The sequence below is a fragment of the Streptomyces tateyamensis genome, assembly GCF_003205575.1.
GTDB classification, from domain to species: domain Bacteria; phylum Actinomycetota; class Actinomycetes; order Streptomycetales; family Streptomycetaceae; genus Kitasatospora; species Kitasatospora tateyamensis.
This window is the reverse complement of the sequence record NZ_PYBW01000186.1, coordinates 1-48,788: the sequence shown is the minus strand read 5'-3', so window position 1 is coordinate 48,788 and position 48,788 is coordinate 1. Positions and strand designations below refer to the sequence as shown.

42 protein-coding genes, 1 pseudogene and 1 riboswitch are annotated in these 48,788 nt (G+C 73.1%); of the genes and pseudogenes, 16 read left to right on the top strand and 27 right to left on the bottom strand.

Going from position 1 to position 48,788, the window contains the following annotated elements; all coding sequences use genetic code 11:
- The coding region (locus C7C46_RS31860; RefSeq protein ID WP_181442649.1) for an IS3 family transposase at nt 1-201 on the top strand (201 nt) is incomplete at its 5' end.
- Between the two features lie 27 nt (nt 202-228).
- Here the strand turns inward: C7C46_RS31860 and C7C46_RS31855 are convergent.
- From C7C46_RS31855 to C7C46_RS31820, 8 genes are all read right to left on the bottom strand, one after another.
- On the bottom strand, nt 229-1,341 hold the full coding sequence (locus tag C7C46_RS31855) for a hypothetical protein (protein ID WP_146259300.1): 1,113 nt from the start codon (nt 1,339-1,341) through the stop codon (nt 229-231).
- Between the two features lie 191 nt (nt 1,342-1,532).
- On the bottom strand, nt 1,533-4,334 hold the full coding sequence (locus C7C46_RS31850) for a bifunctional YncE family protein/alkaline phosphatase family protein (protein WP_110673394.1): 2,802 nt from the start codon (nt 4,332-4,334) through the stop codon (nt 1,533-1,535).
- A 96-nt stretch (nt 4,335-4,430) separates the two neighbouring features.
- Nucleotides 4,431-5,798 carry an ABC transporter permease gene (locus C7C46_RS31845; RefSeq protein WP_110673393.1) on the bottom strand — a complete coding sequence of 456 codons (1,368 nt, stop codon included), beginning with the start codon at nt 5,796-5,798 and terminating at the stop codon, nt 4,431-4,433.
- Nucleotides 5,795-6,742 (bottom strand): ABC transporter ATP-binding protein, encoded by a 948-nt coding sequence (locus C7C46_RS31840; RefSeq protein WP_110673392.1) that lies wholly within the window; start codon nt 6,740-6,742, stop codon nt 5,795-5,797. The genes C7C46_RS31845 and C7C46_RS31840 overlap by 4 nt, the downstream gene beginning before the upstream one ends.
- 326 nt (nt 6,743-7,068) lie before the next feature.
- Entirely contained in the window at nt 7,069-8,124 is a 1,056-nt protein-coding gene (locus C7C46_RS31835) for a 3-oxoacyl-ACP synthase III family protein (protein WP_110673391.1), read from the bottom strand.
- Nucleotides 8,121-9,971, bottom strand: a complete 1,851-nt coding sequence (locus tag C7C46_RS36990; RefSeq protein ID WP_110673390.1) for a ThiF family adenylyltransferase — start codon at nt 9,969-9,971, stop codon at nt 8,121-8,123. Before C7C46_RS36990 ends, C7C46_RS31835 begins: the two co-directional genes overlap by 4 nt.
- Before the next feature lie 178 nt (nt 9,972-10,149).
- The gene (locus C7C46_RS31825; RefSeq protein WP_110673389.1) at nt 10,150-10,404 is read right to left on the bottom strand and encodes an acyl carrier protein; all 255 of its coding nucleotides are present in this window, start codon (nt 10,402-10,404) and stop codon (nt 10,150-10,152) included.
- A 31-nt stretch (nt 10,405-10,435) separates the two neighbouring features.
- The gene (locus tag C7C46_RS31820) at nt 10,436-11,494 is read right to left on the bottom strand and encodes a beta-ketoacyl-ACP synthase 3 (RefSeq protein WP_245985260.1); all 1,059 of its coding nucleotides are present in this window, start codon (nt 11,492-11,494) and stop codon (nt 10,436-10,438) included.
- 385 nt (nt 11,495-11,879) lie between these two features.
- On the opposite strand from C7C46_RS31820, the gene C7C46_RS31815 reads away from it, so the two are divergent.
- Both C7C46_RS31815 and C7C46_RS31810 read left to right on the top strand, forming a co-directional pair.
- Nucleotides 11,880-14,765 (top strand): AfsR/SARP family transcriptional regulator, encoded by a 2,886-nt coding sequence (locus C7C46_RS31815; protein ID WP_181442648.1) that lies wholly within the window; start codon nt 11,880-11,882, stop codon nt 14,763-14,765.
- A 65-nt stretch (nt 14,766-14,830) separates the two neighbouring features.
- Nucleotides 14,831-15,385: a hypothetical protein gene (locus C7C46_RS31810; protein ID WP_245985258.1), complete on the top strand. Its 555-nt coding sequence runs from the start codon at nt 14,831-14,833 to the stop codon at nt 15,383-15,385.
- A gap of 26 nt (nt 15,386-15,411) precedes the next feature.
- On the opposite strand, the gene C7C46_RS31805 is transcribed toward C7C46_RS31810, so the two are convergent.
- The 3 genes from C7C46_RS31805 to C7C46_RS31795 form a co-directional block, all read right to left on the bottom strand.
- Entirely contained in the window at nt 15,412-16,158 is a 747-nt protein-coding gene (locus C7C46_RS31805; protein ID WP_110673386.1) for a hypothetical protein, read from the bottom strand.
- Nucleotides 16,159-16,284: 126 nt separating this feature from the next.
- On the bottom strand, nt 16,285-16,539 hold the full coding sequence (locus tag C7C46_RS31800) for a hypothetical protein (protein ID WP_110673385.1): 255 nt from the start codon (nt 16,537-16,539) through the stop codon (nt 16,285-16,287).
- Nucleotides 16,540-16,631: 92 nt separating this feature from the next.
- A complete protein-coding gene (locus C7C46_RS31795; protein WP_110673384.1) occupies nt 16,632-18,692 on the bottom strand; it encodes a S53 family peptidase in 2,061 nt (686 codons plus the stop codon).
- Nucleotides 18,693-18,988: 296 nt separating this feature from the next.
- Between C7C46_RS31795 and C7C46_RS31790 the strand changes: the two genes are divergently transcribed.
- The 3 genes and pseudogenes from C7C46_RS31790 to C7C46_RS34530 all read left to right on the top strand — a co-directional run bounded on the left by C7C46_RS31790 (nt 18,989) and on the right by C7C46_RS34530 (nt 24,130).
- A complete protein-coding gene (locus C7C46_RS31790) occupies nt 18,989-21,865 on the top strand; it encodes an AfsR/SARP family transcriptional regulator (RefSeq protein ID WP_110673383.1) in 2,877 nt (958 codons plus the stop codon).
- Nucleotides 21,866-22,915: 1,050 nt separating this feature from the next.
- A pseudogene (locus C7C46_RS34535) lies at nt 22,916-23,323 on the top strand (RHS repeat-associated core domain-containing protein); the annotation flags it as partial.
- Between the two features lie 114 nt (nt 23,324-23,437).
- Complete coding sequence (locus C7C46_RS34530; protein WP_146259299.1) at nt 23,438-24,130, top strand: hypothetical protein; 693 nt, start codon at nt 23,438-23,440, stop codon at nt 24,128-24,130.
- A 10-nt stretch (nt 24,131-24,140) separates the two neighbouring features.
- Here the strand turns inward: C7C46_RS34530 and C7C46_RS31780 are convergent, their stop codons facing one another.
- From C7C46_RS31780 to C7C46_RS31770, 3 genes are all read right to left on the bottom strand, one after another.
- A complete protein-coding gene (locus C7C46_RS31780; protein ID WP_110673382.1) occupies nt 24,141-24,554 on the bottom strand; it encodes a nitroreductase family protein in 414 nt (137 codons plus the stop codon).
- Nucleotides 24,555-24,978: 424 nt separating this feature from the next.
- Nucleotides 24,979-25,434 (bottom strand): SsgA family sporulation/cell division regulator, encoded by a 456-nt coding sequence (locus tag C7C46_RS31775; RefSeq protein WP_181442647.1) that lies wholly within the window; start codon nt 25,432-25,434, stop codon nt 24,979-24,981.
- Nucleotides 25,435-25,601: 167 nt separating this feature from the next.
- On the bottom strand, nt 25,602-26,582 hold the full coding sequence (locus C7C46_RS31770; RefSeq protein ID WP_110673380.1) for a rhomboid family intramembrane serine protease: 981 nt from the start codon (nt 26,580-26,582) through the stop codon (nt 25,602-25,604).
- 264 nt (nt 26,583-26,846) lie between these two features.
- Between C7C46_RS31770 and C7C46_RS31765 the strand changes: the two genes are divergently transcribed.
- Complete coding sequence (locus tag C7C46_RS31765) at nt 26,847-27,635, top strand: GNAT family N-acetyltransferase (RefSeq protein WP_110673379.1); 789 nt, start codon at nt 26,847-26,849, stop codon at nt 27,633-27,635.
- Between the two features lie 119 nt (nt 27,636-27,754).
- Nucleotides 27,755-28,333, top strand: a complete 579-nt coding sequence (locus C7C46_RS31760) for a GNAT family N-acetyltransferase (protein WP_181442646.1) — start codon at nt 27,755-27,757, stop codon at nt 28,331-28,333.
- On the opposite strand, the gene C7C46_RS31755 is transcribed toward C7C46_RS31760, so the two are convergent.
- Complete coding sequence (locus tag C7C46_RS31755; RefSeq protein WP_110673378.1) at nt 28,276-29,343, bottom strand: helix-turn-helix transcriptional regulator; 1,068 nt, start codon at nt 29,341-29,343, stop codon at nt 28,276-28,278. The genes C7C46_RS31760 and C7C46_RS31755 overlap by 58 nt on opposite strands.
- A 105-nt stretch (nt 29,344-29,448) precedes the next feature.
- Between C7C46_RS31755 and C7C46_RS31750 the strand changes: the two genes are divergently transcribed.
- Nucleotides 29,449-29,856, top strand: coding sequence for a VOC family protein (locus C7C46_RS31750; RefSeq protein ID WP_110673377.1), 408 nt, complete (start codon nt 29,449-29,451; stop codon nt 29,854-29,856).
- 88 nt (nt 29,857-29,944) lie between these two features.
- Here the strand turns inward: C7C46_RS31750 and C7C46_RS31745 are convergent, their stop codons facing one another.
- From C7C46_RS31745 to C7C46_RS31735, 3 genes are read right to left on the bottom strand one after another with little or no spacing between them, the layout of a single operon-like run.
- Nucleotides 29,945-30,517, bottom strand: coding sequence for an isochorismatase family protein (locus C7C46_RS31745; protein WP_110673376.1), 573 nt, complete (start codon nt 30,515-30,517; stop codon nt 29,945-29,947).
- A gap of 12 nt (nt 30,518-30,529) precedes the next feature.
- Nucleotides 30,530-31,918 carry an MFS transporter gene (locus C7C46_RS31740; RefSeq protein ID WP_110673375.1) on the bottom strand — a complete coding sequence of 463 codons (1,389 nt, stop codon included), beginning with the start codon at nt 31,916-31,918 and terminating at the stop codon, nt 30,530-30,532.
- Nucleotides 31,915-32,364 carry a MarR family winged helix-turn-helix transcriptional regulator gene (locus tag C7C46_RS31735; RefSeq protein WP_110673401.1) on the bottom strand — a complete coding sequence of 150 codons (450 nt, stop codon included), beginning with the start codon at nt 32,362-32,364 and terminating at the stop codon, nt 31,915-31,917. Before C7C46_RS31735 ends, C7C46_RS31740 begins: the two co-directional genes overlap by 4 nt.
- A 212-nt stretch (nt 32,365-32,576) precedes the next feature.
- On the opposite strand from C7C46_RS31735, the gene C7C46_RS31730 reads away from it, so the two are divergent.
- Both C7C46_RS31730 and C7C46_RS31725 read left to right on the top strand, forming a co-directional pair.
- Nucleotides 32,577-33,794 (top strand): YncE family protein, encoded by a 1,218-nt coding sequence (locus C7C46_RS31730; protein ID WP_110673374.1) that lies wholly within the window; start codon nt 32,577-32,579, stop codon nt 33,792-33,794.
- 27 nt (nt 33,795-33,821) lie between these two features.
- Nucleotides 33,822-34,949, top strand: coding sequence for a helix-turn-helix domain-containing protein (locus C7C46_RS31725; protein WP_146259298.1), 1,128 nt, complete (start codon nt 33,822-33,824; stop codon nt 34,947-34,949).
- Nucleotides 34,950-34,961: 12 nt separating this feature from the next.
- Here the strand turns inward: C7C46_RS31725 and C7C46_RS31720 are convergent, their stop codons facing one another.
- Entirely contained in the window at nt 34,962-36,032 is a 1,071-nt protein-coding gene (locus tag C7C46_RS31720) for a LacI family DNA-binding transcriptional regulator (RefSeq protein ID WP_110673372.1), read from the bottom strand.
- A 237-nt stretch (nt 36,033-36,269) separates the two neighbouring features.
- Here C7C46_RS31720 and C7C46_RS31715 point away from each other — a divergent pair, with 237 nt between their 5' ends.
- The gene (locus C7C46_RS31715; RefSeq protein ID WP_342775460.1) at nt 36,270-36,974 is read left to right on the top strand and encodes a COG4705 family protein; all 705 of its coding nucleotides are present in this window, start codon (nt 36,270-36,272) and stop codon (nt 36,972-36,974) included.
- On the opposite strand, the gene C7C46_RS31710 is transcribed toward C7C46_RS31715, so the two are convergent.
- Both C7C46_RS31710 and C7C46_RS31705 read right to left on the bottom strand, forming a co-directional pair.
- A complete protein-coding gene (locus C7C46_RS31710) occupies nt 36,944-37,300 on the bottom strand; it encodes an SAV_915 family protein (protein ID WP_110673371.1) in 357 nt (118 codons plus the stop codon). The two genes, C7C46_RS31715 and C7C46_RS31710, sit on opposite strands and share 31 nt — an antisense overlap.
- Nucleotides 37,301-37,305: 5 nt before the next feature.
- Nucleotides 37,306-37,533 carry a hypothetical protein gene (locus C7C46_RS31705; RefSeq protein WP_110673370.1) on the bottom strand — a complete coding sequence of 76 codons (228 nt, stop codon included), beginning with the start codon at nt 37,531-37,533 and terminating at the stop codon, nt 37,306-37,308.
- Nucleotides 37,534-37,771: 238 nt separating this feature from the next.
- A riboswitch (M-box (ykoK) riboswitch) is annotated at nt 37,772-37,980 on the top strand.
- Nucleotides 37,981-38,281: 301 nt separating this feature from the next.
- Here C7C46_RS31705 and C7C46_RS31700 point away from each other — a divergent pair.
- The 3 genes from C7C46_RS31700 to C7C46_RS31690 all read left to right on the top strand — a co-directional run bounded on the left by C7C46_RS31700 (nt 38,282) and on the right by C7C46_RS31690 (nt 41,976).
- A complete protein-coding gene (locus tag C7C46_RS31700; RefSeq protein WP_110673369.1) occupies nt 38,282-39,016 on the top strand; it encodes an MgtC/SapB family protein in 735 nt (244 codons plus the stop codon).
- Nucleotides 39,017-39,319: 303 nt separating this feature from the next.
- Nucleotides 39,320-40,666, top strand: a complete 1,347-nt coding sequence (locus C7C46_RS31695; RefSeq protein ID WP_245985257.1) for a magnesium transporter MgtE N-terminal domain-containing protein — start codon at nt 39,320-39,322, stop codon at nt 40,664-40,666.
- Nucleotides 40,663-41,976 carry an NRAMP family divalent metal transporter gene (locus tag C7C46_RS31690; RefSeq protein ID WP_245985256.1) on the top strand — a complete coding sequence of 438 codons (1,314 nt, stop codon included), beginning with the start codon at nt 40,663-40,665 and terminating at the stop codon, nt 41,974-41,976. The genes C7C46_RS31695 and C7C46_RS31690 overlap by 4 nt, the downstream gene beginning before the upstream one ends.
- A gap of 70 nt (nt 41,977-42,046) precedes the next feature.
- Here C7C46_RS31690 and C7C46_RS31685 read toward each other — a convergent pair whose 3' ends face one another.
- The 6 genes from C7C46_RS31685 to C7C46_RS31660 all read right to left on the bottom strand — a co-directional run bounded on the left by C7C46_RS31685 (nt 42,047) and on the right by C7C46_RS31660 (nt 48,253).
- On the bottom strand, nt 42,047-44,017 hold the full coding sequence (locus tag C7C46_RS31685) for an APC family permease (protein WP_110673368.1): 1,971 nt from the start codon (nt 44,015-44,017) through the stop codon (nt 42,047-42,049).
- 284 nt (nt 44,018-44,301) lie between these two features.
- Nucleotides 44,302-44,571, bottom strand: coding sequence for a SpoIIE family protein phosphatase (locus tag C7C46_RS36985; RefSeq protein WP_342775459.1), 270 nt, complete (start codon nt 44,569-44,571; stop codon nt 44,302-44,304).
- Nucleotides 44,572-44,824: 253 nt separating this feature from the next.
- Nucleotides 44,825-46,036 carry an FAD-dependent monooxygenase gene (locus C7C46_RS31675; RefSeq protein ID WP_110673367.1) on the bottom strand — a complete coding sequence of 404 codons (1,212 nt, stop codon included), beginning with the start codon at nt 46,034-46,036 and terminating at the stop codon, nt 44,825-44,827.
- A 54-nt stretch (nt 46,037-46,090) separates the two neighbouring features.
- The gene (locus C7C46_RS31670; RefSeq protein ID WP_110673366.1) at nt 46,091-46,663 is read right to left on the bottom strand and encodes a hypothetical protein; all 573 of its coding nucleotides are present in this window, start codon (nt 46,661-46,663) and stop codon (nt 46,091-46,093) included.
- Between the two features lie 67 nt (nt 46,664-46,730).
- A complete protein-coding gene (locus tag C7C46_RS31665) occupies nt 46,731-47,915 on the bottom strand; it encodes an aminotransferase-like domain-containing protein (RefSeq protein WP_110673365.1) in 1,185 nt (394 codons plus the stop codon).
- Nucleotides 47,916-47,989: 74 nt separating this feature from the next.
- A complete protein-coding gene (locus C7C46_RS31660) occupies nt 47,990-48,253 on the bottom strand; it encodes a dsRBD fold-containing protein (protein WP_110673364.1) in 264 nt (87 codons plus the stop codon).
- Between the two features lie 117 nt (nt 48,254-48,370).
- On the opposite strand from C7C46_RS31660, the gene C7C46_RS35510 reads away from it, so the two are divergent.
- A complete protein-coding gene (locus tag C7C46_RS35510; RefSeq protein ID WP_181442645.1) occupies nt 48,371-48,778 on the top strand; it encodes a hypothetical protein in 408 nt (135 codons plus the stop codon).
- Nucleotides 48,779-48,788: the final 10 nt, after the last annotated feature.

Below are 48,788 nucleotides of genomic sequence, written 5' to 3'. Positions count from 1 at the left end.
ATCGGCCTCTACAAGACCGAGCTCATCAAGCGCCAAGGACCCTGGCGCACCCTGACCGACGTCGAGATCGCCACCGCCGAGTACGTCGACTGGTTCAACTCCACCCGGCTCCACAGTGAACTCGGCCACACCCCACCCGCCGAGTACGAAGCCAAGTACTACAACCAACAGCCAAAACCACAGGTCACAGCCACAATCTAGAGTCTCCGAAGAATCCGCAGCGGTTCATCACGCCATCTCGATCACCCCATGCCACACCGGCATGTGCGTATGGTTCAACTCGGTCCTCGGACACTTCGATACGTACATGAAATGCGCGGGTCGTGACTCAACGGTCACGGCCCGCTTTTTCATGTCATGGACCAGGTTCAGGCCGCAGCAACGGCACCGCCTCGGCAGCCCGGGGCCGAAACGCGCCACACCGGCCGCCCGCCGGTCGGGACCGCACCAGTCATGCGCCTCCCAATGCGCACTGAGCTCCCCGATCAGGATGGGGAGGTCCTGTGCCTCACCGTGCTCGGCCAGTACCCTCATCCCGGTCCAGGACAGCCAGCGCCTCGTGTCCGTCACCCACTCGCGCGCGGCCGGTACGGCAAGGGCACCGAGTGGACCGACCGCACGCGACAGCAACGGCAGTGGACGCTCCCCGTCCGCTGTGAGCAGTGACGGCACCATGGGGATAAGCCCCGGCTCCGGCGGGCGCCCAGCCAGGGAGTGCAGGGCCCTGACCTTCGCGCGGTCAGCCGCACCGGGATCGGCGAGCACCTCGAGCAGTTGGCGAGTACTCAGTCCCGGCTCGACCCCGACGCCAGGACGATCGCCACACGGCACGGCGCTCCCCGGTCCGAGCTGCCAGCGCACCCACGGCTCGGAGCGCCACAGCAACGACTCGTCCCCCGTCGGACGCGACCGCGCGACGCCGGCCAGATCGTCCCACCACTCGACCGGCCAGCAGTCCGCCACCGACTCGAGCACGTCCACCCAGTGCTCGCCCTCGCAGACGTAGGACCTCAGGACCTGACGCGCCTCCACCGACCCGGACAGCGCGAGCAGTTCCAGCACTCGCGTCGCCCGCTCGCAGTCGTCCTCGTCCCCCGCCAGCAAGGCGAAGAGCGGCTCCAGCGACAGCTCCAGGTCCCGGATCAACCTCGCCAGATAGAGATGACGCTCGTCCACCTGCGAGTCCCAGCGGCAGTCCCGCCGGACGCAGTCGTCAACCAACCTGCCGGCCGTCGGATCGCCGGTCGCCGACACCGCGCCGAGACCCCGGCCTCGTTGCAGCAGCCCCTCCAGCGAGCCGACCGGCGCGTATGCCCACTCGTCCGTCGCCTCGTCGCTCATCGCGCGGAGCATCTCCGAGAACCCGCCCGATCGCCAACCCATTTCCGCCGGGGCTCTCCACGTCCCTCACTCGCCTCGAAGCGCTCGAGGCCCGTCTCCCGGCGGTGGTCCCGGCGTCGTTCCATGGAGGCCCGGCGGCCCCGCGCCCACCGGAACGGTGCGCGCGGGGCCGCCGGGCTTGCGACGAGGCGTCAGCCGTCGTTCTCGGTGGACGGGAGGTACGCGCCGGGGACGTCGTTCGGGGCGTGGATCTCGCTCTCGCCCGGGTACGGGGTGGTCCAGTTGTGCGTCTGGTACCAGACCAGGTGGTTCATCTGGGCCGGGTTCGCGAAGTCCGGCTGCGCGTTCGGGCCGGTGAGCCGCTGCTTCGCCTTCCAGGCGTCCCACTGGGCCGCGACGGCCTGCTGCGCCGCCGGCGGCGCGACCGTCGTCGGAGCCTGGCCAGTCGTCGGAGCCTGACCCGTCGTCGGAGCGGGAGCCGCCGGAGCTGCCGCCGTACGGGAGTTCGGCACCGTGCCGGGCACGTCCGCGCCGCACGAGGGCAGCGTCTTGAGTCCGTCGGTCAGCGAGGTCCGGTTGGGTACCGCGGTGAACGGCGTGTAGTCCGGCTTGTCGGTGAAGGCGGCGGTCATCGGGCTGGCCGCGCTGTCCTTCTGGTTCATCGGCTGGATCCCGAGGATCTGCTCGATGGTGCGCACCATCGTGATCTGCGAGTAGTAGTGGCTGTCGACGGTCCCGTGCTGCGCCCAGGGGCTGATCACCTGGACCGGGGCGCGGTGGCCGTCCACGTGGTCGAGGCCGGCCTGGGAGTCGTCCTCGACCACGAAGATCGCGGAGTCCTTCCAGTACTCGCTGTGCGAGATCTCGTCGACGATCTTGCCGGTTGCGAGGTCGTTGTCGGCGACCTGCGCGGCCGGGCTCGCCGGACCGCCGGTGTGGTCGCTGGACAGCCACAGCATGTTGAGGTTCGCCGGGCCGTTCTGCTCGAAGTCCTGCTTCCATATCTGGTACCGGTACTGGTCCGGCACGTCGAGGTCGAACTTGGGGAAGCCGGGCACCGACACGTCGTTCAGCGAGGGGATCGGCGACGAGGAGTTCAGGGGGTAGGCGGTGTCCTGCCCGGTCGCGTCCATGGTCTTCGCGTCGCAGTACAGGTTCTGCCAGCTCGCCGCGGCGGGCTTGGTGAGGAACTGGTGGAACTCGCCGAAGTCGCGCACGTCCTGGCCGGCCGCCTGCGCGCCGGTCCACAGGAAGCCCGAGCGCTGGTGGCCCAGGGCGTCGTCCTCGGTGTCGTAGCTGCGCTGGTACTCGCCCGCCGAGGACTCGGTGTACTCCGGGTCGTCGGCCTGCATCAGCCAGTTGTGGCCCTCGGCGGAGTTCGTGCCGATGTCGTAGGTGTTGTCGTAGAGCCCGAACTGCTCGGCCAGTGCGTGCTGGTTCGGCGTCACGTTCGCGCCGAACTGGGTCAGCGCCGGATCGCCGTTGCCCTTCGCCATGTCGCCGAACAGCTGGTCGTAGGTCCGGTTCTCCTTGACGATCAGGAAGACGTGCTTGATCGTCGAAGGGTCGCCGATCCGGGCCGGCACCGGCACCGCCTTGGCCTTGTGCCCCTGGGCGGTGCGGACCGAACCGTTGGTCCAGCCGTTCTGCCGGAAGACCTTGGCGGTCTGGTCGCGGATCTCCCGGTCGCTCGGCAGCGTGAACTGCGTGAGGCTCGACGTGGTGTCGTGGGTGTTGTGCGCGCCGGTGGCGTTCGGCCGCCGGGCGTCGATGCCACGGGTGTTGGAGACGACCACCTTTGAGCCGACGGTGGCGATGTCCGTCGGGAAGTAGTCGGTGGGCAGCAGGCCGACGTAGCCGACCGGCTCCTGGGCGCCGGTGTAGCGGTAGACCGCCACCGCGTTGGCGCGGCCGAGGGTGATCAGCAGGCGGCCGTCCTCGGTGAGCGTCACCGCGGTGGGCTCGTACCCGACCGAGGCCTCGGGCCACGGCTTGGTGGAGATGGTCTGCACGACCTTGTCCCGCCTGGTGTCGACCACCGACACCTCGTCCGTACCGGTGTCGGTGACGAACAGGACGTCGTTCTTGACGTACAGGGTCGTCGGGTGCAGGCCGACGTCGATGGACCGGACGGCGGCGGAGGTGTTCGCCAGGTCGATCACGCTCACGGTGCCCGTGGTCGTGGCGCCGGTGTCCAGGTCGGCCGGCACCTGGGTGCCGTAGGAGTTGAGTGTGTCGTCGTCCTCGGTGGCCGGGCGACCGCCCTCGTTGCTGACGTACAGCTTCTGGCCGACCCGTGCGATGCCGCGCGGCGCGTTGCCCACCGTCCAGCTGTGCTCGACGGCACCGGTCGACGCGTTGATCGCGACCACCCGGTTCTGCCCGTTGACCGCCGCGTACACCGTCGCGCCGTCGGCGGAGAACACCGCGCCCGAGGCGAGGGCGTGCTTGGCCCCGTCCGCCGGGATCGACACCGTCACCGGGTTGGCCAGCGAGCCGTCGGGGTTCACGGTGAACCGGGTGTAGCCGTCGAGCTGGCCCAGCCACAGCTGCGAACCGTCCGGCGAGTACACCGGGGCCTCCTGGCCGACCGAACCGGCGGCCAGGTGCAGGTCGTCCGCCTTCGCGGTGCCGACGCGCTGCTGCACCTTCCCGGTCTTCAGGTCCACCACGACCAGCGACGCGTCGCCGTCGGCGACCGAGGCGGCCAGGTGGCTGCCGTCCGGGCTGACCCGGGACGCCATGATCTTGCCGTCGTTGACGACCAGCCGGCTGCCGTACGGGTCGAGGTACTGGTCGCCGGAGACAACCTGGCCGCTGGCGGTGACCTGGCCGACCTGGTCGGTGCCGAACTGGTTCGTGGCCGCGAAAGCCGTGCCGGTGGCCACGGCCACCGCGGTGATGCACGCGGTGGCGAGCGTGGCACGGCGGCTGATCCGCCGACCGAGGAGGGCGGGGCGGGACTTCTGAACACGACGACGCGTCACCTGCATGGCGTCATCCCTTCGTTGAGTGAGCGGAACCCGTCGGGGTGGTGCGGTGCGTGCGGTGCGTGCAGTGCGTGCAGTGCTCTTCGGTTCGGCGGGGCATCAGTCCGGCGCGGCCGCGAGCAGCCCGATCTCGCCGTCGAACTGCCACAGCGGGTTCGGCGCATCCCCGCTCGGGGTCTGCACCAGGAAGTAGCCGTTCACCTCTTTCGGCCCGTCCCCGTCGGCCATCAGCCGTCCGTCCGGCGCGACGTCGAGCTGGTAGACCGCCGTCCCCGGCGCGGTCACGCCGGGCAGGTGCCAAGTGACGACGCAGCGCCAGTCGTTGCCCGCCCCCTGCGGGTCGACATGGCCGTCCCCGCGGTCGCAGGTGGCCGAGACCTGCAACTGCTCCTCGGTGACGGCGGAGCGGTGCAGCTGCTCGGTCTGCAGCCGGTACAGGTGCCCGAACGCGGTGGAGACCTCGCGCTCCACCTTGGCCTGCGTGATCCCCGAGCCGGTCGAGGGCTCGGCCACGGCGACCGCAGCGACGGACAGCGCGAGCAGCCCGGCCAGCGGCGCCACCCCGAAGGCGAGCGCGCGGCGCTGCACCCCGTCCTCGCTGCCGTTGGTGAAGTCCCGCCGCACGAACAGCAGACAGGCCGCGGCCGTCGCCACCACGGCCCAGGCCAGGCTGACCGCGACGGCGATCAGCAGCTGGTCGAGCCGCGCGGGCTCGGCGAACAGGCCGTTCCAGGAGACAAAGGCGTAGCCGGGCAGCGCGAGGCGCAGCGGCACCGGTAGCGGCAGCATCTGCGCGACCTGCATCGCGACCGCCGCCAGCGCGGGAACGAGCAGCCCCATCGGCGAGCGCCCGAGCAAGACCGAGCCGAGCAGCCCGATCGCCGCCAGCGCCAGGGTGGGCGCCAACGCGCACGCCCACGCGAGCAACACGCCCTGGGCCGCGTCGGACGGCGCCAGCAGGTGGCCGTCGACGCCGACCAGCGGCCGGTTACCGACCGCCGCCAGCCCGCCCACCGTGCTCGAGGCCAGCAGCCCGGCCACCAGCAGCACCAGCACCGTCCCGCCCGCCAGTGCCTTCCCCGCGAAGAGCCGCCGCGGCGAGCGGACCGCCACCAGCAGGTGCCGCCAGGTCCCGAGCCGGTCCTCGCCGGCGAACACGTCGCCCGCGACCACGGAGGTCAGCAGCGGCAGCGCCCAGGAGCCCGAGAAGCCCAGCAGCACCAGAGGGCCGGCCCAGCCCGTGGCGTGCATCCAGCGGCCGAACAGCGTGTCGGCGGGCAGCGTGCCCTGCTGGGCCACCGCCGCCACGAACAGCCCGGGAATGACCCAACAGGCCAGCACGAGCAACCGGATCCGCCACTGCGAGACGAGTTTGACCACCTCGAAGCGGTACACCCGACCCACCGGCACCGGGGTCACCTCGGTCGCCGCACCGGTGCTGCCTGCCAGTGCCGTTGCCGTGCTCATCGCTCGCCCTCCTGCTGCTGATCGGTCAGGGCAAGGAATGCGGCCTCCAACGGCGGTACCACGGGCGCGACTTCGCGCACCCCCACGCCTGCGTGCACGAGCGTGCCCACCAGCTGCTCGACGGTCGGCGCCGACGCCCGCACCACCAGGGCCCCGGCCCCGCGCCGCGCCGCGGCCCCCGTCACGATCCGCACCCCTGCGACCTCGGCGGCCACCGTCAGCGCGGCCTGCGGATCGGAGGTGAGCAGGCGGTAGTCGACCTCGGGGCTGTCGGCCGCCAGCTTCTCCAGCGGGCCGGAGAAGCGGACCCGGCCGGCCGCGAGGATGGTGACGTCGGAGCAGAGCGCCTCGAGGTCGTCCATCCGGTGGCTGGACAGCACCACCGTCACGCCGTCCTCCGCCAGCCGCCGCAGCGCGCCGTGCACGTGCTGCTTGCCGGCCGGGTCCAACCCGTTGGACGGCTCGTCGAGCACCAGCAGCCTGGGCTCGGTGAGCAGCGCCACGGCCAGCCCGAGCCGCTGCCGCATGCCCAGCGAGAATCCCCGCACCCGGTCGTCGGCGACGTCCGTCAGCCCGACCTCGGCCAGCACCTCGTCGATCCGCCCGGCGCGCGGGTCGCGGCCGTGCAGGGCGGCGAGCGCGGCCAGGTTCTTGCGAGCGGTGAGCGACGGGTAGAGCCCGGGCCCGTCCACGAACCCGGCCACCTGCCGCGGCCCCGCCAGGGCCCGTCCGACCGGTCTGCCCAGCACCTCCAACTCACCGCCGTCGGCGACGGCCAGCCCGAGCAGCAGCCCGAGCAGCGTCGTCTTCCCGGCACCGTTCGGCCCGGCCAGCCCGTGGATCCGCCCGGAGGCCAGGTCCAGCCCGACTCCGTCGAGCGCCACGACGTCACCGAAGCACTTCGTCAAACCACGCGCCCGTACGGCAAGTTGTGCGTCGCCCATAGCCCCTTCTCACACTCCCCCAGGGAACGTAGGGCGTTGACGGGACGCCTTCAGGGTCGCGCGGTTGAACGCTGATGGAACATCCGTCGGCCGATGCCGACGGAGTCACCAGCCGGGCGATGACGACACTGCGGCGCAGGGGCCTGCGCGCTCGGCGACCAGGTCGGCCGGGCGGACAGCCGGGCGCCGGCCATCCGAAGCGCGCGTGGCGGACCGGCACACGCGGCAAGCAGCCGCACCGCACCGCCGGGATCCCGCCGCACCCGAGGAGGTGCGAGGGTGACGGTCACGCGGCAGCGACCGTCACCCGGCAGCAGCGGTTCCGGTCAGGCCGGTGACCCGTCGGACCCTTGGCGCAGGCACAGGGTGCCCCAGTGGAATCCGGCGCCGATGGCGGACATGACGTAGGTGTGGCCCGGGCGCAGGCCGCCGGCGGAGGCGGTCTGGTGGAGGGCGGTGAAGACGCCGGCGGCGCCGGTGTTGCCGAGGCGGTCCAGGGTGATGGGGACGCGGTCGGCTGCGATGCCGAGCCGGTTGCGGGCCGCGTCCAGGATGTTGATGTTGGCCTGGTGGAGGAAGTAGTGGTCGATGTCCTGGGGTGCGAGGCCAGCGTGGCGGGTGGCGTTGGCAATGCTCTCGGGCAGACGGGTGGTCGCGGATTCCCAGACGGCGGGGCCGTCCATGCTGACGTAGTGGGTTCCGGCGGCGAGGGTGTCGGGGCTGGTGGGCAGCCGGGAGCCGCCCGCGGGGATCTGCACGGCGTAGGAGAGTTGGGAGCCGATGTCGTAGGCGAGCAGTCCAGCGCCTGGGGTCCGGGTGCGGGTGAGGACGGCGGCGGCTGCTGCGTCGCCGAAGAAGACTCCGGCGGTGCGGTCGCCGGGGCGGGTGACACGGGAGGCGCAGTCGGCGCCGATGACGAGGATGGTGGTGATGGAAGGGTTCTGCAGGAGGTGGGCTGCAAGGAGCACGGCGTGGATTCCGGAGGCGCAGGCTGCCTGGGAGACGTCCAGGGCCATGGCCCTGCTCGCGCCGATGGCGTTTTTGACGATCAGTGAGGTCGAGGGCATGGGCTGGTCGTTGGTGTAGCTGGCCACGATGATGGCGTCCAGACCGGACGGCGAGACCTGGGCCGCTTCCAGGGCGGGGCGGGCGGCGGCCGTGCACATGTCGGAGGTGGCCAGGTCCGGTGCGAGTCGGCGGCGCTCGTGGATGCCGGTGCGGGCGGTGATCCAGTCGCCGCTGCGCTGGGTGGTGCGAGTGAGGTCCTCGTTCGTCACGACCGCGGGAGGGATGTGGATGCCGGTGCCGGTGATCGCGAAAGGGACGGCCAGGCCGTCTCCGGTACGGGAGGCGGTGGTCCGCTGGTGGGCCTCGGTGGTCACGTCAGGGTGCTCCGGTCGGCGGCGGTGAGGGTTTCGAGGTCGGCGTAGAACCGTCCTGACGGGCGGGGCAGTCCCAGCAGGATGCGGCGGGCCGCCTCCGCGGTGAGCGCGCCGCCCAGGGCCACACCGGAGGCGAGTTGGGGCCAACTGCTGAGGGTGGTGCCGATTCTGGGGATGGCGGCGGCCATGTCGGCGCTGATGGTGTCGCGGCCGACCATCGCGAGGATGGTGTCCACGGTTTCCTGGTGGGTGAGGTCGGCCAGGTCGCGTGCAGTGGCCTGGCCGAGCAGCCCGTGCAGGAGGGGCCGGTCGGGTTCGAGGTCGAAGCGCTCGACGTCCAGCAGCCCGCGGTCGTTGGCGTCCATGACGACGGGGATCCGCAGGGCGCGGGCACGCTCGCGGGCCGCGAACTTCACGTACGGGGTGTCGCACTCCTCGACGAGCAGGTCGATCGGTCCCGTGCCGCCGGTGAAGAAGTCCTCCATCAGGTCGTCGGTCAGACCACCGGTGTAGATCTCGATGTCCAGCCAGGGGTCGATCTCGGCCATCTGGCGGGCGGCGATCACGCACTTGTTGAGCCCCAGGTGGTGGACTCCGGCGCGCAGTCTGTTCAGGTTGGAGAGGCTGAGGGTGTCGAAGTCGGCGAGCTTGAACGCTCCGGCGATGCCTTCCATGGCGAAGGTGAGGGCGGCACTGCTGCCGACCGAGAGGCCGATGATGCCGACCCGGCGTTCCAACAGCCGCCGCTGCTGCGGGCGTTCGATCCGGCCCCGGTTCCGGTCGGTGCGCACCAGGCGGAACTCCTCACGGGGCAGGAGGTGCACCACCCGGCCCGACCACGGGTACCAGACCCAGATGCCGTACTCCCGCGGTCCGCTGCCGGCCAGTTGCTCGGTGACGGCCGTCGCGACGGCCCGCGGGGAACCGCGCAGGGCGGGGTCGCGGCTGGTGACCAGTTCCGTCAGCTGGTCCTCGATCGTGTCCAGCACCTCGCGGACCTGTCCGGATGCGAGCAGGGCCTCGAAGGCCTGCGCGTCCTGTTCCCGCCCCAGGTCGAACAGCACCGGTTGCCAACGCTCTTCGCCTTCAGGACGTGTGGCGCCGACCGGGACGGTGGGGCGCGCGGCCTGCCTCTCGCGGGTGAGGCGGACCGCCTCGGCGCGCATCGGCTCGGCGGCGGCCACGAAGGCCGGGAATTCCTCCTGCAGGCGTTCGACCAGGTCGCAGTAGTCTCCGGCCGGCTGCGCCGCCAGGTACAGCATGGCCACGACGTCTTCCGTGTAGTGCTCGACGTACCGGCGCGTTCCCGGCAGCGGACGGAACCCGAAGCGCTCGTGGAACAGGTCCTGGCCGTCGGCGGTGCCGGAGGTCCCGATCATCGCCTTGGCGCCCAGGTGCCGTGCGGCCGCGATGGCAACGGCGTTCAGGTGGATTCCCAGGCCCAGCTTGCGGGCGTGGTGCTCGACGACGAGTCGGCTGTGCTCGAACGTTTCGGCAGGGCCCAGGCCGAACTCGCGCAGCACGTCCTCGAAGCGCTCCGTTCCCAAGTAGGCCCTGCTCTGGAAGAGTTCGCTCGTCTCGGGAGTCGAGAGCCGGACGTATCCCAGGGGCTGGCCCTGCGGGCGGCGCCTGGCGAAGAAGTGCCAGGCGCCGAAGTCCAGTTCCTGGTCGTCGGCGTACCGGCCGCCGGGCGTGCGGAAGTCGGGGCGCCGCCCCCGGTCGTAGAGGATTCGCGCCCTCAACTCCCGCGTCCGGCCCACCAGCTCGCCGTCGGTCGGGCTGTCCTTGGCGATCTGTAGGGCGGAGATGTGCCACCCGGCATCGGGTGACGGGTATTCAGCCGGCATGGCGGTTCCTATCTTGGATCAGCACGTACCGTTCGGCCGTGCTCGGGTGCACCTGCGGCGGTCCGCGCGCGCCCTCCCGACAAAGGCTCAGTTCGGCGATGGCCCTGCCGTGCCCGGCCGGCGCCGGGCCGGGGTGGCCATCCCCCGCCCGGCGACCGTCACCGTGCCGCGGCTTCCGCTACTGCGCCCCGGCTGTCGCCGTCGCGCACTTGGCGAGGAGCACCCGGCTGAGCTCACCGACGGTGGTGCTCCCGGCGGTTTCGTGCTCCTCGACCTTGACGCCGAGTTCCTCCTGGAGGATCAGGGCGAGTTCGGCCAGCGAGAGCGAGTCCAGGCCCAGGCTCTCCAGGCTGGCCTCCGGGACGATCGCGGAGCCCGGGACCTCGAACTTGGCGGTCAGCGCGGAACGGAGGATGCTCTGGACAGGTGACAAGGCAGTGCCCTTTCGGAGAGGGAGCGACCGCTCAGAGCGAGCGGCCGGCGGAGGTGCCGGTGTCGTGCACCGGTGCGATGCGGTCGAGCTCGGGCCACAGCAGGGCGGCCGAGCCCCAGGTGAGTCCCGCCCCGAAGGCGGTGATCAGCACCCGCTGCCCGGCCCGCAGGTCCTCGCGGGCGGCGGCGTCGGCAAGGGCCAGCGGAATGGAGGCGGCGCCGGTGTTGCCGACTCTCTCGACGTGGTTGACGCACCGGTCGGCGGGAATGTCCAGGCGCTCGCCCACGGCGCTCAGGATGCGGGCGTTGGCCTGATGGGCGACCAGCCGGTCCACGTGCGCCGCGGTCCAGCCGACGTTCTTCAGCAGCAGGCGCGAGGATTCGGTCATCCGGGTCACCGCGTGCTGGAAGACCTCGCGACCGTCCATCCGGAAGTACCGGTCGGCCGGTCGGTAGGCCCGGGGCCTGGCCCGCTCCAGTGCGCCGCCGCCGGCCACTTCGATCAGGTGGTGACCGGTCCCGTCACTACCGAGGTCGAAGCCCAGCACACCGCCGGGCTCCCCGCTCAGGCCCCGGCGCAGCACCACGGCCCCGGCCCCGTCCGCGAACACCACCCCCGCGCTGCGGTCCTCGGGAGCGATCAGCGTGGAGTAGACGTCGGCGGCCACCAGCAGCACCCGCTCGGCGATGCCGGCGCAGATCACGCCTGCGGCGGCGGCCAGCCCGTAGACGAACCCGCTGCACGCTGCCGAGACGTCCCAGGCCGCAACCCCCTCCAGCCCCAGCCGCGACGCGAGCTGCGGCGCCGTGGCGGGCATCGGCCGGTCCGGGGTCGACGTGGCCACGATGACCGCGTCCACCCGGGGCGTCCGGGCGCTCGCCAGCGCCAGGCGCGCGGCCCGCTCGGCCGCGTCCCCGGTCGACGTGTCGGCGTCGGCCCAGTGCCGGGTGCCGATACCGGTGCGCCGGCGCACCCAGGCATCGTCGACACCCCAGGAGGCGGGCAGCTCCTCGTTGGTCACCACCCGCGGCGGCACCCAGCCACCCAGCCCCTGCAACACCGCAGCTGCGGAGCCGAGTTCGTTGGACACCCGTAACCTCACCAAGATCAAGCCTCGAAGGGACAGCCCGACTGTAGGCAAGGGAGGATCTTGAATCACGTTGCACTTGCACCGAGAGATCCGGGGCGTGCACGGCCAATCGCGAGATCTGCGCAGATCAGAGCGACAGTGAACGGAAAGCGCTCCGGGTACCATCTAATTTGATGATCACCCTGATGGGCGAACTGGCCCAGCTCGCGCATGACGGGCCGTCACCTCAGGCCGGTGATCCGCACCGCCGACACCCCGTCGAAGAGCGGGCGCCCGTGGGTGGCAGGTGCTGGTGAGGGTATGTTGGACGCTCGTTGGAGCGGCTCACCGCAGGCCCCGTGAGGTGCTCCTTCAGGGGGTGGGCCTCATGGGCAGGGCGGGGGACATGCGTTACGGGGTTCTCGGTTCGTTCGAGGTGAGCTCGGGGGACGAGCGGGTCGTGGTGGGGCGGCCGCGGCGGTTGGCGCTGCTCGGGTACCTGCTGCTGAATGCCAACCGGTTCGTGAGCACCGAGCAGGTGGTGGACGCGCTGTGGGGCGAGCGGCCGCCGGCGAGTGCCCGCGGTCAGGTGCACACCGCGTTGTCGGAGCTGCGCAAGGTCCTGGGGGCCTGCGGCGGTGATCCGTTGAGCTCGCGCAGTGGCGCCTACCGGTTGGCGGTCGGGGAGTCGGCGTTCGACGTGACGGTGTTCCGGCGCTTCGTCGGCCAAGCCCGTGGCCGGTTCGGTGCCGGTGATCCGCAGTCGGCCGCGCGGCTGGTGCGGGAGGGGTTGGCGTTGTGGCGTGGTGAGGCGCTGACCGGTGTCGAGGCGGCTTTCGCCGGCCCGGTGCGGGTGCGGTTGGAGGAGGAGCGGTTCGCGGCGCACGAGTTGCTCGCCGACGCGGATCTGGCGCTTGGCCGGCACCACCAGCTGGTGCCCGAGCTGACCGCGCTCCTCGACGCCTTCCCGACGCGTGAAGGCGTGGCCGAGCGGCTGATGCTGGCGCTCTTTCGCAGCGACCGGCCGGGCGACGCACTGGCGGTGTTCGCCCGGGTGCGCGCTCGACTGGCGCAGGAACTGGGCATCGACCCCGGGGAGGGCCTGCGCACCCTGCAGCAGCAGATACTCAACGCCGATCCGGCGCTGAAGCGGCAGGACCCGACCGGGACGGCTCCCCCTACGGGCAGGACAGCTCCGGACCCACGCGGCGCACCCGCGCAGCCCGTCGCGGCCTCCGTCGGCGGCCCGGCTCAGCTTCCGGCCGCCACCGCCGACTTCACCGGCCGTCAAGCCGAACTGCACACGCTGACCGAGCTGCTGGAGGCGGCCGCGCAGGGCCGGGCGCCGCGCGTGGCGGTCGTCTCCGGGATGGGCGGCGTCGGCAAGACCGCCCTGGCCGTCCAGGCCGCCGAGGGCATGAGCCACCGCTTCCCCGACGGACAGCTGTACGTGGACCTGCACGGCTTCGGCGCGGGCCGACCGCGCACCGCGCAGGACGTCCTCGCCGGGTTCCTGGCCGACCTGGACCCTTCGAACAACTCCGCCATCCCCGAACACCCCGAGGACCGGGCCGCGCTGCTGCGCAGCGTCCTGGCCGAGCGGCGCGTGCTGCTCCTCCTCGACAACGCCCACGACGCCGCGCAGGTCCTGCCGTTCCTGCCCGGCACCGGCCACTGCGCCGTGATCGTGACCACCCGCAACACCCTCACCGACCTGCCCGGCGCGCTCCACCTCTTCCTGGACAGCCTCGACGTCGAGGAGCAGCGCGCCCTGCTGTCCCGGCTCTGCGGCCCCGAGCGGATCCGGCAGGACCCGGACGGGGCCATGCGGCTCCTGGCCGCCTGCGCGGGTCTTCCCCTCGCCCTGCGGATCATCGGCGCGCGGCTCGCGTCCCGCCCGGCCTGGCTGCCCAGCGTGCTGGTCGAGCGGCTGGACAGCGGCCCGGGCCGGATGCGGGAACTGACCGCAGGTCAGCTCGCCGTCGAGGCGACCTTCGACGGCAGCTACACCGCGATGCGCGACAGCGAGGTCGAGGCGGAGCGGGAGGCCGCGCGCGCCTTCCGGCTGCTGGGCCTGTGGCCGGGGCAGACCCTGGGGGTCGAAGCGGCGGCGGCCCTGCTGGACCGTCCCGCGCACCGGGCCGCCGAGCTGCTCGAAGCGCTGGTGGACGTCCACCTGCTGCAGACACCCGCGCCCATGCGGTACCGGTTCCACGACCTGCTGGGCGAGTACGCGGCCGAGCAGGTGCGGCGCGAGGAGCCGGCCGGCGTCCGAGCGGCGGCCCTGCTGCGGTCGATCAGCTGGTACACGCTGGCGCTGGAGGACGCGTTCACCGCCATGAACACCGGCGGCCAGCGACCGCCCGCACTCGGCGTGCCCTGCCCGGCGCCGGTGCCGCGGTTCCGTGACAACCGAGACGCGCTGCACTGGTGCCGGCAGGAGCTGCCGGTCCTCACGGAGGCGATCGCCCGTGCCGCGCACGGCCCCCGCCCGGATCTCGCCTGGCGCCTGGCCGTCGGCCTGATGGGGTACGCCCAGACCCACTCGTGGGCCTTCGACTGGGAGGCGTGCCTGCGGACAGCGCTGCGCACCGCCCGCGAGCACGCGGACCCGCTCGGTCAGGCGTGGACCCTGCGCCGCCTCGGCGCTGCCCACCTGCTGACGGCGCGTTACGAGGAATCGGTGGCGGCGCTCGAAGCGGCACTGGTCCTCTTCGAGGAACTCGGCGACGGCGCGAGCGGGGCGTCCGTGCTGGGAAGCCTCTCCCTGGCCACCACCGACCGGGACCGGTCACTGGCCTACGCACGCAAGGCCTGGGAGTACTACGAGCGCACCGGCGACCACCGGGGCCGGGCCTCGGCCCTCAACTCCTTGGCTTATGCCCTCCTGCTGGCCGAGGACTACCAGGGCGCGGAGCAGCGCTTCCAGCAGGCGCTCGCCCTCGCCCGCACCGAGAGCAACCTGGCCAACACCGCCTGCATGCTGGCCAACCTCGGCGACGCGCTGCGCGGGCTCGGGCGGCAGGAGGAGGCCTTCGCGGCGCTGGGCGAGGCGCTGGAGATCTGCGAGCAGCTCGGAGACGTCGTGGGTACCGCCGACCTGCTGGACCTCACCGGCCGCACCCACGCCCACTTCGGGCAGTGGCAGCAGGCCCGCACCTGCTTCGAGCGCATCCTCGACCTCGGCCGCAAGTACCGCCTCCCCGACCACGTCGGCAAGGGCCGCCGCGGCCTCGACGCGCTCCCGCCCGCGCGAACTGACCACTGGGGTTCCAGGAAGAGCGCTGGTTGACGGACGCGTTTGGTGCTCCGCCGTGCCTGCCAGGCCCGGGCCGCTCCCGACCGTACCGTCTGCACATGGCCGATGGCAGCACGATCCCGCCGAACCCGCCGTCCGGGGCGGCGCAGTCCGCGGCAGCTCTGACGGCATCCCCCGCGATCGTCGCTGAGCGTCTCAAGGAGCGCGTCTACGCCACGCTCACCGTGATGGCGGTGGCACTCGGCCTCGCGCAGGCCGAGCACCAGTCCCACGCGAGAGCGGCTGTCGCCGTCCTGGCCACTGCCCTCGGCCTGTGGCTGGCGACGATCGTGGCCGACCAGCAGGCCCATCGGGTGGTCTACGGAAGCCTCGCCCGCGGGGCCGAACTGCGCCGGCTGCTCTTCGTCAGCAGCCCGCTGCTCGCCGCCGCCGTCGGCCCGCTGGTCCTGATCGGGCTGTCCGCCCTGGGCGCCATGGAACTGCCCACGGCGCTCTACTCGGCCGCCTGGCTGAGCGCCGGATCCCTGTTCGTCTGGGGCTGCGCGGCCGGCCTGCGGATGGGAGGAGGCCGGATCGCCGCGGTGGTCGTGGGCCTGATGGACCTCGCCGTAGGAGCGGTGGTGGTACTGGTCAAGCTGGCCGCCGGGCACTGAACCCGCAGGAGCCGGTACGGCTGGGGCTAGGGCTGCGAGGGCTTGCCGGCGATGGCGTCGTACAGGCGCACCCGGAGCCGGCGCGCCCAGCTGCCCCGCTCCTCGCGCCGCTGCGCCCGCCGGGCCTTGGCGCTCCCCTCGCGGTAGTACTTGTACGCCCACAGCGAGCCCGGCCGGGCCAGCCGCAGCGCACCGACCACCGCGAACACCGGCACCAGCATGCCCAGCAGTCCGGTGAACACCTTGCCCTTGGCGAGGGCCACCAGCGCGAGGCCGCCGTTGACCAGCACCAGCACCAGGTAGTGCCAGCCCGAGACGGGCTCACCGTTCGCGGAGGCGTCGCTCACGCCGAACGGGGCCGCGCCGAGCACCAGCAGCCCCATGGCGGCGGCCCCGAGCACCACCGCGTCCACCGACAGCCGCCCCGCCTCCGACCAGTACACGTCCTCCAGCCGCAGGACCAGCGCGAACTCGTCCAGCACCAGCGCGATTCCCACCCCGAACAGGCCGGCGAAGATCTCCGACCACGGCCGGTGACCGCCCAGCGCCGAGGCCAGCCCGATCCCCGCGACGACGGCGAACACCATGCCGAAGACCACGTGGTGGATGTGCAGGCCGCCGGACTCGACGTTCTTCGGCCACCAGGAGACCTCGGCCCGGATCATCCGCACGCTGAAGCGGATGAACAGGAAGGTCACGATGAACGCCACCAGCATCACCAGCAGCGGCTGCTTCCCCGGATCCAGGATCTCGCGCGTGTACCAATCGCCCATAGTCCGATGCTGACACCCACGGCCGAGGCCTGCCATCGGCTCTCCCGCTCGCGGAGGGCGCCGCCTGCCCGGGGAGTCCCTGGCGCTTGACCGGGGAGTCCGTGGCGCTTGACCGGGTGGGTGGTGCTAGGTGCCGGCCTCCAGTTCGGCGGCGAAGCCGCGGAGCAGGGCGAGCCAGCTTTCGGCCCGCACCTGTGCCGTCCCGGCGACCGCCTGGTCGACCGGGTCGAGGTCGAGCGCGACGTACTCGGCCGCCGCCTCGGCCGGCCAGCGGCCGTCCAGGTGCGCGAGCACCTGCTCGGGCCGGCCGCCGGTCACCGCGCCCGGGCCCAGCAGCAGCAGCGGGACGGGACAGGTCGGGCAGGTCGCCGGCACCGGCATCGCGGGGCACCTCACGTCTCGGGGTCGCTCGGAGAACGTGAGGTACCGGCCGCACCGTCACGGCGCCCGGCGGACTGCGATCCGACGGCCCGTCAGTGCCGGGCGAAGGAGCGGACGAACTCCGGGCCGGCGGCGCCGATCCCGGTGACGGCGTCGTAGCCGGGCGTGGTCCGCAGCGTGCTGTCCTGGTCGAACTGGCACAGGTAGCTGTCGAAGGCGCCCGGAGTCTGCCAGCTCGGCAGGAACATCAGCACCGAGGGCGCCCGGCCGGCCGGGGCGGGCAGGACGTCGTGGATCGCCGGGGTGTTGCGCAGCTTGTAGAGCAGCGGGTTGGCGAAGCCGAGGGCGTGGCCCGCGGCCTGGGCGGCATCCGCCTCCAGCGCGGTGATCAGCGGGGAGGAACCGCTGGTGCCGGCGCCCAACTCCTCGTGGTACACCCCGCCGGGGGTGGTGAAACCGATCAGCCAGCCGGTGGCGCGGTCGCCGTCGGCGGAGACGTCGGGCAGCTCGCGGTGGGCCAGCGAGGTGCCGCCGGCGGTGGCCAGGGCCGCGGGGACCACGCTCTTCTGGTACCAGGGCTGGCTGATCAGGTTGCTGCGGCCGCCGCCCGAGCCCATGAAGAACTGTCCGGGCGGCGGGGTCAGGTATCCGGTGCCCTGCGGGTTGAGCTGCGCGGCCCTGGCGCCCCAGCCGAGCTCGCCGGCCACCTTGCCGTTCCTGTCGATCTCCAGCGTGGTGCCGCCCACGGCGGTGGCCCACTGGTCGGAGGCCGGGAAGACCACCAGGCCCGGACCGCCGTCGTCCGAGCCGTCGCCCTCGTCACCGGAGGCGTAGTTGAACCCGATGCCCTCCAGCGCGCCCTGCTGGAACATCTGGTCCCAGGCCGCCACGGTGGCGGGCGAGTCCGAGTCCTCCCTGGTGGGGAACGAGTCGGTCACCACGTCGGCGAGGTGCTGGTCCACGATCCGGGTGTGGGCGTCGAGGAAGGCCGTCGAACCCCCCGCGCCGGTGTCGCAGTCCGCCCCGACGTAGACCACCTTGGCGTCCGGAGCGGCGATGTGCAGCGACTCCACGTCCAGCGGCTCCTCCGGGGCGTCGGAGGCGCCGCGGCAGGTGGCGGCGAAGTTCGGGCCGAAGTTCTCGCTGTACTGGCCGGGCGCGAAGCCGGCCAGGCCGTGGGCGGCGAAGAACCTGTCGGCGTCGGCCTCCATGGTGGGCAGCGCGCCGTCCAGCACCACGGCCACCGTGCGGCCCTTTCCCGTGTAGGGGCTCTTCGTCACTCCGTAGGCCGCGCGCAGCTGCTGCGGGGTGTAGCCGCAGACCTGGTCGATGGCGGTGGTGCGGCCGTCGACGGGCGGGATCGGCGAAGTGCTCTGCCCCCACCAGGTCGAGCACGGCGGCGCGGCGGCAGGGGCTGCAGCGGTGGGGGCCGCGTTGGCGCCGGCCCGCTTGGAGACCGCGGTCCCGAGGGGCGTGGTCCGGGCGGCCTTCGGCACGGGTGCGGCGGGGTCGTCGGGGATGGCGGGGTTCGTGTCGTCCAGGCCGAGCACCGTGCTGATCTCGTGGCCCAGTGCGGCCGGGACCGAGATCCCGCTCACCGGGGCGGCGAGGGCGGCGGGCTGGCCGGCCTGCCGGGCGTAGCCGTGGATCGTCGTGGCGAACGCCCGCTGCGCCTGGTCCACGGTGGCGCTGACCGCCAGGAAGTGGGCGTTGGCGCTGGTGACGTGCATGCCGAAGCTGCCGAGCCAGTCGCTGACCTTCGCCGTCTGCGCCGGGGTGCTGCCGTACCGCTGGGCGAACTGGGCGGGCGTCAGGTAGTGCGCGTAATCCGGGTCCGCGGGGTCGGCGGCCCGCTGTGCCGCCTTGCCCAGGCCCACCGGGTCCTGGCCGGCCAGGTACACCCGCAGCGACAGGCCCCAGGTGCCCGGCGCCGCACCGGTGTCCACCGGCTTCATCGGGCCCGGGGCCGTGATCCAGCCGGGAATGGCGGACGCCAGCGCGGTACGGGCCGCACTCGCGGCGCCCGCCGCCGGGGCCACGGCGCCGGTCACGACCAGCGCGACCGCGGCCGCGGTGGCTGCCAGGCGGCCGGCCCGGAGCCGGCGTGGGGCGGGACGAGCGGACTCGGCAGGGGGAAGGGACTGGTGGGGCAAGATCTCACGCTCCGTCAGTGAACGGCGGACAGGGGCAACCCGGCGGCGCGCGGCCGCTCGGAGGTAACTGACGCGCCGACCCGGCCCTCGGGTCGCACCGCATCGGGGCACCCGGAGGCGCACCCTCGCCGCGGGGCCCCGGCACCGGGACCGGCTCCGCTTCGGCTCCCCGTTCGGATCCCGTGGACCGGCTGCCGCTAAGGTTTGCGCTGGTAGGCAGGGGGCTCGACAGCTTCAGGACCGTTCTTGTGGCGTGGTTCCTTCGTCGAACAGCGCTGACGGAAAGGTCCCCCGGCATGCAGTACAGAGTTCTCGGCTCGCTCGAAGTGCGTCTCGGTGAGCGGCAGGTCGAGGTGGAGCGGCCGCGCCGGCGGGCCCTACTGGCGTTCCTGCTGCTCAACGCCAACCAGTACGTGACCACCGAGCGGCTGGTGGACGCGCTGTGGGGGGAGGCGCCGCCGGCCAGCGCGCGCGGTCAGCTGCACACCGCGCTCTCGGAGCTGCGCAAGCTGCTCGGAACCGGGGAGACCGGCCCGCTGGGCTTCCGCAACGGCGCCTACCTGCTCTCGGTGGACGAGGGCTGCCTGGATGCGACCGCGTTCCGGCACAGCGTCGGTGAGGCCCGACGCCTGCGGGAGTCGGGCGCGGCGGTGGAGGCCGCACGGGTGATCCGGGCCGGGCTCGGGCTGTGGCGGGGCGGCGCGCTGACCGGTATCGACGCGCCGTTCGCGGAGCCGGTGCGGACGCTGCTGGAGGAGGAGCGGTCCACCGCCTACGAGCTGCTCGCGGACATCGAGCTCGACCTCGGGCGGCACCAGCAGCTGGTCCCCGAACTGACCGAGCTGATCGAGCGCTACCCCGCGCGCGAGGGACTCGCCGAGCGGTTGATGCTGGCGCTGCACCGGGGCGGGCGGCAGACCGACGCCCTCGCGGTCGCCCGTCGGGTGCGCAAGGTACTGGCCGAGGACTTCGGACTCGACCCCGGCCGGTCACTGGTCGAGCTGGAGGGCGCGATCCTGCGCGACGAACCGGGCCTGCGGCCCGATGCCGCCCCCGGGGCCGCCACGGCCGGGACTGCCGCGCCGGCGGTACCGGCCGGCGCCGGGGCGAGCTGGTCGGAACGCTGGGGTGACGCTCCCCGGCCGGCCCAGCTGCCCTCGTCCGCGCGCGGCTTCGTCGGCCGAACCGCCGAGACGGCGCGGCTCGACGACGTCCTGGCGGACGCGGCCGCCGGCCCGCGGATCGCCGTCGTCACCGGGCCGGCCGGCGCGGGCAAGACGGCGCTGGCGGTCCGCTGGGCCCACACCCGCAGCGCCGACTTCCCGGACGGCCAGCTCTTCGTCGACCTGCGCGGTTACGCCGAGGGCGACTGCGAGGATCCGGCGCACGTGCTGGAGCGGTTCCTGGTCGCGCTCGGCGTGCCCGGCCCGCAGGTCCCGTCCGGGGTCGCGGCCCGTGCGGACCTCTACCGGTCCAGTCTGTCGAACCGTCGGGTCCTGGTGATCCTGGACAACGCCCGCGACATCGGGCAGGTCCGTCCGCTGCTGCCCGGAGCGCCCGGCTGCCTGACGCTGGTGACCAGCCGGGACGCACTCGGCTCGCTGGTGGTCGAGGCCGGCGCGGTGCCGGTCCGGCTGGCCCGGATGACCCCGGAGCAGTCCGTCGAGGTGCTGAGCGGGATCCTGGGCACCGAGCGGGTCGCCGCCGAGCCCGAGCAGGCCACGGAGCTCGCCCGGCTCTGCGGTGAGCTGCCGCTGGCCCTGCGGATCACCGCGGCCCGGCTGGTGGAGGACCCCGAGGCGCCGCTCGCCGAGCTGGTCGCGGAGCTGTCGGGCGAGCCCACCCGGCTGGACGGCCTGGAGCTGCCGGGCGACCAGAGCAGCGCCGTGGCCCGCGCCCTGGACCACAGCTACCGCCAGTTGCAGCCGGAGCAGGCCCGCTTCTTCCGACTGCTGGGCATCCAGCCCGGCCAGTTGGGCGCGGCCGCGATCACCGCCCTGACCAGCACGGGGCCGGTGCTGCCCACCGCGGCGACGGCCGCCAGTCGGCGACTGCTGCGCGAACTGGAGGCGGTGCACCTGGTGGAGCGGCCGCGCTCGGACCGCTACGCACTGCACGACCTGGTCCGGCTGTACGCCCAGCACCGCACGGGTATGGACGCGGCCGAGCGGGAGGCTGCGACCAGGCGGCTGTTCGACTGGTACATCTGCGTCAGCACCGAGGCGGAGCGTCAGCTGGATCCCCTTCGCTCGAGTATCGAACCGCAGGTCGACCACCAGCTGGACACTCCGGACCTGTTCCCCGACACGGAGTCGGCGGTGGCCTGGTTCGACCTGGAGGCCGAGAACCTGTTGGCCACCACTCGGCTGGCCGCCGCGGTCGGTGACCACCGCGCGGTCTGGCAGCTGGCGGACCACCAGTTCGGGCACTTCATGCGCAGTCACCGCCTCGACGCCTTCGTCGAGTCCTTCGAACTGGCGGAGGTGGCCGCCCAGCGGGCGGGCAACCAGGAGGCGGCCGCGATGATGGCCAACGGACTGGGTGTCGCGCACTCCTTCCGGCGTGACGTGCCGTCGGCCAAGGCCGCGTACGAGCGGGCGCTGGCGCTCTATCAGGAGCTCGGCGACCGGATGCGGGCGCTGACGGCCCGCGCCAACCTCGGCAACCTGCTCTTCGAGGTCGGGCTGCTCGCCGAGGCGCGCGCCTACCAGGAGGTCGCCGTGGCCGGTGCCCGCGAGCTCGAGCACCCCCGGATACTCGGCATCTTCCTGTCCAATCTGGCGCTCACCATCGGTGACCTCGGCGAGTACCAGGCGTCGGAGGCCCTGCAGGAGGAGGCGCTGCTGGTGCTGGACACGCACTGCCCGCAGGAGCGCCAGTACGTCTTCCGCGGCAACCTGGCCCGGGTCCGCGCGGCCCTCGGCAAGTACGAGAGCGCGGCGGCCGAATGCCGGCTGGCTCTGGTGGAGGCCCGCGGCCACGGCGACACGCTGCACACCGCGCGGCTGCTGTGCCAGCTCGGCGACTGCCAGAAGTTGAGCGGGCAGTCGGATCAGGCCCGGGTGAGCTGGCAGGAGGCGCTGGACGCCTTCACCGAGTGCGGCAGCTCGCAGGCCGAGGTCGCGGTCCAGCGGCTGGCGGACGACGACGTTCCCAAGGGCGCGTACCGGTAGTCGGGCCGGTGCGGCCGACGCCCACTGCGCGTGCCCTTCAGTAACACCACCTCACCGTAGCTCGCCCCGGTCCGCCGCCATGGCGGTCCGGGGGTCCGAGGGGTCGCCGCGTCGCCGGTGAGGAAGTAGTGATCAGGCGGCACTGCGCCGCCGACCGAGGACTCGAGGTCGTCGAGGACGTCCGCACGCGGACCGGATCCGACTTCGAGGAAGCCCCCAGCCGCGCCCCGTCCAGCACGTCGATGCGGGCGAGGTGAGCGCCAGGGGCACCCCGAGGAGAACCCGGGGAGCGCGAGAAGCGCGCGAGAAGCCGGCGAGAAGAGCTCACCACCAGGATGGGACGCAGGCCGGCCAGCACCGGCTCCGAATCCCGTCGGACACCTGGAGCAAATCGCACGGAAAGCCGGAAGTCAAGCGACCCCGGGCCACCATCAGGAAATCACGCAGAATGTCCGTCATGGCCCGAATCGGCGAATTCCGAGACGATTGGCAACGGAATTCCCCGACCCATCCCCAGTGATTTGACAGGCAAGTTCCCCGCCCACTTTGATGAGCCCGCCCAGCGGGCCGTACTGCGAAATACCACATCCAATTCACCGGGCCGGCGGCCCGCCTTTCGGCGACCCCGGAAATGCATTCCCGGCCGCCGGGGGGGCGGCCGGGTTAGGCGCCGGTTGGCCCGCTGTTAGGCCGAGATTGGCCTGCCCGACGAGACTTCCCCAACGACGTGGAGTCGGCCTCCACCCGTACGTCTGCCACCACAAAGGAGCCATCATGAAGCGCGACTACATCTGGACCGCCACCCGCGAAACCGACGTTCGCAGGAACAGCTTCTGGCAGTTCGCCCAGATGTAGGACCGGTGGCACCGTTCTCCAGCAGTGAAGGCAGCAGCCAAGTCAGCGGCGGCAATTCTGCGCGCGCCGAAGTCTGCCATTCCGACGTCGACCGAGCCGATCCACAGGAAAGCAACAAAAGAGGGGCAATGAGAATAAGAAGACGTTTGCGCTCGGCCGGAGCGGCCCTGGCGGCCGTGCTGGCCGGCACGCTCACTGCGGCCACCCTGGCCGGCGCGCAGCCGGCCGCGGCAGCGCCGGGCACGCCTGCCGCGAGCCCGGCCGCCGCCTCCGGGCCGCTGTCGACTCAGCAGGCCGCCGCGCAAGCGCGGTCGACGGGGAAGCCGGTGGTGGCTTCCGCGCTCACTACCGAGACCTCGCAGACCTCGACAGTCGACCCCCTACGGCGCGCCGCGCGGCACTGCTCCCGGGGCCTCCTGGCTCGACCCCAACGGATTCCTCGGCAAGCCCCAGGACACCAGCGACTCGCTGACCACGATCGGGGCCCGCCAGTACGACACCACGCTGGGCCGCTTCATCAGCCTGGACCCGGTATTCGACTCCAACCCCCAGGAGCTCAATGGCTACACCTACGCAGGCGCCAACCCGGTCACCCACTCCGACCCGACCGGCCTGCGCCTGTCCTGCGGCGGAAACGGGAGCGACATCCCGTGCCCGACCGACCCGACGGGCGGTGACCGCTCCTGTGCGATCAGCGGCGGCTGCGACCTTCCGACGGTGACCCCGGCACCGAGTCCGATCACCACGTTCCTGCAGACGGCGCGGGGCACCAGCCTCTGCGTGCAGCGCTCCGCCGGCTGCTACGGGCCAGCCAAGCCGAAGCTGACGGACTACCTGATCCTCTCCAACCCCCTTACCCAGACGACCCCGTACTGCGCGAGCAACACCAGTTGGGTGGAGCGGGCGTGCAGCGGGGTCTCGGGCTACGTCACCGCGGCGGGGACCATCGACAGTGGGCTGACCGCCGCCAGGTGGGCAGTTCTCAGCAGGCAGGGCAAGGCCCCGCGGTGGGCACCGCCGCTGGTCAAGGCCAAGATCGCCAACAACATCCGCACGCTGAACACGATCACGACGATCGCGGACAGCCCATGGGTCAGATGGACAGGAAAGGCACTCATACCGCTCGGACTGACCGCATCGGCCGTCTCCGGCTTCGAGAGCGCACGCGAGGACGGCGAAGGATTCTGGGGCGAGCTGGGCGTCGCCGCCGCCGACACCGCAGGTGACTTCGCCATCGGTGGCGCCTCGAGTGTCGCCGGCGGTGCAGCGGGCGCGTTGGCCGGATCCTGGTTCCCGGGCCCCGGGGATATCATCGGCGGCGTGGCAGGCGCCATCAGTGGGTCGTTCGCCGCGGTCCCCCTGGAGAACAAGTTCCACGACAGCGTCCTGGGCTTCTTCAGGACGCTCTGACCGAACCTGTTCATTCCTGCTCCACCCACCGCCGCTGAAAGGGCCCGCGCCCCGGCTTTCGAGCCGGGGCGCGGGCCTCAGCCGTTCCGGGGGCGCCCCAGGGGCAGCAGTACTGCAGCGGCTGGTCCATGTCGTCCAGCGCCAGCAGCTCGTGCGCCAGGTCGTCGTCGAATCCAGCGATCGGGGTGCTGGCGAGGCCCGAAGCTGTGGCGGTGAGGAGGAGGGTCTGGGCGAGGTGGCCGGACTCCAGGACGCCGAGGCGCAGGGCGCGTAGGCCGTAGCGGTGGCAGAGGGGGCCAGGTCGAGGTAGCGGGCGGGGACGGCGGGGGGTGTCGTCGAGGCCGACCCAGCCCGCGGCGCCGTCGTCGAACCAGCCGTTCTGGTTGAAGCCGGTGCCGCTGTCGGAGCACCAGGGCCCGGCCACCGCGACCTTGGGGCGCGGGGGTGCTGGGCGCGGGAGCCGTGCGGCCGGGGTGCCGGGCGCACCGCCACCGCCGCCACCGCCCCCCGCCGTCGGCCGGGGTGCCGGGCGCACCGCCGGAGCCGCCGCCGGAAGCCGAGGGCCCGACCCGCCGGCCCCGGAGTGGTCGCCGGCCGGGCTGCGCCTGGCCGGTGGGCTGGGCCGCCTGCGGGGCGCGGCGGGTGCGCTCGGGGCCGGGCTGCCGGGCGCACCGAGCGTTCCTGGGCCGGTCGAGCCGCGGCGACGGGCGCGGCCGGCTCCGACAGGGCGCTACTACGCCCTACGTGCGCGCTCGCCCTCCGGGTTCAGCGCCGCACCGGGCCACCGATGGCCGACCGGTCGCCGAAACGTTCCTTCGTGAAGTGACCATGGATCGGCGCGCCTCCGGTCACCCGTCCTGGGTCAGCTGCCGGATCAGCGCGTCCAGGTCCACGTGGCGGTGCTCGGCGCCCAGCGGCACCACCCGCTCGGTCTGCTCCAGGAACTCGCGCAGCTCCCAGGCGCAGCCGCGCAGCTCGACGGCGCCGTCCGTGGTGCGCAGGCCGATCAGTATGGAGCCGCGCTCGGGCCCGGTGCCCGGCCGCACCGTCACGTCGCCCTGGCCGGCCGGTGCCCAGAGCCCCACGGTGAGGGTGTTCCGGGACAGGTACCAGGTGACCGGGTCGGCCAGGTCGGCGTGGCAGACCAGCCGGACGGCGAACGGGTCGGAGCGCAGGTAGGTCAGCTGGGAGGCGACCAAGACCTCCAGGGCGGGACCGAACACCAGGTAGAGGTCGACGTGCACGCTGCAGGCGGCCAGGTCGCGGGTGCGGGCCGACGGCCCGGGCCGGCCGCGCCGGGTCACCGTGCACCTGCGCCGACTGCGCCCGCACCTTGCAGAAACGATTCGCCACACCGCACCGCGGGGGCCAGTTGATCAGTTGTCATAACCGGAGCAACGAGCAAGCGGCCGACCGGCAACGCACCGGTCGGCCGAAGTCCCCGCCGCAACCGAAGTCCCGCCGCGGCGGATCAGGACCCCTGGTCCGGCAGCCAGGTCACCGGCACCACGTTCGCCAGCTCCGCGTTCTTCGCCAGCACCAGCACCACCAGCAGCGCCAGCACCGCCGCCGACCCCAGCGCCTGCACCACGGCCCGCCCGTTGCGCGGGGCGAAGACCATCGCCGCCCCCACGGCCGAGCCGGCCAGCAGCCCGCCCAGGTGCCCCTGCCAGGAGGTGATGCCGGCCGAGACGACCAGCCAGACCAGCGAGTAGACCAGCTGCTGCGCCCCGCCCAGCGGGTCGTAGGAGGACCGGCGGGTCATCAGGAAGTAGGCGCCGACCAGCCCGAAGATCGCCCCCGAGGCGCCCAGCGAGGGCTCGTTCGGCGCGAGCTGGTAGGCCAGCACCGAACCGCCCAGGGCCGAGAGCAGGTAGACCGTCAGGAACCGGACCCGACCCAGCTGCGCCTCCACCACCCGGCCGAAGAGCCACAGGGAGTACATGTTGAACAGGATGTGGGTGATCCCGAACGTCCCGCTGGTCGGCGGCTGGTGCAGGAAGGCCCCGGTGAGCAGCCGGTACCACTCGCCGTTGGCGACGCCCACCAGGTGGAAGCCGGAACCCAGCCGGCTGGAGTTCACCTGGTACAGCTGACCGTCCGGGCCCATCACCCCCTGGCCGAGCAGGAAGAACCGCTCGACCACCCGCGGCGAGACCAGCTCGGCCAGGTAGGCCAGCACGTTGAGCCCGATCAGCAGGTACGTGAGGACCGGGGTGACCCGCGGCCGGCCGCCGAATACGGTGGTCTTCTGCCGCACCGTCTGCGCCCCGCCGTGCACGCACTCCGGGCACTGGTACCCGACCGGCGCGTCCAGCATGCAACCCGGGCAGATGAACCGCTCGCACCGGCTGCAGCGGATGTAGGTCTCCCGGTCGGCGTGCCGGTAGCAGGTGGTGACCGGCGGCTGGTGCGGCCCGTCGGTCGTGGGCGTGGCGGGCGTGGCGGACATGGCGAACAAGATAGCGAACCCGCCGGCGCCGCGTCCTCGGGGGAGTAATCCGCTGGCCCGCGCCCCGCACGCTCCGTACCTGCCGTGGTCCCCCGGCGTGGCGGCCGACGATGTGCGGGTGGCCCAGGAGCTCTACCGGGCCTTGGAGTTGCTGTCAGCCGACGCAACCGTGCGGTGACCCCGCCATGTCGGGGCCACCGCGCACCCCGTCGCACCGCAAAACCGGGGGTGCCGTCCCACCCCTCCTCAGTACCTTTCACCACCATGGAAATCACCTCGCTCGGCTTCCGCACGGACGTGGCACTGCTGGCGGCCTCCGGCTCGGAGATCACCGACCACGGCACCCACCTCGTGGTCCGTACCCCGAGCAACCCCGGCTTCCACTGGGGGAACTTCCTCCTTCTCCCCGCCCCACCCGGCCCCGGCGACGCGGCCCGCTGGGCAGCCCTGTTCGCCATGGAGTTCCCGGACACCAAGCACCTGGCCTTCGGGGTGGACGGCGTCGACGGCCGAGCAGGGCTTCCGGCGGAGCACGCCGCGCTGGGCCTGACCGCCGAGGTCAGCACGGTCCTGACGGCAGCCCAGCTCCGGCCTCCGAGCACCGCCCCCGGCGCCGAGGTCCGCGCGCTGACCGGCGACGACGACTGGCAGCAGGCTCTCACCCTGGAGTTCGCCTGCCACGGCCTGCCCGCGAACGAGCGCGCCCGCCGGTTCGCCGAGCGCCGGGTCGCGGGCTTCCGCGCGCAGTGCGAGGCCGGCAACGGCAGCTGGGTCGGCGCCTTCGTCGCAGGCCGGCTGCGCGCCGGCGCCGGCTTGTTCACCGCCGGACCCACCCTGGCCCGGTTCCAGAACGTCGCCACCCACCCCGACTTCCGCCGCCGCGGCCTGGCCTCCGCCGTCCTGCGCCACGCCGCCCGGCATGCCCTGCCCGACGGCCCGACCACCCGCACCTTGGTCATCGTCGCGGACCCGGACTACCACGCCGTCCGGCTCTACCGGAGCCTCGGCTTCATGGACACCGAGCACCAGGTCCAGCTCCACCGCGCGAGCTGACCGGACCTCAGGAACGCCTGCGCCAGGCCGCCCTGCCGGTCCGCCGGGAAAAGCCGTTGCACGTGGCCCTCATCGGATATCTGATGGGTCGGCCACCGATCAGGAGCAGGAGACGGACCATGACGACGCCGCTACCCACCCCCTCGTTGCAGACCGCTCGGCTTCGGCTGCGAGCCTTCCAAGACGCGGATGCGGACGACATCTTCGCCCTGCACAGCAGCGCCCACGTCCTGCGCTACTGGGACTCGCCGCCGTGGACCGAACGCGCGCGGGCCGAGAAGTTCCTCACGACCTGCCGGCAGATGTCCGAGGAGGGCAGCGGGGTGCGGCTGGCCGTGGACCGTGCCTCCGACGGGGCGTTCATCGGCTGGTGCACCCTGAACCGGTGGAATCCGGACTTCCGCAGCGCGTACGTCGGCTACTGCTTCGACGAGGCGGCGTGGGGCCACGGCTACGCGACCGAGGCCGCGCGCGCTCTGCTGGGGTGGGCGTTCGACACGCTGGACCTCAATCGCGTCCAGGCCGAGGCCGACACCCGCAACGGGGCTTCGGCCCGCGTGCTGGAGAAGCTCGGCTTCGTGCGGGAGGGGACACTGCGGGAGGACTGCGTCGTCAACGGCGACGTCTCCGACTCGTGGGTCTACGGGCTGCTCAGGCGGGAGTGGCAGCCGTCGCCCGCGCCGGCTTCCGCCCCCTGAGTCCGGCGGGCGGAGGAGGCGAGGCGATCGGCGAGCGCCGTGACGAGCTCGCGCAGCTCGTCGGGGCGCTCGATGACGAACGGCCGGTCGAGCGAGGCGAGTACCGGGGGTAGCCAGTCGAGCCGCTCCACCCGCAGCTCGACGCGCCGCCAGCGCTCGGTCGCCTGCTCAGCCGGCTCAGCCTGCTCCGCCTGGTTCCCCTGCGCATCGCCCGCCACCGGCGCGCACTCCTCCAGGCGCGCCACGCCGGCCGGCAGGCGGGCGCGGATGTGCCCGACGGTCCCGTGGATTCGCAAGGTCACCTCGTGCCGGTACTCGGCCGTGGCGAACGCCGACACCACGCGCTCTGCCGGATCGGGCCCCTCGGGCGCTTCGAAGGAGCCGGGCAGGGTCCGCGGATCCGCGATGCGGTCGAGCCGGAACGTCCGGTCCTGGCCGAGCCGGGCGTCCCGGCCCGTGACGTACCACCGTCCCGCGTGGGCGACGATCCCGTACGCGTGCAGGATGCGTTCGCTGCGCCGGCCGTCCCGGTCGGTGTAGCGGATCGAGACCGGCCGGCGGTGGCGCACCGCGTCGGCGAGGGTGAGCAGGACCTCCGCGTCCGGGGTGTCGAGCTCGCCGGGCCGGTCCGTGAAGGCGAGCGTGTCGAGCCGGCGGGCGAGGTGCCTGGGCAGTACCCGCCGGATCTTGGCCGTCGCCGTCTCGCTCGCCGTCCGCTGCGCCGTCGTCAGCCCTGCTCGGCGGCCGGCGACCAGGCCGAGCAGCACGGCCAGCGCCTCCTCCTCGCCGAGCATGAGCGGGGGCAACCGGTACCCGGGGGCGAGCCGGTACCCGCCGTAGCGGCCGCGCACCGATTCCACGGGCAGGTCCAGGTCGATCAGCTGGTCCACGTACCGCCGCACGGTGCGTCCTTCGACGCCGAGCCGGTCGGCGAGTTCGGCCACCGTCCGGGTACCGCCCGACTGCAGCAGCTCCAGCAGGGTCAGCACGCGGGCGGGCGGTCGAGGCATGTCCGCACCCTAACGCTGATAGCGGACCGATTCTGTCCACTATTTCTCCTAGCCTGCGAGGTGCACGCCTCCCACAGAGCCAGAGCCAGAGCCAAGGAGAGTCCCATGGACTTCGTCTCGATCCGCATCATCACCAGCGACGTGGCGCGCCTCGTCGCGTTCTACGAGCGAGCCACCGGGGCCGAGGCGACCTGGGCCACCGAGGAGTTCGCCGAACTCCGCACCGCGGGCGCTACCCTCGCGATCGCCGGTGCCCGCACCGTCCCGCTGTTCGCCCCGGGCTCGGCCCGCCCGGCGGACAACCACAGCGTCATCACCGAGTTCCTCGTCGACGACGTGGACCGCGTCTACCGGGACCTGACCGGCTTCGTCACCGAGTTCGTCACCGAGCCCACCACGATGCCCTGGGGCAACCGGTCGCTGCTGTTCCGCGACCCCGACGGCAACCTCGTCAACTTCTTCACCCCCGTCACCCCCGCGGCCATCGAGAAGTTCGGCCGCGGTTCCCGGTGAACGCGGCGCCGGGTCCCGGCGCCAGAAGGCGGCGGAAGTCGGGCCCGCCGACTTCCGGCGGCGGGCGGTGCTCCGTCTTCCCAGTTCCTCAGCGGGTCTTCGCCAGCAGTTCCACCACCTCCGCCGTGGTCCCCAGCTCGCCCAGGCGCGGGAAGATCTGCTGCACGCTGTGCGCGTGGCTCTCCTCGCTGCGGTCGGCCATGGCGTCCGTCACCAGGGTGACGTGGTAGCCGTGCTCGTGGGCGGCCCGGGCGGTGGACTCGACGCCGATGCTGGTCGCGATGCCGCCCAGCACGATCTGGGTGACGCCCCGGCGGCGCAGCTGCAGGTCGAGGTCGGTGCCGTAGAAGGCGCCCCAGTTGCGCTTGGTCACGGTGGCCGCGCCCAGGCCGGCCAGCTGCGGCACGATCTCGTCCCAGCCGGCCTGCGGCGCCAGGCCGCCCGCGCCGGCTTCGGTGCGGCCGGGGACCCGGTCGCCGGCGCCGAAGCTGACCCGGACCAGGATCACCGGGAGGTCGTGCGAGCGGAACGCCTCGGCCAGCTCGACGCCGCGCTCCACCACCTCGGCGGCCGGGTACGGCAGGGTGGGCATGCCCACGATGCCCTGCTGGAGGTCGATCAGGACCAGCGCGGTGCGGGGGTCAAGGGTGGTCAGTGCCATGGCAGTACTTCCTCAGTCAGTTGTCGACAACGAACGGTCCAGCGCCGTCACCACGAGCAGCAGTACCGCGCCGCCCGCCATGAAGAGCGCCAGCAGGTGCAGGCCGCCGGTGGTGGCACCGTGCGGGAAGAAGGCGGCGTCGGCGGCCGAGGCCCCCAGCGCGCCCAGGTACATGAAGGTGCGCAGCAGGCCGGCCGCCGAGCCCATCCGCTCGGCCGGGGCCTGCCGGTAGAGGGCGTTCTGGTTGGCCAGCCCGTTCAGGCCCTGCGGGATGCCCATCAGCACTCCGAGGGCGGCCAGCAGCCACCCCGCACTGCCGCCGTGCGTCAGCAGCAGCCCGGCACAGCCGAGCAGTTGGAACCCGGCCCCGACCAGAAGCTTGCCCCGCAGCGCCGGGTGACGACCGGTCAGCCAGGAGACCGCGAGCCCGCTCACCGACAGCGGCAGCAGCAACAGCCCGGCGGTTGCCGCGCTCAGCCCTCGGCCCTGCTCCAGCCACTGGGTGAAGCCGTACAGGAAGGCGTAGGAGGCGGTGTAGCTGAGCAGTTGGCGCAGGTAGGTGGCGAGCAGCGGCCGGTTGCCGGCCAGCAGGCGCAGGTCCACGAAGGGCTCGGCGCAGCGCAGTTCACGCACCGCGAAGCCGGCCCCGGCCAGCAGCAGGAGCGGCAGCAGGTACCAGTGCCGCGGCACCGGGTCCATCAGGAAGGCCATCAGCGCCAGCAGCATCGCGGCGAACAGGCCCATCCCGGGCAGGTCGACCCCGGCCACCGCGGCGGACCGCCCGGTCCTGGGCAGCCGCAGTGCGCCCAGCACCAGGCAGGCCAGCGAGAGCGGCAGGTTGACGGTGAACACCGCGCGCCAGCCGGCCACGCCGATCAGCAGCCCGCCCAGCGTCGGGCCGATCACCGCCACCGTCTGGTTGGCCACCGCCAGCGCGGTGAGCACCGCCCCGGGGCTCTCCTGGCCGGTGCGGCGGGCCTCGCTGCGGGTCAGGTACATCGAGGCGGGGTAGGCGGCCGAGGTGCCGAGGCCGAGCAGCACCCGGGCCGCGATCAGCCAGCCGAGGCTCGGGGCCAGCACGCCGAACAGGCCGGCCACACCGACCAGGCCGGTGCCGAGCAGGTAGAGCCGGCGCGGACCGTGGGCGTCGACCAGCCGCCCCACCACCGGCTGGCCGATCGCGGTGGCCAGGTAGAGGCCGGTGACCAGCCAGGCGGTGCGCGAGGGCGGGGCGCCGAAGGCCGCCCCGATCGGGACCAGGGCCACGGCGATCATCGAGGAGTTGATCGGGTTGAGGATCGAGCCGAGCACCATCGGCAGGATCAGCCGCCGGTCGAACCCGGCCGCCGCGCCGCGCCCCGACGCGGCGCGGCGCAGCTGCGGACTCCGGACGGCGCTCATGACTCGCTGACCCGCTCGAGCAGCGCCAGCGCCGCCAGCACGGTCTGCCGCTCCTGCTCGGTGAACCGGGTCTGGAACACCCCGGCCAGCCACTCCTGGCGCGCCTGGCGCCGGCCGGCCACCCACTCCTGGCCGGCCGCGGTGAGGCTGACCAGCTGGCGCCGCCCGTCCTCGGGGTCGGGGCGGCGGCTGATCAGCCCGTCCTGGTCGAGCGCGGCCAGGGTGGCGGCCATCGACTGCGGGCGGACCCGCTCGGCGGCCGCCAGTGCGCTGGCCGAGCTGGTGCCGTCGGCGCCGAGTCGGGTCAGCGCGGACAGCTGCGCGGGGCTGAGCCCGCCGGGGTCGGCCACCGCCCGCAGGCGCCGCCGCAGCCGGCCGTAGACCACGCGCAGCTGGCGCGCGGCCCGGGCGGCGGAGTCGGTGACGGGTTCAACAGCGGGGTCCATGCCGGCCACGGTAATTCCTTCAGGCCAGACTGTCCAGTCTCGCTGTACACCTGCGCTGCATACTTTCCGCCCGCCGCCCGCCTTGTCCCCCACCGCCAACCGCCGTCGCCAACGTTGGCGACCGGAGCCATGGCCCGCCGGCCGCACCGCGGCCACACTTGCCGCAGCCGCGTCAACTCCACCACCGCGGCCCCCTGTTGAGAGGAGCGCCGATGACCGCCCGGACCCTGCGGAACCGCCTGCTGCGCAGCTGGGTCGCCCTGCTCACGCTGGCCGGCCCGGCCCTGGCCGCCACCGGAGCGCACGCCGACTCCACGCCTCTGCGGGACGTGCTGCTGGTCGGCAACAGCCAGTCCGGCACGGTGAGCTTCGTGGACGCCCGCACCTTCGCCAACCTGGGCAGCTTCGATGTCGTCCCGGACCTGCAGCAGCGCCTGAGCCAGATGGACCTGGTGCAGCAGGCGGGCTACGCCATCGTCAAGAACGTGGAGGGCGGCGACCGCTTCGTGGACGACGTCGCGCTCTCGCCGGACGGGCGCACCCTCTACGTCTCGCGCGGCAACCTGGACGACACCGTGGCCTACGACCTGGCCACCCACCGCCAGCTCTGGCGCACCCGGCTGGACGGCTTCCACGCGGACCACGCCGCCCTGTCCCCCGACGGCACCCGCTGGGTGATCTCGGCCACCACCGCCAACGAGGCCAAGGTGCTCGACACCGCCACCGGCGCGGTGGTCGGCACCTTCCCGACCGGCTCCTATCCGCACCAGAACGACTTCACCCCGGACGGGAAGTACATCTACAACTCCAGCATCGGGGTGGTCACCTTCCCGCAGGCGCTGGAGTTCCTCAAGGGCAGCTTCCAGCTGACCAAGGTGGACGCGAGCACGCTGAAGGTGGTCAAGACCTGGAGCTTCCCGCACGGCATCCGGCCCAACGTACTGGCCGCGGACGGGACCACGCTCTACACCCAGCTCTCCTACTTCAACGGGTTCGTCCGCTACGACCTGGACTCCAGCCGGACCACCGCCACCGTGCCGATGCCGTTCAGCCCGGCGGGGCAGGCGCTGGCCCCCGACTCCTACCCGAAGAACTCCGCCCACCACGGGCTGGCGCTCTCCGGCGACCAGAACCGGCTGTGCGACGTGGGGACCATCGACGACTACACCGCGATCGTCACCACCGACGGGCTCTTCACCGCCGGGCGGGTCGGCTACCCGGCCGGGAGCCTGCCGTACTGGGCCACCTCGGGCGGGCCGGACGGGCGGTACTGCTTCGTCTCGCTCAGCCAGGCCGGCCAGGTGTCGGTGGTCGACTACGCCACCGCCACCGAGGTGGCCCGGGTCCCGGTCGGCACCTTCCCCCAGCGCGAGCGGGCGGTCAAGCTGGACCCGAGCGTGCTGAACTCGCTCTCCGCGAAGAGCGGCTGACGGGACGGCTGACGGGACGGTAGTGGGGTGGCGGGACCAGCGCAGCAGTCGGTCCGCCGGGCGATGGCGCAACTGCGGGCCGACCCCGGGGTGCTGCAGTCCGTGGTGGACGCCGCCCGGGCCGGCTCCCCGCAGGTGGGCGCGCTGCCGGAGCAGGAGGTGCGGCGGCACATCGCGGCCCTGCTGACCGCGGTGGCCACCGCCTTCCTGGACACCGGCGGGCTGGACCGCGAACAGCTGCGGGCGGCCGCCCTGCTGGCGGCGGACCGGGCGGTCCAGGGGGTGCCGCTGGCCGCGCTGCTGGACGGGTTCCGGGCGGCCCGCACCCAGGTGTTCCGCTGCCTGGCCGAACGGCTGGACGCCGACCGGCCGGACCCCGGCCAGGCTGCGCCCGCGCTGCCGGACCTGGTCGAGGTGATGGTCGAACTCGACGCCTATGCCGGAGAGTTGCAACAGCGCCTGATCGTCGCCTACCAGCAGACCGAGCTGCGGCTGCTCGCGGCGGGCCGGGCCGCCCGGATCCAGGCGCTGCGCGAGGTGCTGGTGGACGGCGCGCTGGACCGCCTGGCGGCGGCGGGGCTGGACCCGCACGGGCGCTACCATTTGCTGCTCGGCGAGGTGACGGACCCTCAGCAGGCGCCGCTGACCGACGGGACGTCAGCGCTGGTCGAGGGCTACCTGTGCACGGTCTCCGTGCGGCCCGTCGCCGCCCGGGCCGAACTGTCCGTCAGCTCGCCGCCGCTGGCCGCGCCGCAGCTGCCCACCGGCTACCGGCTGGCCCGCTCCGCCCTGGCCGCCGCGCGCCGCCGCGGGCGCACCGGAACCCACCGGCTCACCGAGCTCGCCCTGCCCGTGGCCACCGACGCGGCCGCCGACCTGGGCCCGCTGCTGGCCGCCGACCTGCTGGCGGGCCTGGACCCGCTGGACCCGGCGCACCACCGGCTGGCCCGCACCGCGCTGGCCTACCTGGACCGGGGCAGCCGGATCGACCGCACCGCGGCCGCCCTCCACCTGCACCCCAACACGGTCAAGCACCGCCTGCGCCGCCTCGCCGACCTCACCCCCTTCGGCCAACCCCCGCCTCCGGACGACACGGTGTCCCACACCCTGCACTGGCACTGGGCCCTGAGCAGCTGGCTCACCCGGCCCCACTGACCCGGCCGCCGGTCACGCCGAGTCGCGCACCACCAGCGAGGCCGAGAACCACGCCGACAGCGGCTCCGCCGCCGGGTCGGCCAGCCGGTCCAGCAGCAGCCGGACCATCCGCGCGGACATCTCCTCCACCGGCTGGCGGACCGTGGTCAGCGGCGGGTCGCAGGCCAGCGCCGCACTGCTGTCGTCGAAGCCGACCACCGCCACGTCGGCCGGCACCCGGCGTCCGCTGCGGTGCAGCACCGGCAGGGCCCCCAGCGCCATCAGGTCGGAGGCGACGAAGACCGCGTCGGCCTTCGGCGCCAGCTCCAGCAGCCGCCGCATCGCCACCGCCCCGCCCGCCTGGGTGAAGTCGCCCTCCACCTCCGCCGCCGGGGCCAGCCCGTGGCCGGCCAGCCGCTCGCGGAAGCCGGCCAGCCGCTCCCGGGCCGCCGGGGTGTCCAGCGGCCCGGTCACCGTGGCGATCCGCCGCCGGCCGCCGGCCACCAGGTGGTCCACGGCCAGGCCGACCCCGCCGCGCTGGTCCACCTCGACCCAGCCGATCGGCACCGGCCGCACCGGCTGGGCCGACATCACCGCGGGCACCCGGGCGTCGGCCAGCCACTCGGGCAGCGGGTCCTCGGCATGGGTGGAGATCAGCACCACCCCGTCCACGTGGCCCTGGCGCAGGTAGTTGAGGAGCTGGCGGCGCGACTGCTCGTCGTCGACCAGCAGCAGCACCATCTGCACCCCGCGCGGGCGGATCTCGCCCATCACCCCGCCGACCACCCGGCCGAAGAACGGGTCGGTGAAGATGCGGCCGGCGAAGCTCGGGTGCGTCTCGTCGGCCGGGTGCCGCTGCGCGGTCTGCCGGCCCTCCTCGGAGACGACCAGCGCGATCGAGCCGGTGCTGCCGGTGACCAGCGAGCGGGCCGCCCGGTTGGGCACGTAGGCGGTGGCGGCGATCGCCTGCTCCACCACCGAGCGCAGCGCCGGGTCCACCGTGGCCCGGCCGTTGACCACCCTGGACACGGTGGCCCGGGACACCCCGGCCACCCGGGCAACGTCCTCCAGGGTCACGGAGGCGGACGGCGGCTTCCTGGTCATGGACCCCTTTATACCGCCCGCGGATCCGCACGAACGGGCGAACCCGGAGCGACCGGGGGGTGGTTGGACGCCCCGCGGGGAGACCGTCTACATTGCCGTAGACGCCGGACCCGGGCGTCCACGACACCGCACTGTCCCGAGAGGGGTGCCGTCATCTCCGGCATCACGGCCACCGAGTCCGCCCACCAGCACCGCGCCACCGCGCCCGCCGCCCTGGCCCTGACCAAGGTGCCGGCGGTGACCGGCCTGTTCTGGTTCACCAAGATCCTCACCACCGGCATGGGCGAGACCGCCTCGGACTTCCTGGCCAAGACCTTCGACCCGGTGCTCGCGGTGGCCGGCGCGCTGCTGGTGCTGGCCGCCGCGCTGGCCTGGCAGCTACGCACCCTGCGGTACGTCACCGGGGTCTACTGGCTGGCCGTGGTGATGGTCAGCGTCTTCGGCACCATGGCGGCCGACGTGCTGCACAAGGTGGTCGGGATCCCGTACGCGGGCTCGGCAGCCGGCTTCGCCGTCCTGCTGCTGGCCCTGTTCGGGCTCTGGTACAAGGTCGAGGGCACCCTGTCGGTGGACACGATCACCGGCACCCGCCGCGAGCTCTTCTACTGGGCGGCGGTGCTGACCACCTTCGCGCTGGGCACCGCGGTCGGCGACCTGACCGCGGCCACGCTGGGCCTGGGCTACCTGAGCTCCGGCTTCCTGTTCGCCGGCCTGATCCTGGTCCCCGCGCTGGCCCACCGCTTCCTGCGGCTGGGCGCGGTGCTCTCGTTCTGGTGGGCCTACGTGCTGACCCGCCCGCTCGGCGCCTCGTTCGCCGACTGGCTGGGCGTGGGCAAGGAGCGCGGCGGCCTGGGGCTGGGCACCGGCCCGGTGACCCTGGCGGTGCTGGCGCTGGTGGTGGTCCTGGTGGCCTACCTCAGCCGCCGCGAGCGCACCGCCTGACCGGGCGCCGGTCGGCCCTCCACCGGCACCACCGGGCGGACCACCGGCGCTGCCGCCGCAGCCACCGGCCGAGCGGCCGGTGCCACCAACCGCGGGTCCAGCAGCAGCCGCCGCACTCCCAGCGGCTCGCACAGCGCCCGCACCGCCCGCTCGGTGAGCATGGTGAACTCCTCCTGAGCGCCGAGCAGTTCGTGCAGCGCCGGGAGCGAGCTGAAGACCGCGGCGCAGCGGCTGCCGTCACGGCGGCGGAACAGCCGCAGGTGCGGCACGCCGGCCGCGGTGCGGACCGGTACGAAGCGCGGCGGGTCGGTCGGCGCGGCGGGCACGGCGGTCAGTCCAGGTAGCCGAAGGCGCACCGGCAGCGCAGGGGCGCGGGCCCCGGTTCCGCGCCCGCCTCCGCCTCCGCCGCCACTGCCTCGACGACCACCGCCGGTTCGGCCGGACGGGCGGCGCGCACCATCGCCGGCGGCACCGGGGCCGGGCGCGGGGCCCGGGCCGCCTCGGGGCTGAACCGGCGGGCGCCGGGCCGCGCCGGGGCGCCCACCTGGAGATCGGTCATGGCGGATCGCTTCCTTCCACTGCCGTGCGGGCGGCCCGCCCGAGCCGGGCGAACCGCTTCCAGCTCCCAGTGGAGACCCGATCCGCCCGGCCCGCACCCGCTCCTGACGGTCCGACTACGCGGAACCGGCCTGTTTTCACGCGACTTTGACACCGGTCGGCGTCGCCCCTCACGGGTCAAGATTAGGTAAAATCCGCAAGCTGCGACACGGCGATGGTTTAGGCTTGTAAACGTTTGAAAGGCACCTCGTTCGGTGAGGCGTCTTCACGGACACAGGCCACTGACCCGACGACGTCGAGAGACGCCCAGGTTCAGGACAGGTCTTCCCGAGTTAAGGGTTGATCCCAAGTGGCTTCCCGCGCCCATGGGGGCACCTCCGGCCGAAGGCCGGAGGGAGTGCGGGATCACGCCGTGGAGTGCCAAAGCTCTGACGAGTTGGGGTGAGTCGGCAGCGTTCCTGCGTGCTGGCGAGCTCCTTGCCGTGTCGATGGCGCGCACCGCACCGGTGCGTCCCGGCCGGGAGGAGGCGAGAGACATGGATTCCAGCAGTAGTAGTCCGGGTCACAAACGACCCTGCGCACGCCTGTCCTCGTACCTTCCCGGCACCCGGTAGCCGGCTCTCCCGCCACCCCGCCCGGCCTGACTCCGCACGGCCCACCACGGCCTGACGGAGCATCGGTCGCGTGCTCGCGGTGGGGACCAGTGCCGCGCGCCGCCGACCTCCCCATCGCGGGGCAAGGGAGGCCTCATGCACACCCTGACCACCTTCGACTTCCTGATCCGGCTCGTCACCGGCGTCGGCTGCGGCGCCCTGATCGGAGTGGAGCGGCAGTGGCGGGCCCGGATGGCGGGCCTGCGCACCAACGCGCTGGTCGCGGCCGGCGCCACCCTGTTCGTGCTGTACAGCGAGGCGGTCGCCGACACCGGCAGCCCCACCCGGGTCGCCTCCTACGTGGTGTCCGGGATCGGCTTCCTCGGCGGCGGCGTGATCCTCAAGGACGGCGGCGGCGTACGCGGCCTCAACACCGCTGCCACGCTCTGGTGTTCGGCCGCGGTCGGAGTGCTGGCCGCGTCCGGCAAGCTGATCCTGGCGATGCTGGGCACCCTCACCGTGCTCGCCGTCCACCTGGTGCTGCGCCCGGCCGCCCGGCTGCTGGACCGCGCGCCGGCCGCCGGCAGCGACCCGGACGCGCAGCTGCTCGCCACCGTGCACCTGCGCTGCGAGCGACGGGGCGAGACCCACGTCCGCGCCCTGCTGGTCCAGGCGCTGGCCGCCTCCCGGCTGGCCCCGACCGGGCTGCGGGCGCACCGCGAGGCGGACGGCGAACTGACCAGCCTGCGCGCCACGGTCGCCGTGGACGGGGAGGCGACCAGCGCCCTGGAGCAGGTGGTGAGTCGGCTCTCGCTCGAATCCGGGGTACGCGACCTGCACTGGCACCTGGAAGACGTGGCGGACGAGGCGGGGCGGGAGGTCCTGGTATGAGGTCAAGGCTTGGTATTGGACGCGGTGGCCGGGGGGCGGCAGGCCCTATCCTGTTCGCGGCTTCGGCAGCACAACCCGGAGGGAGGCGAGATGGACAGTAGTCCGGGTCATAGTCGGCCCCTCCCCGCTACCCATTCACCGACCTTCCGCGGCTCGCCGCAGCCTGCCCGTTCCTGACGCACCGTCGACCGGCGCACCGTCGACCGACGCCCCCTCAGGAACGCCTGCTGCCCGCTGCCGCCCGGCGCCCCGGATCCATACCGGGGCCAGGGGGTGTTCACCTTGGCCAGCAACACTCTGTTCATGACCACCGCTTCCCGGCTGCGCGACCGGCGCACCGGCCTCGACCAGCGCGCCACCGCCAACCGGACGGTGCGCGGCACCCTGGTGTCGCTGGCCGGCCTGGTCGGCGGCCCGGTGACCAACCAGGCCGGCGAGGAGGTCGGCCGGGTGGTCGACGTGGTCGCCAAGCTCTACGGCAGCGACCCGTACCCGCCGGTCACCGGCCTGATCATCCGGATCGGGCGGCGCCGCGCCTTCCTGGCCGCGGAGCGGATCGAGCGGGTGCAGGCCGGCCAGGTCCGGCTGCGCACCGCCCGGGTCGACCTGCGCGAGTTCAGCCGCCGTCCCGGCGAGGTGCTGCTGGCCCGGGACGTGATGGACCACCAGCTGGTCGACGTGGACGGGGTCCAGGTGACCCGGGCCGCCGACCTGTACCTGGCACCGCTCACCGGCCGGGTGGTGCTGGTCGGCGTGGACGTCTCGCTGCCCACCCTGCTGCGCCGACTCGGCCCGCGCCGCTGGCAGGTGCGGCCCACCCCGGACCGGGTGCTGGACTGGCAGGCCATCGCGCCGTTCGGCGCCCAGGCCACCGCCGGGCCCGCCGAGGTGCGGCTGCGGGCCTCCCGCTCGGCGCTGCACCAGCTGCGCCCGGCCGACCTGGCCGACATCCTGGAGGACCTCGGCCGCACCGAGCGCCAGCAGCTGCTCGGCTGGCTGGAGCCGGAGCAGGCGGCCGACGCGCTGGAGGAGATGGAGCCCACCGAGCTGGAGAACCTGCTGCGCGAGGCGCCGCCGGAGCACGCCGCCCGGCTGGTGGACGAGATGGAGCCGGACGAGGCCGCCGACGCGCTGCGCGACCTGGAGCCCGGCGAGCGGGAGACCCTGCTGGCCCGGATGCCCGCCGGGGAGGCCGCCGAGCTGCGCGGCCTGCTCAAGCACCGCGAGGGCACCGCCGGTGGTGCGATGACCACGCTGCTGATCACCGCCGAGCCGGGTCAGAGTGTGGCCGAGGTGCGCGCCGAACTGGCCGCCCAGGCGGAGCACCGCACCGAGATCGACGCCGTCGCGGTGCTGGACCAGGACGGCCGGCTGCTCGCCGACGTCCCGCTCTTCGACCTGGCGGTGGCCGAGGACTCCACCGTGCTGGCCGACCTGACGGACTGGCTGGCCCAGTTCGGCAAGCCGGTGACGGTCCGTCCGGACACCCGGCTGGCCGAGGCCGCCGACCGGCTGGTGGCCGCCCGGGCCTCCTCGCTGCTGGTGGTGGACGAGACGGACCGCCCGGTCGGCCGGATCCTGGCCGACGACATTCTCGACGCCCTGCTGCCTGAGCGCGGCCGGCTGCACTTCCGGAGGTTCCTGCAGTGACCAGCGACCTGGACACGGGCTCCTCGCCCGCCGCCGTGGCCGAGCCCGCCGCGGCGCCCGGCCGATCCGCCCCGCGCCGGCGCTGGGGCCGGATCGCCGCGCTGGCCATGATCGCCGGCCCCGGCCTGGTGGCCGCCAACGCGGGCAACGACGCGGCCGGCATCGCCACCTACGCCTCGGCCGGTTCGCAGTTCACCTACGGCACGCTGTTCTTCATGGTGCTGGTCACCGTCGCCCTGGTGATGGTGCAGGAGATGGCGGTCCGGCTCGGCGCCTACACCGGCAAGGGGCTGGGCGCGCTGATCCGCGAGCAGTTCAGCCTGCGGCTGACCGCGCTGGCGGTGGCCTGCCTGATGCTGGCCAACACCGGCCTGGTGGTCTCCGAGTTCGCCGGCATCGGTGCCGCCTTCGGGCTGCTCGGGGTGCCCAAGTGGGCGGTGATCCCGCCGGCCGCGGTGCTGCTCTGGGCGCTGGTGCTGTTCGGCTCCTACCGCTGGGCCGAGCGGATCTTCCTGGTCTTCTCGCTGGCCTTCTTCGCCTACCCGGTCGCGATGGTGCTGGGCCACCCGCACTGGGGCACGGTCGGCGAGCACCTGCTGGTGCCGCACGTGGAGGCGAACAAGAGCTTCATCCTGCTGGCGGTGGCGCTGATCGGCACCACGGTCAGCCCGTACATGCAGTTCTACGCGGCCGCCGGCGTGGTGGACCGCGGGTCCAAGCCGCAGGACTACAAGCTGATCCGGGCCGACGCGATCATCGGCGCGGTCTTCGCCTGCCTGATCAGCCTGACCATCATCATCGCGACCGCCTCCGCGATCGGCGGCACCGGTCCGCTGGAGTCGGCCGCCCAGGCCGCCTCGGCGCTGCGGCCGGTGGCCGGGCGGGGGGCCGAGGTGCTGTTCGCGCTCGGGCTGCTGGGCGCCTCGGCGCTGGCCGGCGCGGTGGTGCCGCTGTCGGCCAGCTACGCGGTGGGCGAGGCGGCCGGGGTGGAGCGCTCGGTCTCCCGCAGCTTCCGCGACGCCCCGCTCTTCCTGGGCCTGTTCACCGCGCAGATCGCGCTGGGCGCGATCGTCGCGCTGACCCCGGTGGACGTGATCCAGCTGCTGATCGGCACCCAGGTGCTGCAGGGCCTGATCAGCCCGATCGTGCTGGTCTACCTGCTGGTGCTGACCAACCGGCGCTCGCTGCTGGGGGCGGCGGCGAACGGCCCGCGGTACCGGGTCGCGGCGACCACGGTGGTGGTCGGGGTGGCACTGATGTCCACCATCCTGCTGGTGCAGACCGTGCTCGGCTGGGTCGGGCTGGGCTGACGGCCGGTTCTGAGCACGGCGAGGGGCCCGGACCGGTGGTCCGGGCCCCTCGCCGTCGCCGGACGAGCCGTCAGCCCACGTGCACCCGCGGGCGGCGGCTGCGGTCCGGCTCGGCCTCGCGCAGCACCTCGCGGGTGACCGGGGCCACCTCGCCCTGGCCGAACAGGAAGAACCGCAGGAACTGGGCCAGCGGGTTGCCCTCGGTCCACTCGAAGTAGAGGTGCGGCTGGCGCCCGGTCACGTCCCGCACGTGCAGGGCGAGCGCGGCCAGCGAGTTCGGCACGCTGGAGCTCTCCACCACCAGCACCCGGTAGCGGTCGTGCAGCACCTCGCCGCGCACCTTCAGTTCGGCCTCGAACTCCGAGGGGTCGGTGACCTTGACCTCGACGAAGACCAGGTCGTCCTCGGCCGGGATGTCGTTGTCGTTGCGGATCTGCCGCTTCTTCTCCCGGTACTCCTCGTCGTCGCGGTTGTTCGGCTCGTTGGCGATCAGCCGGATGGTGCGGTGCGCGGCGTCCCGCAGGAACCGGTCGGCGGTGGGGTCGAGCACCACGTCGGTCACCCGCAGCTCGAAGGCGCGGGCCACCCGGGAGAGCAGCGAGACCAGGATCATCGCCACGATGAAGCAGGCACCGATCTTCACACCGTCCGGCCGCTCGGCCGTGTTGACCACGGTGGTGTAGATGAACACCAGCGCGATCACCCCGAACGCCCAGGTCCAGCCGCGCTGCCGGGCCTTGCGGGCCGCGATGGTCACCGCGATGGCCGCGGAGGTGATCAGCACCAGCACACCGGTGGCGTAGGCGCCGCCCTGCGCGTCGACGTTGGCGTCGAAGATCCAGGTGATCAGGAACGAGACCGCCGTCAGCACCAGCACCATCGGGCGCACCGCGCGGGCCCAGCTGGGCGCCATGCCGTAGCGGGGCAGGTAACGCGGCATCAGGTTGAGCAGGCCGGCCATCGCGGAGGCGCCGGCGAACCAGAGGATGGCGATGGTGGACAGGTCGTAGACGCTGCCGAAGGCCCCGCCCAGGTACTTGTGCGCCAGGAAGGCCAGCGCACGGCCGTTGGCCTGGCCGCCGGTCTTGAACTCGTCGGCCGGGATCAGCAGCGTGGTGACGAAGCTGGTGGCGATCAGGAAGACGCTCATGATGATCGCCGCCGTGGTCAGCAGCTTGCGGGCACCACGGATCCGGCCGACCGGGTTCTCCTCGGTCTCGCCCGGGTCGCCCTTGATGTGCGGCATCACCGCGACGCCGGTCTCGAAGCCGGACATGCCCAGCGCCAGCTTCGGGAAGACCACCAGCGAGACGCCGATCATCGCGAAGATGTTGCCGTGCTCGGTGGTCAGCGCGTTGGACCAGTCGGTGATCACCTGCGGGGCGGTGACCACGTGGTAGAGGCCGACCACCGTCACCACCACGTTGAGCACCAGGTAGAGGCCGACCAGCACGACCGCCATACCGATCGCCTCGCTGAAGCCCTTCAGGAAGACGCCGCCCAGCAGGGCGATCAACAGCAGCGTGATCAGCACCTGGTGGCCGCCGAGCACCGAGCTCAGGTGCGGGTTCTCCACCAGGTGGGCGGTGGCGTCGGCGGCTGACAGCGTGATGGTGATGATGAAGTCGGTGGCCGCGAAGCCGAGCAGGGCGAGCACGAAGAGCTTGCCCTTCCAGAACGACAGCAGCCGCTCCAGCATGGCGATCGAGCCCTCGCCGTGCGGGCTCTCCTGAGCGACCCGGCGGTAGACCGGCAGCGCGCCGAACAGGGTGACCAGGACCAGCACGATGGTCGCCAGCGGGGAGAGCAGGCCCGCCGCGAGCGCGGCGATGCCGGGCTGGTACCCGAGGGTGGAGAAGTAGTCCAGACCGGTGAGGCACATCACTCGCCACCAGCGCTGGCCCTCGTGGCCGGGGGACTCCACGTGCGGGCCGGGGTGCTGCTTGGCCCGGTCCGACAGGCCCTCCAGCAACCATGCGCGAAACCGGCTCCGCACCGGGGGTTCCGTGCCGGGACCGGCCGGAGCTGATTGGGCGACCACCGTGTGACTCCTGTCGAAATGCTCTGACGTGTAGCAACCGTCAAGATGACGGCCGGGTCAGATTATGCGACCAACATCCACTACCCGCGCAGGCCGGTCCAGGTGTCCCGGTGCTTCCGCCTGCATGGCGGCACCGTGGCGCCCGGGGCAACAGGCCAGGTGACAGGCCGACGCCGGGTCAGCAGCGGCGAATTGCGTCAAGAACAATCTTGACGAGAAATTAGCGGCACCTGCGGCCCCCCGACTCAGGGCGCTGCCGAACGGGTGAGCAGCACGGGGCGGCGCTAGCCTGCGGCCCGATGCTCCGTCCGGCGGGTCACCAGCAGGGCCGCGATGTCGTCCTTGCTGCTCTGGCCGTAGGCGTGCAGGTCGGTGCGGAGCAGCTCGAGCAGTCGGCCGCCGGGGGCGCCGGTCCACTGCTCGAGCCGGGGCAGCAGCGGATAGAAGGTGCCCTGGCCGTCGCGGGTCTCGCCGACCCCGTCGGTGTAGAGCAGCAGCCGCTCGCCCTGGGATCCAGGGCGACCGAGATCAGCCCCACCAGCGCGGTGCCGCACACGCCCCAGCTGGAGGCCGCCAGCGCGGGGGCGGCGGCCAGCAAGCGGTCGTACCGCTGGTCCCGGGGGCTGAACAGGTCCACCAGGCTGACGGCGACCACCAGCACGTACGGGGCCCAGTGGGCGAGGGTGCCCGGGGCGCCGGGCCGCCGGACCTCGGAGGTGCGCACCGGGCGAGCTTAGCAAGCCGATCATCACTATTCGGACATAACGCCCCGTCAGTAGGTTCGCGCCCCGGGGGGGTGAGCCCCCGTCAGCGCCGCAGCGCGTGGCCGCCGAAGCCGGCGCCGGCGTTGACCCCCAGCCACCACTGGTCCAGCTCCTGCTGCCCCAGCAGCGACCAGTCGGGGGTCTGCTGCACCTGCGCCACGCCCAACCGGTGCCCCAGTTCGCGGGTCTTGCGGCCGACCTCGGCCCGCTCGGCGGAGTAGGCGGCCAGCGCCGCCGCCAGGTCGGCGCCGGTGCGCAGCGCCCGCTCCAGCGCGCTCGCGTCCTGCAGCGCCTTCACCGCACCGCTGCCGGTGTGCGGACGGGCGATCGAGGCCGCGTCGCCCAGCAGCACCACCCGGCCGAGGCTGTACCGCTCCACCGCGAGGTCGTACATCGGCTGGACGAACCGCTCCCCGGGCGGCGTGCGGCGCACCACCTCACCCCAGAACGGCGGCAGCGCCTGCTCGGCCAGCTGCAGCAGCCGGCGCTCCAGACCGGGCGTCAGCTCCCGCAGCGAGGCCGCCTCGGGGTCGTCGAAGCGCAGCTCGTCGGCCTGGTCCGGGACCGCGTACAGCACCCAGTTGACCATCTGTCCGCGGCCGCCGGGCCCCGGGGTGCGGTAGGCCACCACGTGGCCGCCGGTGAAGCAGACGGTGGCCGCCTCGCCCTCCAGCAGCGCCTCGGACCAGTCGGGCAGCTGCTCGACCGGCAGTGTGCCGCGCCAGGCCAGGTAGCCGCCGTAGGCCGCGCGGTCCCCCGGGTCGACCGCGGCGCGCACCACCGAGCGGTAGCCGTCGGCGCCGACCACCAGGTCGAACCGCTCCTCGCTGCCGTCGGCCAGCCGCACCGCGGCGCCCGCCTCGTCCGGGCGCACCTCGGCGACCACGGCGCCGGTCCGGTAGCTCACCGCGGCCGGGATCCGCCCGCGCAGCTCACGCCAGAGGCTGCCCCAGTTGTAGGTGCGGAAGGCGAACGGCTGCACCGCGAACCGCCGGCCGCCGAACAGCTCGCCGTCCCGGTGGGACCAGACCCGCTGCTCTATCCGCACCCAGGGCATCGACTCGTCCAGGTACCCCAGCTCGGCCAGCTCGGCGTACCGCTCGGCGTGCACCGACAGGCCCACCCCGCGGTCCTGCAGGTCCTGGGCGGCCCGCTCCAGGACCACCACCTCGTCGGCGCCCGCGCGGGCCACCGCCAGCGCCGCCGCGCACCCGGCGATGCTGCCGCCCACCACTGCCACTCGTCCCAACCGCACGGATGCGTTCCCCTCGATCGCCCTGCCGACCGGTCGAGTATGTACGGACGATGATCAGCCGGTCCAGAGCGGCTCGGCCAGGCCCGCGGCCGCGCGCAGCGCGTCCCCGTCCAGCAGCACCGTCTGCTCCTGCTGGCCCTCGGCCGGCCAGGCCCAGACCAGGGTGACGGGCCCCTCCTCGGGCAGGCCCCAGACGTAGAACCGCTGCTCGATCCGGTTGTCGCTGCCCGAGCCGTGGCTGGCGGAGATCACCGGCTGCTGCCGGCGCTCCCGGGCGTTCCACGGCAGGCTGCGGTCGGTCGCGGCCCGCCGCCCGTCCGCGTAGAGCACCCCGAGCCGCAGCTCCTCCTCCGCCGGGCCCTCCTCCCCGAACGCCCCGGGCCAGCGGAACGGATTGCTGTGCCGCCCCTGCCCCGGCGCCCACCGGATGTGCAGGTCGAACTCGAACCCGGCCGGATAGGCCCGCAACCCGTCCAGGAAGACCGCCACCCGCGCGTTGTTCAGCAGCAACCTGTTGAACGGCAGCCCGATCGGCCGCACGTCCTCGGGCACCATCCACTCCGGCGGCGCCGGCCGCTCGAACTCCGGCCGCGGCTCGGGCTCCGGTATCGAGGAGAAGAAGTCCATACCACCATTCTGACCCACCGTCAGCCCGCGCGGGACGGGTTTTCCCGGCTCCCCGCGAGGTCCGCCCTCAGAACACCCGGGCCAGGCGGCGCAGGCCCGCGGCGATCTCCTCCGGGGTGTGGGTGGTGAAGGCCATGCGCAGGGTGGTCGGGTCGGCGGGGCCCGCGTAGAAGGGGGCGCCGGGGACGTAGGCGACGTCGTGGGTGATCGCGGTGCGCAGCAGGGCCGTGGCGTCGTGGCCGGCCGGGAGGTTGACCCACAGGAACATCCCGCCCTCGGGATGGTTCCACCGGCTGCCCGCGGGCAGGGTGTCGGCCAGCCCGGCCAGCAGCGCGTCGCGGCGGGCCCGGTAGGCGCGGGTGACCTTGGCCAGGTGGGCGTCCAGGTCCTGGTCGGCCAGGTAGCGGGCGGCCGCGGCCTGGTCGACGGTGGCGGTGTGCAGGTCGGCCGCCTGCTTGGCGATCACGCAGGCGCGCAGCAGCTCGGCGGGGGCCCGCAGCCACCCCAGTCGCATGCCCGGGGCCAGCACCTTGGAGAAGCTGCCCAGCGTCACGGTGCGGTCGGCCGCCTCCGGGAATTCGGCCAGCCAGGGCTGGGCCTGGCCTTCGAAGCGCAGCTCGCCGTACGGGTCGTCCTCGACCAGCCAGACCCCGTCCCGCGCCGCCAGCTCGGCCAGCGCGGCGCGGCGCTCGGCGGGCAGCGTGCGGCCGGTGGGGTTCTGGAAGTTGGGGACCAGGTAGAGCAGTTTGGGCCGCTCGCTGCGGACCAGCTCGGCCACCGCCTGCGGGTCCACCCCGTGCTCGTCGCAGGGCACCGGCAGCACCCGCGCGCCGGCGAACCGGAAGCACTGCAGGGCGGCCAGGTAGCTGGGGTCCTCCACCAGCACGGTGTCGCCGGGCTCCAGCAGCGCGGTGGCCAGCAGGCTGAGCCCCTGCTGCGAGCCGGCCGTGACCACCAGGTCGGCGGCCGTGGTGGCCAGGCCCCGGGCGGTGTAGCGGGCGGCGATCGCGGCGCGCAACTGCGGATCGCCCTCGGTGATCGAGTACTGCAGCACCTGCGCGGGGCGCTCGGCGAGCACCGCGTCGTAGGCGGCGCGCAGGCCCGCCGCGTCGAACAGCTCGGGCGCGGGCAGGCCGCCCGCGAAGGAGATGACCTCGGGGCGGGCGGTCAGCGCGAGGATCTCCCGTACCGGCGAGGCGTCCACCTGCGCGGCTCGGGCGGCCAGGGACGGGGCTTCGGCACGGGTCATCATGCGGGCAGCGTACGGACGCTGACCACATGTCGGAAGTCGCGTCCCACCATGTGATCGGCAGACGAGCCGAGGGCTCAGTAGATCAGGTAGGCGGGGCGGAGCCCCTCGTCCTGGATCTCGCCGGTCGCCTGCGCCTTGAGCTTGTGCGAGAGGTCGTCCAGCGCCCGACAGGCGGCCATCTCCTCGCCGATCCTGGCCAGCGGCCGGTCCTCGCTGCTGCGGGTGGCCTCGCCGTGGCCGGCCAGATGCGGGGCCCGGGTGCCGAGCAGCCGGGCGTCACAGAGCGTGTTCACGCCGTCCTCCTCGAAGGACAGCTCGACATCCCATTGGTTGTGCATGGCGCGCCTCCTACCTCTCCCCCAGCGTGGACCTGCCGGTACCAGGGTGCAAGCGTTGCCCCCGGGGTAGACCGGAACGAGGATGTGACGGACCGTCCGACCGCGAAGGAGCCTGCCGTGCCGATCCTGCCGGAGCCGCCGGAACTGCCCGAGATCAGCAATCTGCCGGACGCTCCCCAGCTGCCCGAACTCACCAACCTGCCGGACCCGCACGAGCCCGAGTTCCGCCACCTCGCGCAGCCGCCGCAGCTGCCGAAGCCCCCGCAACTGCCCGGCCTCGCCGATCTCCCGGACATCCCCCACCTGCCCGGACCCCCCAATCTGCCCGACCCGCACCTACCGGAACTCGGCCACCTGCCCGACCCGCCCCGCCTGCCGGGGCCCCCGCACCTGCCCGAACTGTCCCACCTCCCGGACATCCCCCACCTGCCCGAGCTACGCCACCTGCCGGACCCGCACGAGCCCGAGTTCCGCCACCTCGCGCAGCCGCCGCAGCTGCCGGAGCCCCCGGACCTGCCCGAATAGGCAGCCGCCG

What these genes read in the sequence shown, in the direction of transcription:
- C7C46_RS31670 (WP_110673366.1), bottom strand. Translation starts at nt 46,663, where the DNA reads ATGGACTTCTTCTCCTCGATACCGGAGCCCGAGCCGCGGCCGGAGTTC.
- C7C46_RS31800 (WP_110673385.1), bottom strand. Translation starts at nt 16,539, where the DNA reads ATGCCGGTGCCGGCGACCTGCCCGACCTGTCCCGTCCCGCTGCTGCTG.
- C7C46_RS31750 (WP_110673377.1), top strand. Translation starts at nt 29,449, where the DNA reads ATGGACTTCGTCTCGATCCGCATCATCACCAGCGACGTGGCGCGCCTC.
- C7C46_RS31740 (WP_110673375.1), bottom strand. Translation starts at nt 31,918, where the DNA reads ATGAGCGCCGTCCGGAGTCCGCAGCTGCGCCGCGCCGCGTCGGGGCGC.
- C7C46_RS36990 (WP_110673390.1), bottom strand. Translation starts at nt 9,971, where the DNA reads ATGCCGGCTGAATACCCGTCACCCGATGCCGGGTGGCACATCTCCGCC.
- C7C46_RS31665 (WP_110673365.1), bottom strand. Translation starts at nt 47,915, where the DNA reads ATGATGACCCGTGCCGAAGCCCCGTCCCTGGCCGCCCGAGCCGCGCAG.
- C7C46_RS31660 (WP_110673364.1), bottom strand. Translation starts at nt 48,253, where the DNA reads ATGCACAACCAATGGGATGTCGAGCTGTCCTTCGAGGAGGACGGCGTG.
- C7C46_RS31770 (WP_110673380.1), bottom strand. Translation starts at nt 26,582, where the DNA reads ATGTCCGCCACGCCCGCCACGCCCACGACCGACGGGCCGCACCAGCCG.
- C7C46_RS31730 (WP_110673374.1), top strand. Translation starts at nt 32,577, where the DNA reads ATGACCGCCCGGACCCTGCGGAACCGCCTGCTGCGCAGCTGGGTCGCC.
- C7C46_RS31755 (WP_110673378.1), bottom strand. Translation starts at nt 29,343, where the DNA reads ATGCCTCGACCGCCCGCCCGCGTGCTGACCCTGCTGGAGCTGCTGCAG.
- C7C46_RS31850 (WP_110673394.1), bottom strand. Translation starts at nt 4,334, where the DNA reads ATGCAGGTGACGCGTCGTCGTGTTCAGAAGTCCCGCCCCGCCCTCCTC.
- C7C46_RS31855 (WP_146259300.1), bottom strand. Translation starts at nt 1,341, where the DNA reads ATGAGCGACGAGGCGACGGACGAGTGGGCATACGCGCCGGTCGGCTCG.
- C7C46_RS31810 (WP_245985258.1), top strand. Translation starts at nt 14,831, where the DNA reads ATGGCCGATGGCAGCACGATCCCGCCGAACCCGCCGTCCGGGGCGGCG.
- C7C46_RS31840 (WP_110673392.1), bottom strand. Translation starts at nt 6,742, where the DNA reads ATGGGCGACGCACAACTTGCCGTACGGGCGCGTGGTTTGACGAAGTGC.
- C7C46_RS31720 (WP_110673372.1), bottom strand. Translation starts at nt 36,032, where the DNA reads ATGACCAGGAAGCCGCCGTCCGCCTCCGTGACCCTGGAGGACGTTGCC.
- C7C46_RS31805 (WP_110673386.1), bottom strand. Translation starts at nt 16,158, where the DNA reads ATGGGCGATTGGTACACGCGCGAGATCCTGGATCCGGGGAAGCAGCCG.
- C7C46_RS31745 (WP_110673376.1), bottom strand. Translation starts at nt 30,517, where the DNA reads ATGGCACTGACCACCCTTGACCCCCGCACCGCGCTGGTCCTGATCGAC.
- C7C46_RS31790 (WP_110673383.1), top strand. Translation starts at nt 18,989, where the DNA reads ATGCAGTACAGAGTTCTCGGCTCGCTCGAAGTGCGTCTCGGTGAGCGG.
- C7C46_RS31765 (WP_110673379.1), top strand. Translation starts at nt 26,847, where the DNA reads ATGGAAATCACCTCGCTCGGCTTCCGCACGGACGTGGCACTGCTGGCG.
- C7C46_RS31700 (WP_110673369.1), top strand. Translation starts at nt 38,282, where the DNA reads ATGCACACCCTGACCACCTTCGACTTCCTGATCCGGCTCGTCACCGGC.
- C7C46_RS31845 (WP_110673393.1), bottom strand. Translation starts at nt 5,798, where the DNA reads ATGAGCACGGCAACGGCACTGGCAGGCAGCACCGGTGCGGCGACCGAG.
- C7C46_RS31735 (WP_110673401.1), bottom strand. Translation starts at nt 32,364, where the DNA reads ATGGACCCCGCTGTTGAACCCGTCACCGACTCCGCCGCCCGGGCCGCG.
- C7C46_RS31705 (WP_110673370.1), bottom strand. Translation starts at nt 37,533, where the DNA reads ATGACCGATCTCCAGGTGGGCGCCCCGGCGCGGCCCGGCGCCCGCCGG.
- C7C46_RS31695 (WP_245985257.1), top strand. Translation starts at nt 39,320, where the DNA reads ATGACCACCGCTTCCCGGCTGCGCGACCGGCGCACCGGCCTCGACCAG.
- C7C46_RS31815 (WP_181442648.1), top strand. Translation starts at nt 11,880, where the DNA reads ATGCGTTACGGGGTTCTCGGTTCGTTCGAGGTGAGCTCGGGGGACGAG.
- C7C46_RS31760 (WP_181442646.1), top strand. Translation starts at nt 27,755, where the DNA reads ATGACGACGCCGCTACCCACCCCCTCGTTGCAGACCGCTCGGCTTCGG.